The organism is Sphingobium sp. B2, from assembly GCF_007693735.1.
Taxonomy (GTDB): domain Bacteria; phylum Pseudomonadota; class Alphaproteobacteria; order Sphingomonadales; family Sphingomonadaceae; genus Sphingobium; species Sphingobium xenophagum.
Genome location: NZ_VDBZ01000005.1, coordinates 55,508 through 112,168, shown reverse-complemented (window position 1 = coordinate 112,168; position 56,661 = coordinate 55,508). Strand labels below are relative to the sequence as shown.

General features: G+C 62.9%; 52 protein-coding genes and 4 pseudogenes (1 of these 56 running past the window's edge). 39 read left to right on the top strand and 17 right to left on the bottom strand.

Going from position 1 to position 56,661, the window contains the following annotated elements; all coding sequences use genetic code 11:
* Positions 1-54: 54 nt before the first annotated feature.
* The 4 genes and pseudogenes from FE851_RS27035 to FE851_RS22500 all read right to left on the bottom strand — a co-directional run.
* A pseudogene (locus FE851_RS27035) lies at positions 55-251 on the bottom strand (hypothetical protein); the annotation flags it as partial.
* Between the two features lie 169 nt (positions 252-420).
* Complete coding sequence (locus FE851_RS22510) at positions 421-1,305, bottom strand: ribose-phosphate pyrophosphokinase (protein ID WP_062787958.1); 885 nt, start codon at positions 1,303-1,305, stop codon at positions 421-423.
* Positions 1,302-2,840 (bottom strand): thymidine phosphorylase family protein, encoded by a 1,539-nt coding sequence (locus tag FE851_RS22505; RefSeq protein ID WP_145206773.1) that lies wholly within the window; start codon positions 2,838-2,840, stop codon positions 1,302-1,304. Before FE851_RS22505 ends, FE851_RS22510 begins: the two co-directional genes overlap by 4 nt.
* Positions 2,837-4,373 (bottom strand): annotated as a pseudogene (locus FE851_RS22500) (MBL fold metallo-hydrolase RNA specificity domain-containing protein). Before FE851_RS22500 ends, FE851_RS22505 begins: the two are co-directional and overlap by 4 nt.
* A gap of 252 nt (positions 4,374-4,625) precedes the next feature.
* On the opposite strand from FE851_RS22500, the gene FE851_RS22495 reads away from it, so the two are divergent.
* The 3 genes from FE851_RS22495 (at position 4,626) to FE851_RS27380 (ending at position 6,374) form a co-directional block, all read left to right on the top strand.
* Positions 4,626-4,895, top strand: a complete 270-nt coding sequence (locus FE851_RS22495) for a DUF2933 domain-containing protein (RefSeq protein ID WP_066701148.1) — start codon at positions 4,626-4,628, stop codon at positions 4,893-4,895.
* Positions 4,892-5,620 (top strand): methyltransferase family protein, encoded by a 729-nt coding sequence (locus FE851_RS22490; RefSeq protein ID WP_083216029.1) that lies wholly within the window; start codon positions 4,892-4,894, stop codon positions 5,618-5,620. Before FE851_RS22495 ends, FE851_RS22490 begins: the two co-directional genes overlap by 4 nt.
* A 412-nt stretch (positions 5,621-6,032) precedes the next feature.
* A complete protein-coding gene (locus FE851_RS27380) occupies positions 6,033-6,374 on the top strand; it encodes a winged helix-turn-helix transcriptional regulator (protein WP_076605463.1) in 342 nt (113 codons plus the stop codon).
* Positions 6,375-6,398: 24 nt separating this feature from the next.
* Here the strand turns inward: FE851_RS27380 and FE851_RS22480 are convergent, their stop codons facing one another.
* Positions 6,399-6,863 carry a hypothetical protein gene (locus tag FE851_RS22480; protein WP_186378966.1) on the bottom strand — a complete coding sequence of 155 codons (465 nt, stop codon included), beginning with the start codon at positions 6,861-6,863 and terminating at the stop codon, positions 6,399-6,401.
* Between the two features lie 208 nt (positions 6,864-7,071).
* Here FE851_RS22480 and tnpA point away from each other — a divergent pair, with 208 nt between their 5' ends.
* From tnpA to FE851_RS22460, 4 genes and pseudogenes are all read left to right on the top strand, one after another.
* Positions 7,072-7,419 carry an IS66-like element accessory protein TnpA gene (gene tnpA / locus FE851_RS22475; protein ID WP_019052499.1) on the top strand — a complete coding sequence of 116 codons (348 nt, stop codon included), beginning with the start codon at positions 7,072-7,074 and terminating at the stop codon, positions 7,417-7,419.
* Positions 7,416-7,757, top strand: coding sequence for an IS66 family insertion sequence element accessory protein TnpB (gene tnpB, locus FE851_RS22470; RefSeq protein WP_019052498.1), 342 nt, complete (start codon positions 7,416-7,418; stop codon positions 7,755-7,757). The genes tnpA and tnpB overlap by 4 nt, the downstream gene beginning before the upstream one ends.
* Positions 7,758-7,828: 71 nt before the next feature.
* Positions 7,829-9,301, top strand: a pseudogene (gene tnpC / locus FE851_RS22465) (IS66 family transposase).
* A gap of 173 nt (positions 9,302-9,474) precedes the next feature.
* Positions 9,475-9,720, top strand: coding sequence for a hypothetical protein (locus tag FE851_RS22460; RefSeq protein WP_019052496.1), 246 nt, complete (start codon positions 9,475-9,477; stop codon positions 9,718-9,720).
* A gap of 24 nt (positions 9,721-9,744) precedes the next feature.
* Here the strand turns inward: FE851_RS22460 and FE851_RS22455 are convergent, their stop codons facing one another.
* Positions 9,745-10,053, bottom strand: a complete 309-nt coding sequence (locus FE851_RS22455; RefSeq protein WP_066701147.1) for a hypothetical protein — start codon at positions 10,051-10,053, stop codon at positions 9,745-9,747.
* A 154-nt stretch (positions 10,054-10,207) separates the two neighbouring features.
* Between FE851_RS22455 and FE851_RS22450 the strand changes: the two genes are divergently transcribed.
* Entirely contained in the window at positions 10,208-10,477 is a 270-nt protein-coding gene (locus FE851_RS22450; protein WP_066701146.1) for a hypothetical protein, read from the top strand.
* A gap of 15 nt (positions 10,478-10,492) precedes the next feature.
* On the opposite strand, the gene FE851_RS22445 is transcribed toward FE851_RS22450, so the two are convergent.
* Positions 10,493-11,791, bottom strand: a complete 1,299-nt coding sequence (locus FE851_RS22445) for a hypothetical protein (protein WP_066701145.1) — start codon at positions 11,789-11,791, stop codon at positions 10,493-10,495.
* Positions 11,792-12,433: 642 nt separating this feature from the next.
* On the opposite strand from FE851_RS22445, the gene FE851_RS27025 reads away from it, so the two are divergent.
* Positions 12,434-12,883, top strand: a complete 450-nt coding sequence (locus tag FE851_RS27025) for a lytic transglycosylase domain-containing protein (RefSeq protein ID WP_232037496.1) — start codon at positions 12,434-12,436, stop codon at positions 12,881-12,883.
* On the opposite strand, the gene FE851_RS22435 is transcribed toward FE851_RS27025, so the two are convergent.
* Positions 12,880-13,458: a hypothetical protein gene (locus FE851_RS22435; RefSeq protein WP_066967399.1), complete on the bottom strand. Its 579-nt coding sequence runs from the start codon at positions 13,456-13,458 to the stop codon at positions 12,880-12,882. The two genes, FE851_RS27025 and FE851_RS22435, sit on opposite strands and share 4 nt — an antisense overlap.
* A 101-nt stretch (positions 13,459-13,559) precedes the next feature.
* Positions 13,560-14,024 carry a hypothetical protein gene (locus FE851_RS22430; RefSeq protein ID WP_066701144.1) on the bottom strand — a complete coding sequence of 155 codons (465 nt, stop codon included), beginning with the start codon at positions 14,022-14,024 and terminating at the stop codon, positions 13,560-13,562.
* 377 nt (positions 14,025-14,401) lie between these two features.
* Between FE851_RS22430 and FE851_RS22425 the strand changes: the two genes are divergently transcribed.
* The 19 genes and pseudogenes from FE851_RS22425 (at position 14,402) to FE851_RS22330 (ending at position 33,830) form a co-directional block, all read left to right on the top strand.
* A complete protein-coding gene (locus tag FE851_RS22425) occupies positions 14,402-14,722 on the top strand; it encodes a TrbC/VirB2 family protein (RefSeq protein ID WP_066701143.1) in 321 nt (106 codons plus the stop codon).
* Between the two features lie 58 nt (positions 14,723-14,780).
* Positions 14,781-15,071: a type IV conjugative transfer system protein TraL gene (gene traL, locus FE851_RS22420; RefSeq protein WP_066701142.1), complete on the top strand. Its 291-nt coding sequence runs from the start codon at positions 14,781-14,783 to the stop codon at positions 15,069-15,071.
* Position 15,072: 1 nt separating this feature from the next.
* Entirely contained in the window at positions 15,073-15,639 is a 567-nt protein-coding gene (locus FE851_RS22415) for a type IV conjugative transfer system protein TraE (RefSeq protein WP_066701141.1), read from the top strand.
* A complete protein-coding gene (locus FE851_RS22410; RefSeq protein ID WP_066701140.1) occupies positions 15,639-16,448 on the top strand; it encodes a type-F conjugative transfer system secretin TraK in 810 nt (269 codons plus the stop codon). Before FE851_RS22415 ends, FE851_RS22410 begins: the two co-directional genes overlap by 1 nt.
* 1 nt (position 16,449) lies before the next feature.
* Positions 16,450-17,902 (top strand): annotated as a pseudogene (locus FE851_RS22405) (TrbI/VirB10 family protein).
* On the top strand, positions 17,889-18,767 hold the full coding sequence (locus FE851_RS22395) for a DsbC family protein (protein WP_066701138.1): 879 nt from the start codon (positions 17,889-17,891) through the stop codon (positions 18,765-18,767). The pseudogene FE851_RS22405 and the gene FE851_RS22395 overlap by 14 nt, the downstream one beginning before the upstream one ends.
* Positions 18,764-19,759 (top strand): TraV family lipoprotein, encoded by a 996-nt coding sequence (locus FE851_RS22390; RefSeq protein WP_066701137.1) that lies wholly within the window; start codon positions 18,764-18,766, stop codon positions 19,757-19,759. The genes FE851_RS22395 and FE851_RS22390 overlap by 4 nt, the downstream gene beginning before the upstream one ends.
* 1 nt (position 19,760) lies before the next feature.
* Positions 19,761-22,352 (top strand): type IV secretion system protein TraC, encoded by a 2,592-nt coding sequence (gene traC / locus FE851_RS22385; RefSeq protein ID WP_066701136.1) that lies wholly within the window; start codon positions 19,761-19,763, stop codon positions 22,350-22,352.
* A gap of 5 nt (positions 22,353-22,357) precedes the next feature.
* Positions 22,358-22,717 (top strand): hypothetical protein, encoded by a 360-nt coding sequence (locus tag FE851_RS22380; protein WP_066701135.1) that lies wholly within the window; start codon positions 22,358-22,360, stop codon positions 22,715-22,717.
* Positions 22,710-23,384 carry a TrbI F-type domain-containing protein gene (locus FE851_RS22375; protein ID WP_066701134.1) on the top strand — a complete coding sequence of 225 codons (675 nt, stop codon included), beginning with the start codon at positions 22,710-22,712 and terminating at the stop codon, positions 23,382-23,384. The genes FE851_RS22380 and FE851_RS22375 overlap by 8 nt, the downstream gene beginning before the upstream one ends.
* Positions 23,365-23,901, top strand: coding sequence for a S26 family signal peptidase (locus tag FE851_RS22370; RefSeq protein WP_066701133.1), 537 nt, complete (start codon positions 23,365-23,367; stop codon positions 23,899-23,901). The genes FE851_RS22375 and FE851_RS22370 overlap by 20 nt, the downstream gene beginning before the upstream one ends.
* Positions 23,898-24,554, top strand: coding sequence for a type-F conjugative transfer system protein TraW (gene traW / locus FE851_RS22365; protein ID WP_066701132.1), 657 nt, complete (start codon positions 23,898-23,900; stop codon positions 24,552-24,554). Before FE851_RS22370 ends, traW begins: the two co-directional genes overlap by 4 nt.
* The gene (locus tag FE851_RS22360; RefSeq protein ID WP_066701131.1) at positions 24,554-24,823 is read left to right on the top strand and encodes a hypothetical protein; all 270 of its coding nucleotides are present in this window, start codon (positions 24,554-24,556) and stop codon (positions 24,821-24,823) included. The genes traW and FE851_RS22360 overlap by 1 nt, the downstream gene beginning before the upstream one ends.
* A complete protein-coding gene (gene traU / locus FE851_RS22355) occupies positions 24,823-25,842 on the top strand; it encodes a conjugal transfer pilus assembly protein TraU (protein WP_096367889.1) in 1,020 nt (339 codons plus the stop codon). The genes FE851_RS22360 and traU overlap by 1 nt, the downstream gene beginning before the upstream one ends.
* Before the next feature lie 12 nt (positions 25,843-25,854).
* The gene (trbC, locus tag FE851_RS22350) at positions 25,855-26,601 is read left to right on the top strand and encodes a type-F conjugative transfer system pilin assembly protein TrbC (RefSeq protein WP_066701129.1); all 747 of its coding nucleotides are present in this window, start codon (positions 25,855-25,857) and stop codon (positions 26,599-26,601) included.
* Between the two features lie 38 nt (positions 26,602-26,639).
* A complete protein-coding gene (locus tag FE851_RS22345; protein ID WP_066701158.1) occupies positions 26,640-28,433 on the top strand; it encodes a conjugal transfer protein TraN in 1,794 nt (597 codons plus the stop codon).
* 283 nt (positions 28,434-28,716) lie between these two features.
* Positions 28,717-29,544: a conjugal transfer protein TraF gene (locus FE851_RS22340; protein WP_083216030.1), complete on the top strand. Its 828-nt coding sequence runs from the start codon at positions 28,717-28,719 to the stop codon at positions 29,542-29,544.
* Positions 29,544-30,998 (top strand): conjugal transfer protein TraH, encoded by a 1,455-nt coding sequence (locus FE851_RS22335; protein ID WP_066701128.1) that lies wholly within the window; start codon positions 29,544-29,546, stop codon positions 30,996-30,998. The genes FE851_RS22340 and FE851_RS22335 overlap by 1 nt, the downstream gene beginning before the upstream one ends.
* Positions 30,999-31,016: 18 nt before the next feature.
* Positions 31,017-33,830, top strand: a complete 2,814-nt coding sequence (locus FE851_RS22330) for a conjugal transfer protein TraG N-terminal domain-containing protein (protein ID WP_066701127.1) — start codon at positions 31,017-31,019, stop codon at positions 33,828-33,830.
* An 8-nt stretch (positions 33,831-33,838) separates the two neighbouring features.
* On the opposite strand, the gene FE851_RS22325 is transcribed toward FE851_RS22330, so the two are convergent.
* The 5 genes from FE851_RS22325 to FE851_RS22305 form a co-directional block, all read right to left on the bottom strand.
* The gene (locus FE851_RS22325) at positions 33,839-34,042 is read right to left on the bottom strand and encodes a hypothetical protein (protein ID WP_066701126.1); all 204 of its coding nucleotides are present in this window, start codon (positions 34,040-34,042) and stop codon (positions 33,839-33,841) included.
* Between the two features lie 331 nt (positions 34,043-34,373).
* Positions 34,374-35,099, bottom strand: coding sequence for a superoxide dismutase (locus FE851_RS22320; protein WP_083216031.1), 726 nt, complete (start codon positions 35,097-35,099; stop codon positions 34,374-34,376).
* 31 nt (positions 35,100-35,130) lie between these two features.
* Positions 35,131-36,546: a chromate efflux transporter gene (gene chrA / locus FE851_RS22315; RefSeq protein ID WP_066701125.1), complete on the bottom strand. Its 1,416-nt coding sequence runs from the start codon at positions 36,544-36,546 to the stop codon at positions 35,131-35,133.
* Entirely contained in the window at positions 36,543-37,394 is an 852-nt protein-coding gene (locus FE851_RS22310) for a chromate resistance protein ChrB domain-containing protein (RefSeq protein ID WP_066701124.1), read from the bottom strand. Before FE851_RS22310 ends, chrA begins: the two co-directional genes overlap by 4 nt.
* Positions 37,395-37,530: 136 nt before the next feature.
* Entirely contained in the window at positions 37,531-37,800 is a 270-nt protein-coding gene (locus FE851_RS22305; RefSeq protein WP_066701123.1) for a metal-sensing transcriptional repressor, read from the bottom strand.
* A gap of 91 nt (positions 37,801-37,891) precedes the next feature.
* Here FE851_RS22305 and FE851_RS22300 point away from each other — a divergent pair, with 91 nt between their 5' ends.
* The 6 genes from FE851_RS22300 (at position 37,892) to FE851_RS22275 (ending at position 45,837) form a co-directional block, all read left to right on the top strand.
* On the top strand, positions 37,892-39,229 hold the full coding sequence (locus FE851_RS22300; protein ID WP_066701122.1) for an MFS transporter: 1,338 nt from the start codon (positions 37,892-37,894) through the stop codon (positions 39,227-39,229).
* Positions 39,230-39,287: 58 nt separating this feature from the next.
* The gene (locus FE851_RS22295) at positions 39,288-39,656 is read left to right on the top strand and encodes a hypothetical protein (protein ID WP_066701121.1); all 369 of its coding nucleotides are present in this window, start codon (positions 39,288-39,290) and stop codon (positions 39,654-39,656) included.
* 54 nt (positions 39,657-39,710) lie between these two features.
* On the top strand, positions 39,711-40,979 hold the full coding sequence (locus tag FE851_RS22290) for a TolC family protein (RefSeq protein WP_145206771.1): 1,269 nt from the start codon (positions 39,711-39,713) through the stop codon (positions 40,977-40,979).
* Entirely contained in the window at positions 40,976-42,124 is a 1,149-nt protein-coding gene (locus FE851_RS22285) for an efflux RND transporter periplasmic adaptor subunit (RefSeq protein WP_066701119.1), read from the top strand. The genes FE851_RS22290 and FE851_RS22285 overlap by 4 nt, the downstream gene beginning before the upstream one ends.
* A complete protein-coding gene (locus tag FE851_RS22280; RefSeq protein WP_145206770.1) occupies positions 42,121-45,357 on the top strand; it encodes an efflux RND transporter permease subunit in 3,237 nt (1,078 codons plus the stop codon). The genes FE851_RS22285 and FE851_RS22280 overlap by 4 nt, the downstream gene beginning before the upstream one ends.
* A 261-nt stretch (positions 45,358-45,618) precedes the next feature.
* A complete protein-coding gene (locus FE851_RS22275) occupies positions 45,619-45,837 on the top strand; it encodes a hypothetical protein (protein ID WP_066701117.1) in 219 nt (72 codons plus the stop codon).
* Here the strand turns inward: FE851_RS22275 and FE851_RS22270 are convergent.
* Positions 45,823-46,242, bottom strand: a complete 420-nt coding sequence (locus FE851_RS22270; protein WP_315850630.1) for a hypothetical protein — start codon at positions 46,240-46,242, stop codon at positions 45,823-45,825. The two genes, FE851_RS22275 and FE851_RS22270, sit on opposite strands and share 15 nt — an antisense overlap.
* A gap of 288 nt (positions 46,243-46,530) precedes the next feature.
* Here FE851_RS22270 and FE851_RS22265 point away from each other — a divergent pair, with 288 nt between their 5' ends.
* The 5 genes from FE851_RS22265 to FE851_RS22245 all read left to right on the top strand — a co-directional run bounded on the left by FE851_RS22265 (position 46,531) and on the right by FE851_RS22245 (position 55,544).
* A complete protein-coding gene (locus tag FE851_RS22265) occupies positions 46,531-47,262 on the top strand; it encodes an ImuA family protein (RefSeq protein ID WP_145206769.1) in 732 nt (243 codons plus the stop codon).
* On the top strand, positions 47,183-48,739 hold the full coding sequence (locus FE851_RS22260; protein WP_066701114.1) for a DUF6504 family protein: 1,557 nt from the start codon (positions 47,183-47,185) through the stop codon (positions 48,737-48,739). Before FE851_RS22265 ends, FE851_RS22260 begins: the two co-directional genes overlap by 80 nt.
* On the top strand, positions 48,736-52,005 hold the full coding sequence (locus tag FE851_RS22255) for an error-prone DNA polymerase (protein WP_066701113.1): 3,270 nt from the start codon (positions 48,736-48,738) through the stop codon (positions 52,003-52,005). Before FE851_RS22260 ends, FE851_RS22255 begins: the two co-directional genes overlap by 4 nt.
* Positions 52,006-52,275: 270 nt before the next feature.
* Complete coding sequence (locus FE851_RS22250) at positions 52,276-54,429, top strand: hypothetical protein (RefSeq protein ID WP_139114822.1); 2,154 nt, start codon at positions 52,276-52,278, stop codon at positions 54,427-54,429.
* Between the two features lie 17 nt (positions 54,430-54,446).
* The gene (locus FE851_RS22245) at positions 54,447-55,544 is read left to right on the top strand and encodes a DUF4238 domain-containing protein (protein WP_066703447.1); all 1,098 of its coding nucleotides are present in this window, start codon (positions 54,447-54,449) and stop codon (positions 55,542-55,544) included.
* Positions 55,545-55,622: 78 nt separating this feature from the next.
* Here FE851_RS22245 and FE851_RS22240 read toward each other — a convergent pair whose 3' ends face one another.
* A complete protein-coding gene (locus tag FE851_RS22240) occupies positions 55,623-56,120 on the bottom strand; it encodes a GNAT family N-acetyltransferase (RefSeq protein WP_096367890.1) in 498 nt (165 codons plus the stop codon).
* A 79-nt stretch (positions 56,121-56,199) separates the two neighbouring features.
* Positions 56,200-56,661 carry the 3' end of a HEPN domain-containing protein gene (locus tag FE851_RS22235; RefSeq protein WP_066703444.1) on the bottom strand. The gene runs 942 nt beyond the window's last position, so 462 of the gene's 1,404 nt are visible here — the last part of the coding sequence; the start codon falls outside the window, past its right edge; its stop codon occupies positions 56,200-56,202.

Genomic DNA, 56,661 nt, shown 5'->3' with positions numbered 1-56,661 from the left:
GATACCGGGTTGTTCCTGACGAACCAAGGATGCCAGGCCCGCGCCGCGCTCAGCGCGATCGAGCCAGCGCAGCGCTGCCATCACATCGTCGACCGGCACCGGGATGCTGGCGGGCGACGGAGGGCCGGTTGGCCCTCGACGGCGGAGCGATCGGACGCCCAGGATGCAAGGATGGCGGGCTTCACTTCGGGCTCAAGCTGCGGGTGCCGAGCAACGATGAAGGGATCAAGGAACGAGCGTGTGTGCGACATGACATATCCTCCTTTCCTGCCGCGACTTTCTCCGAAAGCGGAGTTCCCGGAAGATTGGTTCGGACTCGCTTAGGTTCAATGAATGGGAATGCGCCCGGCGTTTGCCGGGCGTTCGTTTTCATCGTGCATTGAGCATTGAGTACTGAAGAACTGACGCGCAGCGCACCGTTCAGATCCCGCGGCGAACGGACTCCGCAATCGCCGGCATCACGTCGATATCATTCGAAGTATGTGCAACAGCGTTCGTGCTGACGATCCTCTCGACGAGCCCACCCAGGACTTGCGCTGCATCGCCGGCGAAAAGCGGATGCACGACCACGCAATCCGGTCGCGTGAACCCCATGTCGACCAGCTGGCGCGCCGCCTCGGCGAGGGTTCGGCCGGATGAGGCGATATCGTCGACCAGCACCGGCTGGCGATCGAGAAACGCTGGGGCATTCGGAATCGAGATGGTGACGTCACGGTCGCCGGACCGGATTTTCTCGCACACGAGAAACGGAGCATCGGCATCGGCCGCCACCTGCGAGACCCACTGTTCGCTTTCCAGGTCCGGACCGATGATCAGCGGACGAGCGACATTGCGCTTGATCCACGAGGCCAGAAGCGGCGCGGCATGAACGACCTGGGTCGGGATGCGGTAGATTTCCGACAACGCATGATAGCGATGGAGATGCGGATCAACCGTCACCAGCCAGTCGAGATGGCGAGACAGGATCGCGGCAAAGGTTCGCGACGTCACCGCCTCGCCGGGATGGAAGCGAATGTCCTGGCGCATGTAAGCGAGGTAGGGGGCGACGAGCCCGATCCTGCGAGCGCCCAGATCGCGCGCGGTGTCGGCTGCGAACAGCAGCGGCAACAGCTTGGCGTCCGGATGATCGAGACTGCACAGCAGGATGACCTCGCGGTCGCTGATGTCGCTTACGACCCTGAGATAGGTTTCCCCGTCAGGAAACTGACGATGCTCGATCGTGCCGACCTCTGCATCGAGCGCGGCGGATAGCGGCTGTGCCAGGGCCTCGCTGCCAGACAGCGCGAACAGCACGGGACGGTTCATAGCGCTTCAATCCCGAAGATCGGCCCGTCGCTCACCGCATAGGCCGCCGCATAGTCGAGCTCGCCCGGGCTCTCGGCATGAATGGTGCACAAGGGAGCCCCGGCATCCACCATCTGGTTCAGCCGACACTGCAGCGCGACGCCGGCGGCCTTGGCCATCGGCGCGCCGGCAAGCTTCGCGACCGTCGCGAGCTTGCGATTGTCGATACTCACCAGGCGGCCGCTATAGGGAGCGATCATATCCTGTTGGAACCGGGCGACCGGTGGAGCCCGCATGCCGCCCTGCGCTTCGCAGATACGTTGGAACTTGGCCCAGGCCCGGCCGCTTTCGAGGCACGCCCGCGCACGCGCATAACCTTCGCGGGCCGGGGCTGCGTCCGCGAGCTCAAGCAGTCCTCCCGCCAGCTCGCAGGCCCGGTGGGCGAGATCCTCGGCGCCCGGCTGCCCCTGGAGCACGGCAAGGATATCCTGCGCCTCGAGCGCCGGACCGATGCCCCGTCCGATCGGCTCGGCGCCGGGGCCGCGCATCACGCGCGTGCGAAGCCCGAAGGCTTGGGCGACCGAGCTCAGCGCGCGCTCGAGCGTGTCGGCGGCATCGGCGCCGCGTACCTTCGCCGTCGGCCCAACCGGGATGTCGATGACCAGATGGGTCGCACCGGCCGCGATTTTCTTGGACAGCACCGAGGCGACCATCTGCCCGACGGCATCGATATCGAGCACCCGTTCCACGCCGATGATCACATCGTCGGCCGGACTGAGATTAACGGCGCCGCCCCAGGCGATGCAGCCGCCTTCGCGCTCGACCACTTTGCGGATTGCGGAAACGTCGAGGTCGACAGGGGCCAGCACCTCCATCGTGTCCGCCGTGCCGGCCGGCGAGGTGATCGCCCGCGACGATGTCTTCGGCATGATGAGGCCCTCGGCGGCCATGATCGAGACGATGATCGGCGTGGTGCGATTGCCCGGCAATCCACCGACGCTATGCTTGTCGACGATGACCTCTTCGGGCCACTGCAATCGCTCGCCGACATCGACCATCGCCCTGGTCAGGCTGATCGTTTCGTCCGTATCGAGCGGGACCGCTGAGCAGGCCGTGACGAACGCCGAGAGATGGACATCGCTATAGCGTCGCTCGGCGATGTCGGTGATGATCGCTGAAAAAGCCCCATCGGAAAGCCGATTGCCATAGACGCGCCGACGCACGTCGCTGAGCGAGGCGAGAGGCTGGGCGTGCGCGATCTCGACCGGATCGCCGTCACTGACGCCGAGCCGCTGCCAAGCGGATTCGGACAGGCCGAGCTCGCCTGGCGCTGGAGCCTCCGCGGAACTATGCAGCAGCGAGACGACGATTTCCCGCCCGCCGGCGCGCAGCGCAACTTGCGCGCGCGACGCGAGACCTTCCGGGCGGCAGACCGGACAGTCGTGGCGCATGACCGCGATCTGATCGCTTCCGGCAGCCGACAGGCCGATGCGGTGTGCCCGCAGCGTCGTCGCGACAGGCTCTGCTTCGGCGTCCTCGATAATCCCGGGCTTCATGCGAGCATGCCCCAGCTACCCAGCGCCGGTACGCTGCATGCCCAGCCCAGCTCCTCCGAGACGCGCTTTGCCAGAACCTGGGCGCCGGTCGGCTCGCCATGGGTGACATAGACATGGCGTGGGGCCTCGTGCAGAGACCCGAGCCAGCGCATCAGCTCGTCACTGTCGGCATGGGCCGAGAGCATCGTCAGGTTGGCGACCTCGGCTTCGACCGGGATATACTCACCGTGGATCTTGATCGTCCGGGCGCCTCCGATCATGGCGGCGCCGCGGGTGCCCGCCGCCTGGAAGCCCGAGAAGAGGATGAGGTTCTTCCCATCCGGCGCGAAGCGCTTGAGATGGTGGAGCACGCGGCCGCCCGTCGCCATTCCACTGGCCGAGATGATGACCTTAGGGGCGGGGTTGGCGGTGAGTTCTTTGGATTCTTCCACTTCGCGCACATAGTGCGCGACCCCGCACGCCGCTTCACACTCGGCGCGTGTCAGGCGATGCTCGTAGATGTGTATAAGAGACAGCATAGTGCGCGACCCCGCACGCCGCTTCACACCCGGCGCGTGTCAGGCGATGCTCGTCCATGAACTCGCACATCAGCCCGCTCGCGTTGCTCGCCAGCGGGCTGTCGAGGAAGATCGGGATGTCGCGCAGACGGCCTTCGGCGCGCAGCCGGGAAAAATGGTAGAGCAGGGACTGGACGCGGCCCACGGCGAAGGCGGGGATCACCACGGTCCCGCCACGCTTGACGCACCGTTCGACATGGTCCCCCAGGGTCTTGGTCGGATCGACCTGTTCGTGGCGGCGATCGCCATAGGTGGATTCCACGAGGACATAATCGGCACGGGCAGGTGGCTCGGGATCCTTCATGACTGCGTCGCCATAGCGCCCGACATCACCTGAGAAGAGGATCGTGCGGCCCTTCCAATCGATCTCGATCGAGGCGGCGCCGAGGATGTGGCCGGCGCGATGATAGCGCGCCCTGATGCCGTCCGCGATCGGGTGCCACGCCCCGAACTCGACCGTGCGGAACAGCTGCAGCGCAAGGCGGGCGTCAGCCTGCGTGTAGAGCGGCAGCGCGGGCTGGTGCCTGGAAAAGCCGTGGCGATTGGCGAACTCCGCATCCTTTTCCTGGAGGTGCCCGCTGTCGGGGAGCAGAAGCTCGCACAAAGCTTCGGTCGCCCGGGTGCTGAGGACGGTCCCGTCCCAGTCAAGGCGCGCCATGCGTGGCAGCGCGCCGGAATGATCAAGATGCGCGTGCGTCAGCAGCAACAGGCCGACATCGGCAACCTCGGGCGCGATCGGCGCCCAATTGAGGCGGCGCAAATCCCTCGGACCCTGGAACAGGCCTGAATCGACCACGACCTGCGTATCGCCGTCGTCCACCAGATAGCGCGACCCTGTCACCGTTTCCGATGCGCCGAGGAACGCGACGCCAAGGCCGTCGGCAGGTCGCGTGGCGAGGTCGATCCTTGCTTCCCGTTCGAGCAGGTTCACCCCGACATGGCCGCGGGAATGATGCTTTTTCCTTTTCTTGTGCATGAACTCTGGCCTGCCTCTCACGCTTATTGTCCTTAGCGCAGCATTGGTGGACGACCAGCGCACGCCTATACGCAAAAGCCGCAGAATGACGGCCGCGTCATGACCACTGCGTAACGCCGATAGGGATGGTGAGGTTTGTGAACCAGCCGGCATCGCCTTCTTGGGCGAATGACGGACTTCGGTCTCTACTTATACCTTGCTCCCGGGACTCGGATCTATGCTCGCAAGACATTGGCGAGAGAAGAGCGGCATATGGACGGGCATGACCATCGCATGCGCAAGCGTGGAAAGATCGTTTTGATCGGCTTCCTGCTAGTCGCGGGCTTTTTCCTCATCACCGAGCACACCGCACATTTCCTGGGTGTGTTGCCCTATCTGATCCTGCTCGCCTGTCCGCTCATGCACCTGTTCATGCATCACGGTCATGGCGGCCATCAGCATGGCCATGACCAGATGCCGGGTGCTGTCCCGACCGGACTGCCTGCGAATTCGAACGAGCGCGTGGAAGGGGGGCCGCGATGACGCATACCGATTATGGCTATGGTCTTTGGGGGCTGGCGCTGGTCAACGCCTCCGTGTTCATCCTATTCGCGTACAGCTTCTTCAAACCCGCCACCGGGCGCGACTGGCGCAGCTTCGGCGCATTCAGCGCATTCATCGTTGCACTCTTCGCCGAAATGTATGGCTTCCCGCTCACCATCTTCTTGCTCTCGGGTTGGCTCCAGTCGCATTTCCCCGGCCTCGACTGGTGGAGCCACGATGCCGGCCATCTGCTCGAGATGATGTTCGGCTGGAGGGTCAACCCACATTTTGGCCCGTTCCATCTTGCCAGCTTCGTGCTGATCGGCGCGGGCTTCTGGCTGATCTCGGCCGGATGGGCGCCGCTTCACGCAGCCCAGCGCGTTCACAAGCCCGCAACGACGGGAATCTATGCCAAGGTTCGCCATCCGCAATATATCGGGTTCATCCTCGTGATGCTCGGATTTCTGCTGCAATGGCCGACGTTACTGACGCTCGCCATGTTTCCGGTGTTGGTGGTGATGTATATTCGCCTTGCCCGGCATGAGGAGAAGGCGGCGCTCGCGGAATTTGGCCAGGCATATCGTGCGTATATGGACCGCGTACCCGCCTTTGTTCCGCGGCTACGTGGTCGGTCGGCTCGTTTCTCCGACTCCAACCCCGCTCGGGGGGAGGCGGCAGGTAAGGCGATGAGGCCCGAAGAGCAAGCTCCGCCGCGCCGAGGCTGAGGGGTTGGACGCTTCGCCGCGTATTATATTCGAACGGTGACGCACGCATCAGGCGCGTTGCACTGCGGTACTTTGATTTGTCGGGAGTAGCTTCACTTGATTTGGCGGATCGCGTGACATGAAATCCGTCGTGGTGCCCCAGAGTCGTCCCTCATCGGACCTTCGCGCATCGGCAAATCGTGATGTCAAAAAGCGCCTTCCCTCATCTGCTCTTCACTGGGACGAAGACGTACCAAGGCAGTGGTGGTCACAAGTTCGGCCGCTCGCCGCCGCCGTTCGCGCACGCCCTCCGCAATTGTCCATGAGCGGGTCGGCGACCCTCCAAGCACCGCCAAGCCGGGCCCGACGGAACCGCGAACGGCGTAGCTGACTCAGTCCGGCCGTGCGCCTTTTAGGGTGAGAAAGTAACTGGATGTGCATCGAGTCAGAAAGACAGCTTTTTCAAGCGATAGACCCTGCGGCGGCCGACGCGATATTCCATACATTGAGTGCCCGATGGGTGTTGCACATCCTGGTAGCCCTGAGCAAAGACGAGCTGCGATTTACATCCATTCGTCGAGCCATACCGAAAATCAGCGCTAATGTGCTCACGGTCCGCCTACGGGAATTGGAAGGCGTATCTCTGGTCTCGCGAATGATGTCGCCACCGCCTGAATCCTATCAACTCTATGGCTTGGGGCCATTGGCGCATGGTTTGAGACCTGCGCTCCAACATCTGGAGCAATGGAGGACTAAGCTCAGCTTACTCGAATGAAATGCAGCGTTTTAGGTCGATGCTTTATCGTCGACTGCGTTGAGACCACTCAACAGTGGATTTCCTGCTCCCCCGTGGTTGGCCCCTCGGCAGGAGAACAGCCGCGATCTCATCGTAGCTGATCGGGTGGACACGGTCGCTCGTGCGGAAACGCGCGATGTCCAACGTGTCGTCGCCGAACGTCACAGCAATCGAGTTTATGAGATAGGCTCGCTCCCGGGAGTAGGGCAGCATCCAGATCACTCGTTTTGTCGCGATATTTTGGCGTAGTCTGGTCAGTTTGAGCGTTAGCTGTCGGCTCGGCTGATCGTTGGAGCCGACGGCGAGGACGGTGGCGCCATATAGCCTGGCGGGTTTACGCCACGCCAGTATCTGGTCGATGGTAGCGCCTGCCTCGACCACCGAATCGCACCCACTGGCGTATCGGTTATTGATCGCTCCCGACAGTCCGACGCCAATGCTGTCACCGATAACAAGGCACGCGAACATGCACATCCTCGTGTAGAGAGGCGACTGAGATTGCCGGACGGTACAGAACTTGGAACCAACTCGGCCTTGCTTAGTCTTCCATTGCCATAACGTGTGCAGCAAGCGCCGACACGTCGGCATGGCCGTATGCATCCGGCGAGACGCGCCTTGTCGTGAGGTAGGGGCCTGCTCTTAAGAACGCTCTCGAGAGCACGCTTAGGAGCAGTGGATGCGGCAGATCACGGTGATGACTGGGCCGGAACGGCGGCGGCGCTGGAGCGACGAGGAACGGCTCCAGATTTTGGCAGAAGCCTTTGCGCCTGGGGCCAGCGTTTTGGCTGTGGCGCGTCGGCACGATATTTCCACGGCGCGCATTTACACGTGGCGCAACAAGCTGCGGCAGCCGCCCGCCCTGACGGAGTTCGCCCAGGCGGTGGTTGACGATGGCGAACAGCAGAATGCGCACCAGGCCGCAATGCCGGTAATCATCGTGGATCTGGGTGGCAAAGGGCGCGTGAGCATATCTGCGTCGGCACCAGCTGCCTTGGTGTCGGCAGCGCTCAAGGCCCTGCGATGATCCCAGCTGGCGCGCGGGTGTGGATTGCGATGGGCCACACAGATATGCGGCGCGGCATGCAGAGCTTGGCAGCAATGGTGCAGCAGAGCTTCTCGCGAGACCCATTTGCCGGCGATCTTTGGGTCTTTCGCGGGCGCAGCGGGGCGCTTGTGAAGATAATCTGGCACGACGGCCTGGGGATGTCGTTATATTCGAAGCGATTGGAACGAGGGAAGTTCATTTGGCCCGCCGCGAAGGACGGCGTGGTGTCGCTGACGAGCTCACAGCTGGCCTGTCTGCTCGACGGAGTGGACTGGCGGAACCCGCAATATAGCTGGCGCCCACAGAGCGCAGGATAGGCGCAGATTTTCTCGGCGGAGGCTGCATTTTCCGCTTCATCCGGGAGGTTTTCTATGATTCCATCCAAGTTGTGGACGCCGCCGTTTCGCCCCTGCCTGACGATATCGAAGCGCTCAAGGCGTTGGTACGGCTCAGTGCGCAGCGCGCCGATGAAGCCGAACAGCGGGCCACGAGCGCTGAAGCAGAACTGGCCAATGCCCGTGCCCGGGAGAGCGCCACCGAGGCATTGATCTCGCACTACAAGTTGCAGATCGCCAAGCTCAGGCGCGAGCAGTACGGCCCCAGCGCCGAACGCACCCGCCGGCTTCTTGCGCAGATGGAGTTTGAGCTCGAAGATTTGGAGGCCGACGCCGCCGAAGATAATCTGGCCGCCGAGACCGCCGCGACAAAGGCGACGAACGTCACCGCCTTTGAGCGCAAGAGGCCAGTTAAAAAACCGTTCCCCGACCATTTGCCCCGCGACCGCGTCGTCGTTCCGGCGCCCTGTTCCTGTCCGGCCTGTGGCGGCATGCGCCTGTCGAAGCTGGGCGAGGATGTAACCGAGACGCTGGAGGTAATCCCGCGTGCCTGGAAGGTCATCCAGACCGTACGCGAGAAGTTCTCCTGCCGTGACTGCGAGAAGATCACGCAGCCGCCCGCGCCATTCCATGTCGTGCCGCGTGGCTGGGCAGGGCCAAGCTTCCTCGCCATGCTGCTGTTCGAGAAGTATGGGCAGCACCAGCCGCTCAACCGCCAGGCGGAGCGCTTCGCTCGCGAAGGCGTGCCGCTGAGCGTCTCCACGCTTGCCGATCAGGTTGGTGCGGCGTCCTTCGCCTTGATGCCCATCTTTCGGCTGATCGAGGCCCATGTCTTTGCCGCCGAGCGCGTGCATGGCGACGATACCACCGTGCCGGGCATGGCCAAGGGCAAGACCGATACCGGTAGATTATGGGATTATGTCCGGGATGACCGCCCGTTCGGCGGCGCCGATCCGCCGGCGGTGGTTTTCTATTATTCGCGCGACCGGCGCGGGGAACATCCCCAGGCGCACCTCGCGTCCTGGTCCGGGATTCTGCAGGCTGATGCCTATGCGGGCTATTTTGAGCTGTACGCTCCCAACCGCCAGCCCTGTCTCTTATACACATCTAGATGTGTATAAGAGACAGGTTGATGGTCAGCCGTACGCCTGTCTCTTATACACATCTAGATGTGTATAAGAGACAGCGCCAAGCTGTCGCGTAACCATGATCTCGCCAAGGCTATCAACTATATGCTCCGGCGCTGAGACTCCTTCACCCGCTTCCTCGTCGATGGCAGGGTATGCCTCACGAACAACGCAGCGGAACGGGCGCTACGCTGTGTGCCACGCGGGCGGAAAGCATGGCTATGTTGCGGCTCCGATCGCGGCGGTCAGCGCGCCGCCATCATGTTTTCACTCATTCAAAGCTGTCGCCTCAACGACCTCGATCCCCAGGCTTGGCTCGCCGACGTCCTTGCCCGCATCGCCGGTCATCCGGCTAATCGGCTTGGCGACTGTCTCTTATACACATCTAGATGTGTATAAGAGACAGTCGCCAAGCCGATTAGCCGGATGACCGGCGACTGTCTCTTATACACATCTAGATGTGTATAAGAGACAGTCGCCGGTCATCCGGCTAATCGGCTTGGCGATCTGCTCCCATGGAATTGGAAACCAACAGCGTTGAAGCTGGAGCCGTGACCTCATAGCATCACGGCATGGAATTTGACCCGCAACCCGAACTGATTGAATCCTCTCTCTGCCGGTCCATCGAACAGGCGGGCGTACGGCTGACCATCAACATCGTGCGGCTCGCCACCGAACGTGGTTGGTCCCTCGAGGTCGTCAACGAGCACGGCACCTCGACGGTCTGGGACAATCTATTCCCCACCGACCGCGATGCCGATGCTGCATTCCGCGATGTGCTCGCTCAAGAAGGCGTCGAGGCCTTCCTCGGCAAGTAAGATGCCAAAACCCCCAGCAAACCGTCAGTAGCCGCGGTCCTCACCGGATGCGTACGCATGGCCTAGGATATAGGATGCACCCGTCTCGGAAAAGAATAGTTTGACGCGCTGCTCTTCTGAGGCGGGGGTAGAGGTCAGCACCGCCACGTCAGAATTCTTCCAGAAGGCGTCGACAAAATTTACAAGTTCAGACCAGGCCTTATCACTGTCGTCGTGAACCGTGATGCGCTCTCGCCCACGATAGAGTATCACAAGAACCGATACCTGCATGACACCTTGAAGCTCGCCCTGTGTACCTACCAATTTATGAACTGTCTCCAGGCTGCTGACCATGCTAAGCCCGACGCCGTTCGAGATCGCTGAAAATCGTCTCCAAATTGGAGCAACTTTGCGTGTGTAGTCGATTGATTGCGACTGGTGTAAGTCTCATGGAAACGACGGCCGTGGTCGACTGATACGACCAGAGCGGATGGAAGGGTTGTGAACCGTGGAACATCTTTCGGCCGCGGAGCTTCAGAATTGGATCGCGCTCTATGCCGCTGCGGGGCTTTGCTGCGCCCTTGCTCTTATCATGTCCTTGGGTTTCATCACCGTCGAGCTGTGCCGCGAACGGACATGGGAAACGGTCACCACGCCGAGGAACCTGCTCCGGCTCATCCCTAAAACCTGGTGGAGATGGCAGAAGCTGTACCTGCTTTCGACCCCTGTTACGCTTGCCATCGTGAGTGCATTCGCCATGACATTGTCTTGGCCTTAGGGCTACGCCCTTCCATCAGGATCGGTAGAACGCTTCGACGATCAGGCGCCAGATTTGTTCATCCTCAACGTCCTTCGGCGTGATTGAAAGAACGGGAGCGATCTGTTCAAGGCTCCGGCGAGCAGCCAGCTTCGGGATACGTAGCTCGACGCTCGTCTCCTCTAGAGCTTGCACTATGAATCGTCGAATCTCACCAGTAAGACGCGAGCGCGCTTCGAGGAGGAATTCCGGTCGACAGCTTCCAAGCGGGGTCAGCCGGTCAAAAACTGGCTTCTCAATTGCTAGTTCGATGCCATCTTGCATGAGGCGGTGCCTCGATCGGAGGAGGGCTCTCAACAAGGTCCTATGGAAATTGCTATCGACCGGTATGAACCTCAGACCCGAATAAATCGGTTGGGCGTAGGCTCGCAGTGGCGCATAGCCTTGCGCTTCGGGATATTGGCCGATAACGACAATCACCAGATACGGCCCTGTGATCGAGTTATCCCGCACCGATGGCGACTGGACGCGATTGGCGACTGCGATCGGCTCGGATCCTGCCGGAAAGATCGTCGAGCCTTTGAACGACTTGGCAAAGATCGTGAGAAAGCCTTGGGGTGCATGGCCGCGCGGCCATCGGCGAGATAGCGCTCGGATGCCTGCGAAGGCCCGCCTGCTGTGAAGCGCGTCGCCGTGAGTCCAGAGAACACGATCGAGTTCGATTCCAGGGGCAACTTCGATCCTCGCGGCGGCCGCTGCGAGCAGCTTGAACTCCGCGCCGATGGCACGCTCTGACGGCTCCTGATCGCTGGGGACGGCAATGTTGAGACCGGCATTGGCGATCAGCCTCCAGAGCAGGCGGGCGAGGCGCGGAACGGAAGCACTTCGCGTGCGGTCGTCGCTGGCGTCGTCATCTGGTCGTTGAGCGAGCTTTTCCGGCGCCGGGCGCAGAACCTCGAAATAGCCGACGGGGGGGTCTGCCGGCGTCTGGGCTCTCCGCGTTTCCGTGATGCGGTTCGTGGCTTGGTCCCGAAAGAAGGGACAGGACGAAACGTGTTCGGGCCGGTTTGTGCTTGTGAGCCGCCGCAGGTAATAGGTCTCCGCTTCCGACAGGAACGCGGGTGTCAAAATGGGTGGTGCCTGTTTGGTGCCACGGCAGTTGCAGGCAATCCACTTCGAGCCGATACGCGCCTGCTGCACCAACGTGATGCCGGCCTCTTCGTCATGTCGGGATCCTTCACCGATGTACCAGCGCACGAGAGCCGCCCGAAGGGGGAGCGGAAGGGGGATGCGAGCGGCGTCAAGTCCGTCGCTATGGCGATCAATCAACCACATGGACTAACCTGTCGAAGCGGGTTTCGATCCGATCGTCCCTGAAGCGTTCAGGATTGACAACAATATTCGCCCTGACCTCCACTCCCCATGAGCACGGCTAGGAGGTGCGAAATGAGATCAATCTTGCTCGTGGCGGTCGCCCTATCCGTTGCCTTTCATGGCTCGGAAGCCGGTGCCAGCCAAAAAGGCAGGGAGCGCAGGTCGGTGGAGGTGATCGTGATGGGGACGGAGCCAGCGCCGAGGGGATCTGCTGTCGATGCCACAGCTCCGCGCGCAGAGGATAACGGAGGCAATCGTCAAGTGACGGCTTCCAATTCGCTTCCTACGGCATTTCGGACCCATGACCTGAGCAGGCGTTGGGTCGCCTTTGAGATGGCGAACAGCTTCGCTGCGGCGACAGCGCAAACCGATCCCAATGACCAGGATCCCTTTGCGCATGTAGGAGTCGCGTCAACTGCGCCTCTTCAGTCGCAGGACGCCGTGTCATTCACTTCCCCAATAGCAATCCCAGGTTGGATGCGCGAGGGTGTGGTCTTCTCGAGTGTTCCAACGAGTAGTGCGCCGGGCTGCGCCCCAAGCGGCTATCGACCGGCGAGTTTCCTTGATTCCCGCACCGAATATAGACGATCCGGATACTATGAGATGATGAGCAGCATCGCTTGTGAGTACGGCATTCCGGTCGGCCTCTTCGATGCGATGATCATCCGGGAGAGCGGTTACAAGGCAGGGATCTATTCGCCAAAGAACGCTTTCGGATTGACGCAGCTCATGCCCGGCACGGCCGCCGACCTTGGAGTCAATCGCTACGACGTCGAGCAGAATCTGCGAGGCGGGGCGCGATACCTCCGGCAGCAGCTCGATCGCTTCGGACAGGTCCACCTGGCTCTTGCAGCCTATAATGCCGGACCGAGCCGCGTGAGGGACGGGATGCTGCCGCGGATCGCCGAGACCCAGGCCTATGTCGATAACGTGCTTCTAAATTGGCGACGTTTGGCGGCGCTGCCGCCGCGGGCGACGGTCCAGGTCATGTCGGAGCTCGCTGCCGTGCGGCAGCAGCACAGAGCCCGAAGGGTAACAGTTTTTTCGTACTAGGCGAGAAGCGGATCGAGCAAGTCCGTGGCCATCGTCGACATCCACAAGAGCAGGCTGAGGGTGGAAATCTGAGCGAGTTGTACCCGCCGAGCCATCACGGCACTGACCTCCTTGACTAGCTTCTCAACTACCGCTTGTCGTAGCGGCCCGGCCCACTCCTTGCGTACCTCTGTGCCATCCATCCCTTCGATTTCGTCGAGCGCCGCCACGAGCATCGCCGGGAGGCCTTTGAATAACTCGGCGAGCATCACAAGCGAGGTTTGGAAGCGCTCGTCGAGGAAGAGGGCTGGATCACTGTAGGTCTCGATCGCGATCATGGCTTGCACGATGTTGATGTCCAGGGCGGCCAAAACCTGCTGGAGTTCATACACGAACATCGGCGCGCGCTTAGCGGGATCACTGTGAAGTAGGAGACCGAGACGCGTTTTGCTGATGCCGGTCTTCAGCGCCAGCTTGCGTTGGCCTACATTCTGTTCAGACATTGCTTCGAGGATCAGCGGGATGAAGTCCCACTGCTCGACCCTGGCCGGAACGCAGCCATCGTCGGAAGCTTCGATATGGGCAAGCGATGACAAGTCATGGCCCCCTTTTGCACGCAAGGCCTGAAACGAAACACACAGGCAGTGACTTAGCAAGCCTCTGCATTTTGTGCGCCTGCAGCAAAAGCCAGCAGCAACTATCTTAGCGGGACTATCTTCTCGTTACCCAGTTCTTCGCTGATCGCAGATTTTCGTGGCGGATTATCTGTACCCTCCAATCCCAGTCGCTCAAGAACGCGCGCAGCTTTCTGGCCGACCACGTAGTGGAAGAGCATGATCGAAAGTGTGTCCCCCAAGCTTATTTCGGACCCAAGCCCCTCAGAGATGAGCTTCTTTACTGCATCCAGGCTGTCGGCACTTGATCTGGTGATGGTCAGATCGATTCGAATGTCGCCTGTTGTAGGGATCGCCGACAGATGCTCCCGGATTGTTTCAGGTGCATGGTCCTCCAGCGCACACGGCAACCCGATCCGATCGGAAACCAGATTTCCGAGGGTCTGATAGCACCTGGTTTCGTTCGAACGCAGGCGCAGGCTCTCCGTCGTCAAATTGAAGAAATGCTCCGATATGTCGAGCGCGAGGGTGCACTGATCTCCTGTCATGGCACCTGCACCTGGCTATCCTCCATCCTTAGCTGTGGTTCGATAACGTAGACACGATTAAGCCGGGCTGACGGGATCCCCCCGAATCCGGTTAGCGATTCTAACTTCGCCCGTCATTGATCGCAATTAGAGGCGCGGACGCCGAATCAAAAATTCGTCTGCCCCGAGAAATGGGGCGGCGTGCCCCAGATAGTGGGGCGAGCTGCCCCGCATGCCGGGGCGCGCCGCCCCGGCCATCGGGGCAGGGTCCGATCAGACTCACATAAAATTCGTTTGCGAGACCGTGCCGTCGGGAACTGCGTTGCCGCCGATCGCTCGCCGGGACCACCCTTCAATTGGGCGCGGGTCAGTCGCGTTCCGTTTGAAGGGAAACTCTCATGCAGTCTGTCATAAAGTACAGCGGTCGTGCGGAGCTGGCGATCTTCGCTTTGGTCGCACTCGCGTTCGCGCTCCTGCTCTTTGCCGGCCCGGCCCTCGCCGGTGCCGACACGACGTTCGATACGGCGCTCACGAAGTTCACCGACTTCCTCGAAGGGTCGGGCGGCAAGATCATCACCGTCCTGTCGCTCGCGGGCGGCATCGTCGCGTTGGCCTCAGGCCGCTTCTCGATGGGCCAGATCGCCATTCCTGTCGGCGTCGGTGTGGGTGCCGGGACCGGCATTCCGATCGTCACCTCCACCGTCACGGCAACAATCTGAACAGTCCAAGGGTCGGCCGGAATAGCAGATCCGGTCGGCCTGCGGGGAGGGTGGTGATATGGCCGCGGACAAGTACGTCGTTCCGTCTCATCTGGATGATCCCGAGCTAATCGGGCTGTGGACGCTGGATGAGTTCCTAGCGATGGTTTTGCCATTCGTCTGGGGTATCCTGTCTCAGCATATTCTCATTGGCATGTTGCTTGCGGGCGCAGGCTGGTGGGGACTGAAGAAGGCTAAGGCAGGACGGGCGATCTCCTGGCTGCTTCACATGGCCTACTGGCATCTTCCGGCCGGCTTCACCGGCATGAAGGCCACACCGCCCTCCTATCTCCGGCTGATGGCGGGCTGAGATGGAAATCTCCTACACCCACGCTCAAAGCCAGCGGGTCCTGAAGCAGCGCAACCTGCTTGTGATCGTCGCCGGCGTCCTTGGCAGCCTGTGCGCCATCCTCGGTCTTGTGACAGTCACGCGCGACAGGGAGATTGTCCTTCAACCGATCCTGGCATCGCCGTTGGTCGTGAACTCTTCAGGTGTCTCGCGGCAGTATCTCGAGCTGGTCACCCGCGACACCGCGGTGCTGACGCTCGATCGCAGCCCGGCGAATCTCGAATACTGGATGAAGTCGGTACTCGATATCACCGCGCCCAGCGCGCAAGGAAAGATCCGCGCCGACCTGATGAAGATCGTCAACGAGCAGCGCGGCTCGTCGATCGCCCAGTTCTTCACCATCCAGACTATGGAGCTGGATACGAAGAATCTGCGGTCGACCGTCACCGGCGACCTGCACACGATCGTCGGCAACAAGGTCGTCTCCAGCGAGCGCCGCTCCTTCCGCTTCGATTGGCAATATTCCGGACTGTCCCTGAAGCTCGTGGGCTTCGGAATGGTGACGACCGGCAAGGAAAAGGATCAGTGATGTCGGTCTACATCATCGGCAGCGCCGCGACCGGCGCGGTCTTCCTGTCGCGCTATTATTGCATCGTGAGCCGGATGATCGGCGTTGCCCTAGTCGCCGTGAGCTTCTTCCTCATCACCTCCCCGGCTTGGGCGGACCAGACGGTGATGGCAGCCGACGGCAGCCAGGTTGATTGCGCAGCGTCGGCAAAGGATCTCACCAGGATCAGCTTGGTCGAGGACGAGTTTGCGTCGGTCTCGAAGATCTCGACCGGCAATCCGCAGGATGACTTTTCCGTCGTCAACGAACCGGTGCGGGGAGACATCTACCTCTCGGTGCCGGAGGGCTTCGCGCGCCCGGCGCTTTCGTTCTTTGCGACCAGCAAGCGCGGCTACGTCTACAAGATCGTGTGCCGGATCGCCGGCGAGCAGGCCGTGCAGCTCTTCATCTCCAATCCGGCGATCGCGAAGGCCAACGTGGAGGAGAATGGGGCGCCCCAGGCGGTGGTTGCAACCAGCCCGCAGGAAGCGGCGGTCGTCCTCATCCAGGCGATGTATTCAAACAGCGTCGCCGATGGCTACGAGATGCGCCAGCGCACTCTGCGGCCGGTCTATGTCGGCAATCTCAAGGTCCAGATGATCGCTGAATATCGGGGGTCGGAACTGACCGGTCGCGTGCTGCGCATAGAGAATCGCGGCGGGGAAGCCGTCACGCTGACGGAGAGCACGGTCGCGCCGAGCAGTGCGCTCGCCGTGTCGATCGCCGAGCCGAAGCTGGAACCTGGGAAGGTCACCACGGCCTACCTCGTCTCACAAACCGGGAGGCAGTGACATGGCCTGGAATGACTTCCTAAAACGCAATCGTGAGCCGTTGGATGGCAGCGATACTGAGGGCGTCTCGCCCATCTCGGCCGACCTGTCCGCGAACGAAAGCATCCGAAAAAAGCAGCGCATGCTGCTCGCCGGGGTCGCCGGCGTCGGCCTGGTGGCATCGTCCTTCTGGATCTTCGGCGGCGACGAGAAGGCGACCGGTACGAACGACGACGGGACCGCGAAGGTCGAGGTGTCGACCAAGGACATGGTCAACAAGAATCTCAACCAGCAGGAGTGGATGGCGCTCTCCGAAAACCAGATGCAATCGGTCGAGAATCAACTGAAATCGGTCAACGGCCAGCAGCAACGCCTGGACCAGCTTTCGCAGCAGGTCGAACTGCTCAAGGGGGAAAATCAGGCGATGCGGGCGGACGGCTCGCGCGTCCTCTCGGCTTATCAGCAAGAGAATGAGGCGCTGCGCCGACAGGTGGCTTCCGCCCGAACTACGCCGGCGCCAGCGCCCGCGACCGGGCCGGGCGCGATGTACGGGCCCAACGGGACCCAGGCCTATCAGCGTCCGGATGGGCCGAACGCGTCTGCCAATGGTCGCCCGATGCCGATGGGAGGCGCCGCCGAGGTCAAGCTGGTCAGTTTCCAGACCGCAGATGCCGGCAATGCCACGCGCGTCGCTAAGGGAACGACCACCTTCAGCGACAGCATCAACTATCTGCCGCCCAACAGCTTCGCCAGTGCCAAGGTCATAGTCGGCGTTGACGCGAGCGCCGGCGTCAACAGCCAGACCGACCCCTTGCCGGTCGTGCTTCGCGTCACTGGCCCGGCCCGTTCCGTCTATCAGAACGGGCGCCTCCTAACGACCAAGATCGAAGGCTGCCTCGTGAACGGTGCCGCCCGCGGCGAGCTCTCGAGCGAGAAGGTCTACGTCAAACTGCAAAAGATGACGTGCCCGCAGCCTGGCGGGCGCTACGCCGTCTCCGAGGTCAAGGGGTTCATCGCCTTTGGCGGCAAGACAGGGGTGCGCGGCCGAGTGGTCAGCCGGGAAGGCTCGCTTGCCATGCAGGCGTTTCTGGCCGGTCTGGTCAGTGGTGGCGGCAACGCTCTCAACACCGCTTTCAATCAGCCGCTCGCCAGCATCAGCACCGACGGGGAGGGGGGCGTCAACCGCACGCCCTGTCTCTTATACACATCTAGATGTGTATAAGAGACAGGCTCTCAACACCGCTTTCAATCCGCCGCTCGCCAGCATCCGCACCGACGGGGAGGGGGGCGTCGACCGCACGCCCAACTTCGGCAGCGGCGGCCTGCGCGCGCTCGGCGGCGGTGCCGCGGAATCGGGCAAGGACGTCTCGAAATATCTGATCGAGCGGGCCGAGCAATATCAGCCCGTGATCGAGATGCCGACCGGCATCGATGTCGAAATCGTTTTCCTGGAGGGTGTCTATGTCCGCAATTGATCGTCTGCGAAAGCTGCGCGCGTTCGCTCGCCCGGCGCCGATTGTAGCGGCCGCTGCCGCGCTCGGCGTTGCCGGAATCGCTCTTGCAGCCGATGTCGCCGGCAAGGATGACGCCAAGGTCAGCCTGCTCCTGAAGACCAGGCTTCCGAAGACGCCGATCAACAAGCTCGATTGCGATAAGATCGACGGGCTGTGCGAAGTCACCTCGGGCGCGAACCTCTTCTACGTCAATCATGGCGCGCGCTATCTGATCATCGGTCGTGTCTACGATATGGAGACGCGCCAAGACCTGACCGCGGCGCGGCTGCTCGAGATCAATCCGGACATGCTGGTGGGCGGGGCCGCCAAGGCGAACGCCGCGGTATCCGATGACGGCGAGGCTGGCGAAATCGCAGCGACGGCGCGCGGTGTCGGCAAGACATCCGCGCCGGTCCGCCCCGTCTCGCTCAACCTGTCTGGGCTTCCGGCCGACGGGGCCATTGTCTGGGGCAACCGGTCGGCCAAACAGAGCATCACCATCTTCACGGACTTCCGTTGCGGTTATTGCAGGGCGCTCGCCAGCGTCTTGCGCGGCATGGATGTGAAGGTGGTCGAGCGTCCGATCTCGGTCCTCGGTAGCCGCGACATCGCCGACCGCGTCTATTGCTCCAAAAACCAGGAACAGGCGCTGCATGCCGCCTATGCCGGTGAGCCATTCAAAGCGCCGGCGAGCTGCGACACCAAGGGGCTCGATGCAAACGAGCGCTTCGCGCGCGAGCATGGGCTTAATGCGACGCCAATCATCGTTCGGGGTGATGGCGCCGTCCTGGAAGGATATCGGCCCAAGGAGTTTCTCGAGGCCTGGCTGCAGGGGACGCGGTCGTGACGGCGCGGCACGCCCTGTCGCTGCGCGGCTGCGCGATCGCCGCTCTGTCCCTGCTTGGCGGGTGCGCCACGTTCGGCAGCAATGTGAAGGGAAGTTTTTCCTGTAAAGCGCCCGATGGCATCTGCGCGCCATCGTCCTCGATCGACGATCGAGCACTCGCGATGATCACCGGAGAGGGCACTGTCGAGCGTTCATCGCCGGCCAGCAGCGGGCCGGCCAGGCAGTCTGCACCCAGATCCTCGCACATCGCCTTTTTAGGACAAGCGCCGGCACCTCAGATCGATGCGCGCCGTACCCAGGAGCGCGTGCTGCGCATTGTCTTTCAGCCATATATCGATGAGCGTGGCCGCCTTCATGAGGTGACGGCAGTCCATGCCGTGGTGCAAAGCGGGGAATGGCAACAACAATTCCTCGTCAATGCAACAGCGATACCGGACCGAGATGCGATTGTCGCTGCTGAGCAGCCGGAATCGCTCGCCGAAGCGGTCGATCGAGCGGAACTGGCAAGCCGAGCGACGGGCGGCGTCGACCCCAATCTACCCGATCCTGCGGCCGTCGCGGCAGCCCGCGCCCGTGCAGCCGACCCGGTCAAAGCGATCAAGGACGATGTTGCGACCCGTCTAGCCCCCAAGGCGGGCCGCACACCGACGCCCCCGGCCACTAACGTCTCCTCCAGGCGCGCGGAATCGCGCAGCGTCGAGGGAGCAGTGCCGGGGGCGCCGACTATCGAAGCGAAGGTGCCGCCGCTCGCAACGGCAGACAAAGCCTCGGCCGGGACCGCCCCGGCGCCGGAGGGCGCAGACAGTGCGACCGCGATCGGCGAAGCAATCACGCGGGTGAGAGGCTCTACCGAATACCAGGCGCGCTCGGCTCAGGCAGCGAGCGACGCGAAGGCAGCAGCTCTGACCGGATCGACGCCGACACCCGAGCCCAAGACGAAGCCCACCGTGCGCGCGGCGAACTTCCCGGCCGCTGCTCCAGAGGAAAATTGAGATGGCGAGCGGCTTCCTCGATGAGTTGCTGTCCGGTATCTTCGGCGACAGCAAGCGACCGGACACCCAGCGGCCGGACCTGGTGGTCCCGATGCTTGCGCATTGGCTCCCTTATCGAAGCTTCGACCCGAAGACCGGTATCTTCTACAATAGCGCCTCGCGCGGCTTCGTGATCGAGGCCGCGCCGCTGGTCGGCGCGGACGAGCGGACGGGTGAGATCCTGGCGCAGTTCCTGTCCGAAGGCATTCCCGCGCCCGGCTGCCTTCAGATTCACCAATGGATGTCGCCGCGCATCGGCGAGCAGCTCTCGAAATGGTATCTGCCCCGCTACTCGGCGCGCGGCGTTTACGAACGGATGGCCAAGCACCGGGTCGACTTCCTGACGGACGGCGTCTGGAATTCGCTTTCAGCCGACGCGCCGTTTTGCCTTCGCCATCATCGGGTCGCGATATCCTACTCGACGCCGGAGTCCTCAAACATCACGATCGAGCAGATCGTATCGCTCATGGACGGGCTGATCTCGGCTCTTCAATCGGTGAACGTATCCGCCCGCAAGATGGACCCGGTCGCGCTCATCGGCTGGATCGACGATATCACGTCGCCGACCACCGCCGCTGGCGACGATGCGGTGAGCTACAACCCTCTCGACCCGATCGCCGATCAGGCGATCCGAAGGGATATCGAGCTGCATATCGAGCCGGACCGCATGTTGCTGCGGACCGAGCGCTTCCGGCCGACCGGAAAAACGCTGAAGGGCGCGCCGGAGATCGGGGAGATCTACCCCGACGTGTTCGATGTGCGCTCCTTCTCGGTGCGCAACCTGCCCACGCGCTGGGCGCCATGGGACGTAACCCGGCTGATCGGCGACATCTTTACCGACAAGCTGCGCATGCCATGCCCCGTATCGACCAACCTGTGCATCGAGTTCCCGGACCCGCAGGCGTCGACCAACAAGGCCAGCTACAAGTTCATGCGAACGACCAGCCTGGCCGATTCCAAATCCTCCCGCTTCCTGCCGCAGCTCCGCGAGCAGTCGCAGGAGTGGCGACACGTCAATGAAGAGATCCGGCAGGGCAGGAAGCTCGTGCGCGTGTTCTTCAGCGTCACGTCGTTCTCGCCGAAAGGGCAGGGCGACAGCAACGAGCGAGTGCTGAAGTCGGTCTACCGTGCGGCGGGCTGGGATCTTCTCGATGACCGCTACCTGCAGGTGATGGGTCTGTTGTGCGCGATGCCCATGACGATGGCCAATGGCCTGTCAAAGGATCTCGAGCGCATGAAGCGGATGCGCACTCTGCTCACGACGACGGCCGCAAATCTCGCGCCGCTGCAGGGGGAATATCTCGGCGGAAGCATTCCCCACCTGCTGCTGATCGGCCGGCGCGGACAGCCCTTCTTCTGGAGCCCCTTCGAGAATGCCGCCGGCAATCACAACGTCGCCGTGTTCGGCAAATCGGGCTCCGGCAAGTCGGTCGCGCTGCAGGAATTATGCGGCTCGCTCTGCGGTGCCGGCGCGCGAGTGGTCGTGATCGACGACGGGCGTTCGTTCGAGCATTCGGCCAAACTTCAGGGCGGCGCCTTTGTCGAGTTCACCATGAGCTCGGGCTTCTGTCTCAATCCCTTCTCGATGATCGACGAGGCCCAGGCCGCCGAAGACGAGGACTATCTCCTCGACTGCATGGCAATGCTGAAGGCCATCATCAATCAGATGTCCCGGCATATCAACCTGCTCGACGACACCGAGCGCGGGCTGATCGACGGTGCCGTGAACCAGGTCTGGGAGGCGCACGGCAGCCGCGGCTCGATCGATCTTGTCATCGAGGCGCTCGAGGCAACCGGAAACGGGCTGGCCGCGAACCTTGCGATCGCGATGCGGCCCTTCTCGTCGGGCGGCACCTACGGCCGCTTCTTTCAGGGCGAGGTCTCGTTCGAACTTTCGGCCCAGCTCACGGTCTTCGAGCTCTCCGATCTGTCTGCCCGTGAGGAGCTGCGCAGCGTCGTCCTGACGGCGATCATGTTCATGTCGCAGCAGATGATGCGCAAGCTGGATCGTTCGATCCCGAAAGCGCTACTCCTCGACGAAGCATGGCAGATGCTCCGCGGCGGGGCGATGGCCGATTTCATCGAGACCTACGCGCGTACCTGCCGGAAATATGGCGCATCGCTGGTCACGGCGACGCAATCGCTGAACGACTATTACAAATCGGCCGGATCGGTCGCGGCGCTCGAAAATTCCGACTGGTTCGTGATCCTCCAGCAAAAGCCGGAGACGATCGCAGACTTCAAGAAGCATGACCGCTTCGAGATGGACGATCACACCGATGCGCTGTTGCGATCCTTGAAGCGCAACGGCTTCGAATATTCGGACATCATGATCAAAGGGCCCGACACCCTCGCTGTCGGCCGCCTGGTCCTCGACCCCTATTCCGCAGCGCTGTTCTCCTCGAGTCCGAAGACTTTTGCGGCGATCGACGCTCTGATCGCCGAGGGCCTCAGCATGGACGAGGCGATCGAGCGGATCGCGTTTCCGAACAATCCCGAAAAGTGGGTCAGCAATCTCGTCCCGGAGGACGAGATCGCGATCGCGGCGGAGTAGCAGGGATGGCGACGCATCCGGTCCCGACCACCGCCCGGCGATACATCGGGTTCACGCGCCATGAATGGCAGACCATGCTTCATTTCCTGCTGCATGGGCTCGGCTTTGTCGCGTCGACGATGCTCATCACCTGGGGCCTCTTCTGCCTCTTCTTCCTCGCGATCGGCGGCTTCTCGTTCGATGGTTTCGTCCATCAGCTCAATAATTTCACGACGCGCTACGTTGCCGCGGACCCGGCGCGCACCGCCGCCTTCCTCAACATGTTCGCGATCGCGCACATGATCCTTTCCACCGCCGTCGTCGCTCTTCGCGCCAATCGCATCCTTCCGCAGCGTGCGGATGAGGGAGTTCCGCCTCATGGCTGACCAACCCCAACTCGACCTTCCTCCCCCTTCCGCGCCTGAGACCCGAGCAGCGAAGCGCAGGGTCGGTTTTGGCGGCTTCACGCGCGTCCAGATGCTGATCCTGTTGCTGCTCGTCGCTGCGATCATCTGGGGAATGTGGGTGACGCGGGCACTGACCCAGTCGAAACAAGACCATATCGTTTCGGCACGGTTGTCGGCGCTGGTCGGCGACTATGTCGAGGCACAGCGCTTCTCAGGCTCGCCGCCCGACCGCGTGCGCGCCGAGATGCAGGCGTTCATGTCCTCGCTCGACAAGGAACTGCAGCGCAGGAGCCAAGACGGCCAGATCGTGCTTGTCGGTGAAGCCGTGCTCACCAAGAACGTGCCGGACATCACCGACAGCCTGAAAATGGCGGTCTTTGCCTCGGGCGTTCCCGAACCCAAGCGTATGTCCGTCGAGGAATTGCAGCGGATGCAGGAGCTCTCGGCTGCCCAATCGGCGCTGGCCGCCTCGCGTGCAGCACCGCTGGCGGCGCCGGGGGCAACCATCGATCCGATGGCTGGCGTCCCCGGCGCCAGCCCTCAGGTGCCCGCGGGCCAGGCTTTTCCGGCCCAGCCAATCCCGCCGCAGATTCCCGGTGCGTCCGTCTCGACGTTCGGAGGACCTGATGGCAACGGCGGCCAATAGGGTGGAAGCCCTGCGTTGGCGTCCCCGCACGCGCATGTGGGGGATGCTGGCGGTGGCCGTCGCCGGGACGCTTGGCTTCGGCGCGATCGGCGAATGGCGTGATGGCCACGCCCTTTTGATCAACACGACGGACTCGCTCCCGAATTGGGCGTTTCTCATCCAGCGCCACAAGCTGCCGGCACGCGGCGACTATGTGTTCTTCGATCCGCCGCCCGGCGAGCTCCTCCGCCGCCATTTCGGCGCGAAGCCACAGATGTTCGGGAAGATCGCCTACGGCGTGCCCGGCGACATCATCAGCCATATCGGCCGGACGGTCGCCGTGAATGGTCACCCGGTCGCGCAGATGAAGCCCTTCACACGCTTCGGCGAGCCGCTGACTCCTGGCGCCACCGGACGGGTGCCGGCCGGATGCTATTTCGCGGCGACGCCTCACAAGGACGGCTTCGACAGCCGTTACGGCGAAATTGGCTTCGTCTGCGGGCGCCAGATCATTGGGACAGGGGAGCCAATCCTATGAGGATGCTTGTCACGAGCTGCGTGTGCGCGGTTGCGGCGCTAGGCGCGGCGCTCGTCTTTCCCCCGATGCGGTCGGAAGCGAAGGATTATGGCCAGGCGGCACAGGCATTTCCGGTGATCGAGCCGGATCTGCTTTCGACGATCGAAGCCCGACTGCGCAGGGCCGAGGCGAGTGGCGAACTCGCGCGCACCAATGAGATGTTTGCCAAGCGCGTCGAGGCGAAGGTTCGGCGTCCTGATCCCGTGGCGGGGATAACCGCGGCGCGAGCGGCCCGAAGCTGGGACTTCGATCCTTCGGTCATGATGGAGCGCGACATTCGCGATCAGAAAGGAAACCTGATCGCCGCGGCCGGCCAGCGTATCAATCCGCTCGACTTCGTCTCGGTCCGACAGGACCTCGTCTTCATCGATGGTGACGACCCCGCGCAGACGGCGTGGGCCATCGAGCATTACTCCGACATCAAGGCCAAGATCATCCTGGTCAATGGCTCGCCGGTCGAGCTGATGACCGCGAAAAAGCGGCGTTTCTATTTCGACCAGGCAGGCAAGCTCACGACCCGGTTCGGCATCGAGCACACACCGGCAATCGTCACCCAGGCCGGCAGGGTGATGCGCGTGTCCGAAGTCGCGCTCAAGCCCGGAAAAACAGGCTGATGCCACCTTGGCTAGACATGCTTCGCACGCCGATGGCGGCCCCCGAGACCGGCGCGCTGCGACGTCTGCGCCTGATTTGGCAGATGCTTTGTCTGATGCTCGGCGCCGCGATTATTGGCCTGCAGCCGCTATCGCTCGCCTTCGGGCGGGCGGCGCCATGCGCGATCGCAGTACTTCTGCTTGCCAATATCTGCACGACCGCCGTCTACCTCGCGCGGAAGCATCGCGCCGACACCTCATTTCTGGAAGCAAGCGGGGAGGAGCAATGATGCATAGCGCGCGATGGGCTCTGCGGCTCCTCCTGACGATGATCGCCGCCTTCATTCTCGCGCCGAGCGCTCAGGCCGCGGGACCGACCTGTCACGGGAAGTTCGTCAACCCGATCACCGATGTCTGTTGGTCGTGCCTCTTCCCGCTGTCGGTGGGCGGCCTCAAGATCTGGCCGAGCGGCCGGCCGGATACAGCCAATCCGGCTTCGCCTATTTGCGCCTGCGGCAGCCCCATTCCTCGGATCGGTATCTCCGTCGGTTTCTGGGAACCAGCGCGCCTCGCGGACGTGACCATGAAGCCTTGGTGCTTTCCGAACCTTGGTGGTATCCGCATCGCACCCGGCTTCGACATCGGACAGGGCTATTTGGCCGGCCCGTCGATGGTGGGCGGCCGCTCCCAGAGCACGGCCAAATGGCACGTCCATTGGTATGTGTACCCGCTCCTCTACTGGATGGAAATCCTGACCGACTTCGTCTGCTTCGAGCAGGCAAGTTTCGATATCGCGTACATGACCGAGATCGACCCGCTCTGGCAGGACGACTCGCTGACAGCACTTATCAACCCGGAAGCCATCGTTTTTGCCAATCCGATCGCCCAGGTTGCCTGCGCCGGAGACTGCATCGCCGGCACCGCCCATTTGCCGCTCGATCCGCTATTCTGGTGCGCTGGCTGCCAGGGCAGCATGTATCCGCTCAATGGAAACGTGCCGTCGTCGATCGGCCACGTTCAGTCCTCGCGGCTCGCGCTGTCGCGCTTTGCGTACAAGATGCACCGCGAGGCGCTGGCGTGGGGAACGATGGGGTCGGCGGGCCTCTGCAAGAAGTACCTCATGCCGATCATGCGGAAGCAGCAATACCGCTTTCAGATGGTCAATCCGATCCCGACCGTGAGCGGTCGCTTCGCTTGCTCCGCGATCGGGGCATCCACCATGCCGCCCGACGCAGGCCGCGCCTATCCCGCCGGTGGCGAGGACATGGGCTACCTGGTCTGGCGCAAACGCAACTGCTGCGTTCTCTAGGGGGGCCTTTCGATGCGCGGATATCTTTGGGCTTCTACTGCTGTTCTCGGCATCGCCAGCATATCGGCGGTGCTTGCGCAGAGCGTCGATGGGATCGACGTTCAGGCGATCAAGAAGCGCTCAGCCGAGCTTCAGGCTGATGCCGAGGCGTTCGTCAATCAGGTGAAGGACAGGGGTGATGCGTTCCGCGAGGAGGCGGCCAATGTGAATGACGGTGGCATGGCCAACATGCAGCGCGTTGCGAAGACCGATCTGCCCAAGGGGCCCGCTGGTCCGGTCGACTTCGACGAAATCGTAGCGGGCGCCGCGTCGAACGCGACGGTGGGGAAGGGCGAAGCACCCCAGTTCATAGTGTTTGCCAGCCTGTCGATGCCGCCACAGGCGCTCAAGCAATTGATCGGCGATACCGCGCGCGCGGGCGGTGTGGTCGTCTTCCGGGGCTTTCCGAACAATTCGATGAAGGAGTTTTCGTCCGCCCTCGGGAAGATCGTGACCCGGCAGGACGATTTCGCCAATGTCGGTATTGATCCGCGCCTCTTCCGCGCTTTCGACGTCCAAGCTGTTCCGACCTATATCGCCGTCTCGTCCGATTTCGACCTTTGCGCCGGTTTCTCGTGCCAGACCAAGGTTCCGCCCCACGACCGTCTCATTGGCAACGTCTCGGTTGAATATGCGCTCGAGCAGTTTGCCGAGGGGAATGGCCCGGGTGCCCGCGTCGCCGCCGTTGGGCTCTCCAACATGCGCAAGGTCAATCGGTGAGGTCGATCCCCGCCTCGGCTGCGCTCGTTGTCGCGCTGATGGTCGTAACGCCGGCGCTGGCGCAAACGACCGTCGAGGAGGCGCGGGAGCAGGGCAAGGAGCTCGGCACCCAGAAGCGCAACGATCCGACGCTCGTACCGTCGAGTGACGCCCAGGCGGCAGCGGTCCCCGGCTATTCCGGCCCGAGCCTGCCCGAAGGTTCCTATTTCGACGATCCCGAGCGACTTGAGGCGGCCGGTCAATCGGCGAAGTCCTCGAACGAGCAATATCGCATCACGACGGACGCCGATCGGACGCGCGCGACGTTCAGCAATTCGGAGATCTTGGCGGCCACGCAGAGGGCGACGTCGGTTGAGAACGATCCATCCACCTATCTGGCCGGTGAAGATTATAGCGGCGGTGGCGGGTCTTGTGTGCCGTTGCCACCGGCGGTTGGGAACGCAGGCTACTACGAAGCGACCTGCAATCAGGGCACGAAGATCGAGGACCAGCCGCGCTCCTGCTCGATCACGATGGTGCCGGAGACGACGACGGTCGACGCCTTCAAATTCTTTGTGGTTCCCAACAGCGCCTACGGCACCCCGTTCGCACGGTACGATTCGATGGCGCCGCATATAACGGCCGGGACATGCCGTCCGACTGGCGTGGTGATGCAGGCGTGCGCCGCCCATCGCATCTACGGCGTTTCGACGAACAAATTTTGCGACGATTACAACGCCACCGAATATGTTTGCTCCCAGGACCTGACGGGAATTGCCTTCCTCCCTAGCCCGATTACCGGACGGGATTGGCATGCCAAAACGACCGACACGCAGGTCACCGTCAAGAGGGCCGACGGCTGTGGACCTCTTACAGCGGATGCCATGTGCATGGCCGATCCTGCGGGGGAGATTTGCACCGAGGGCCCGGAGACCCGCGTCATCAATGGGGTGCCGATAACCCAGGCATGCTGGGCGTGGAAAAGAGACTTCACCTGCCACACGCTGACTCCCGCCAGCGACTGCGGCGACCTCGAGAGCAATCGGGCCTGCACCTATTTGCGGACCGAATGCCTTGATGACGAACCGAACGGCGGCGCATGTCAGGTCGAAAACCGGGTTTATAAATGCCCGACGCCCTTGAGTGGGACCAGCGACGCACCGCAATATATTTGCGGCGACGATGTCTACTGCATCAACGGTGATTGCGAGCCGATCGTTCGCGAGGCGTCGACCGAATTCAAGGATGCGCTCGTCGCCTTGCATTCGATCGACCAGGCCGGTGAGGAGTTCGACGAGACCAATTTCACGGTCTTCAAGGGCAATCGCGAGACCTGTCACAAGCCGGTGTTCGGGCTCATCAACTGCTGCGCCGGCAAAACGTCAGGCCTGCTGACGGTCGGTGCAGGCGCAGCCGCACTGGCCGGCGGGCCTGCGGCGATCGCCGCGTTGGCGACGCCCTTCCTGACCCTGTTCGCTTGTTCGCAGGACGAGATGAAGCTCGACATCAAGGATCGGATGGGTCTGTGCCACAATCTCGGAACCTATTGCTCATCGAAGATCCTCGGCATCTGCACAACGAAGCGGACCGCCTATTGCTGCTTTGAAAGCAAGCTCAGCCGCGTGCTTCAGGAACAGGGCCGGCCACAGCTCGGCAAGCCTTGGGGGAGCGCCAAAAAGGAAACGTGTCAGGGCTTCACCGTCGACGAATTTGCCCGCCTCGACCTCTCCGTCATGAATTTCACCGAGGTGTATGCGGACTTCATGGATGCGGCGAAGCTGCCTGACGAAGTCCAGACGATGACGGACATCCAGGCGAAAATTCAGTCCTACTACGACCTCCACGGAAAATGAGGCGGGTCAGATGTGCACCACGCCGGGGGGAGGCCGTCCGAAGCCAGAAAGTCAGGGAGAATGATCATGTCGATGCCGCTTCTTGAGCTGCCCGTCATCGCGGCAGCGCTGCTGCTTCAGCCAGCGCACGAGAGCCCGTCGCCGCGCCCGCCGTGCGCCTCCCGGCACGCCGCAACGGTGGCCGATTGCTGTGTTCATTTACCGGATTGGGAAGCGCGCAAAGAAAGCCCGCCCCGCGAACGCCCTGCACAGTCGCCCGGTAAGGCCGAGGGAGGGACGGAACATGGCAATTCTTGACCGGACGGTGATCCTTGCGGCAGCTCTCTCGGCGGCGATTTGGGCGCCCGCGCTTGCCCAGGACGCGCCCGCGGCCCGAAATGATACCATCGAGCAGGATCGGCCGGACGAATTCTACTGCGGCGAGCGCAGGCTGGGGCAGTGGTTCTATTGCGCGAAGCCAAAGCCGATGGACAACGCCAAGCCGGCGACGCCTGTCGAAGCGGATCGCGCCACGGATCGGATCGCCGCGATCGCCAAGCAACTCGACGAGCTGAAGGCCAAGGCCATCCTCGAGCCGACGGAAGCGAACGTCATCAACTATATCCGCTTCCAGCGCGAACAGCTCGATCGCGCGTCGACATTCTCGGACACCTGGCAACGCGCGCTCTGGCAGAACCCGGACCTCGACTATACGCTGCAACGCCCGGTTTCGACGGTCGGCAAGCGTCTGTGGCTCGATAATCGGAAGGCCGACCGCGATGCTGTCCTCACCAGCCTCGGCCAGCGCTACGGGCTGTTCTATTTCTATGCCCAAAGTTGCGGCGCGTGCGAGGTGTTCGCGCCGATCCTGCGATCGGTCACCGATAGTCATCGGATGACGGTGATGGCCGTATCCATGGACGGCGGGCCGAGCAGGGATTTTCCGAATTACGTCGTCGATTCCGGGCAGCGGGCACGAATGGGTGTGCCGGGCAATGAAACGCCTGCGCTGGTCCTGTTCGATACCCAGACCAAGCGGACGATTCCGGTCGGCTACGGCGTGCTCAGCGCCGACGAAATCATGGACCGCATCTTCATGCTGACCAACACCAAGGTCGGGAGCGACTATTGATGACACAGGCAAAAAAGGGCGTCCTGCGCCGGAAGTTCGGCTCTGGTCTGGCGTTAATCGCAGCTTCCCATTTCGCGATCGTCGGCGTCGCGCACGCTGATGTCGCGTCTGAGATGAACGGCTTCTTCAACGATGCCGGTGGCGCCGCAAATGTCACCGGGCCGACGGCATTCCAGGGTCAGTCCGCGGGCTATTACTCGCTTGGCAACGTGTGGACCCGCTTTCCGCAGAAGAGCGTCTCGCCGTTCAATCTGCAGCTTCCGAGCGCGCGGGCGGGCTGCGGCGGCATCGACCTGTTCGCAGGCAGCTTCTCCTTCATCAACGCCTCGGAAATCGTGGCGATGTTGAAGGCGACCGCCAACAATGCCCTTGGTTTCGCCTTCAAGCTCGCGATCGATTCCGTTTCGCCAGAGATCGGGAAGGTAATGGATGAGTTCAGCCAGAAGGCGCAGCTTCTCAACCAGATGAATATATCGAGCTGCGAGACGGCGCAGGCGCTGGTCGGTGGAATCTGGCCGCAGATGGAAACCACCCGCTCGACGATCTGCGAGGCGGTCGGCAACAGCCAGGGCATATTCTCCGATTGGGCCGCTTCACGGCAAGGCTGCAACAACGGCAACCGCCGGGACAGCACAATCGCTGGCAATACCGATGCGAGCATGAAGGACCAGCTCGTCGGCGAGCCACACAACTACACTTGGGAGGCGCTGAAGAAGTCCGCCAAATTCGGGGCGTTCGACCAGTCATTCTCCGAATATATCATGACGCTCGTCGGCACGGTGATCACCACGCCATCAACCGATCCGAGCGTAGGCGGGAAGGTCATCATGTTCGGGCCCGCCGAGGAGGCGGTGGTTACGGCGCTGCTCGACGGCACGGCGAACGCACCGGCGGTGAAGATGCTCAAGTGCAACGACACGGATTGCTACGATGTCGGTGAGCAGACCCTGACGGTGCCGGCCTCGTCGGCGTTGCGGCCGCGGATCGCAGGGATGATCCGCTCGATGAGCAGCAAGATCAGGACGGACACCGCGCTCGACGGTTCGGAGAAGCAGCTCCTCAACCTCGCGACCGTACCGCTCTACAAGATCCTGTCAGTCCAGGCCTATGCGCATTACGCGCTGACCGACGGCGAAATCGAAACGCTCTCAGAGATCGTCGCAGTCGATCTGCTGGCCGCGATGCTCGATAACATGCTCGATCGCGTCGAGCAGGCGCAGACTCACTATCAGACGTTCGACCAGGCCACCGCGACGCAGTGGAAACAGCAAATCGCTGCGACGCGGCAGAAATTCGCGCAGCGTGACGTGAAGCTCTCCAACAAGCTGCAGGTGACGATGCAGATCATCGATCGCAGCATCATGCTCGAATCCACGCTCCAGAATTCGATGACGCCGGGCATGGCGTCCGCGCTCAATTTCTCGCGCGGGTTGAACGCACAAGGGCTGAATTAGGGCAGGGGAGCCGGCGCGATGCTCGAGGTCTTTACGGTCGGGGGCGGGGAATATCTCGTCAACACCTTCAACGCCGTCGCTGCCTGGTCCGGGGGAGGTGGATACCGCTCGCTCCTCCGCGTCGTGATGGTGATGGGGCTCATCTACTCTCTGCTCGTCGTCGCCTTCACGATGAACTTTCGCGTGTGGATGAACTGGTTTCTGCAATCGACGGCGATCTATCTCTGCCTCATGGTGCCGACCATCGACGTGAAGGTCACCGACCGGATCAATCCGTCACTGGCACCGGCAACGGTCGCGAACGTGCCGCTCGGGCTTGGTGTTCTGGCAAGTTTCACCACGCAGATTGGCGACTGGCTGACGCGGACGGCCGAGACCGTTTTCGTGATGCCGAGCGAGCTCAACTATTCGACCAACGGCATGGTCTATGGCGCGCGCCTGTTCGACGCCACTCGCAACTTCGTGATCCGCGATGCCGAGTTCTCGACCAATCTTGAGGAGCATTTCAAGAAATGCGTCTTCGGGGACGTGATGCTCTACCGGAAGTCGCTGACCGTCCTGGCGCAATCGAAGGATCTCTGGGCGGAAATCGGTCCCGGCTCGGAAGCCCGATCGCAGGAATGGCTCGAACGGCAGGGCGATGGGACCGTCACCAGCGCGATCGTCACCTGCCGGCAGGCTTACGACATGCTAAATGCGCGGTGGGCGCCGATGATCGAGGCGAACACGCCGTTCTGGGGGAAGGAGCTTTACCCGAAGCTGAGCAACGCGCTGGCGGCCGACAAGCTGAGGCACGATCTGCCGATCGCCAATGCCGCGTTCACCGGCTCGGGCAGCAACTACAGCGATTCCATGCGGCAGAACACGGCGATCAACGCCTTCATGCAAGCCCGCAACAGCATGGCGGGCGGATCGGGCGCGGCGACGATCGACACCTTCGCGCAGACCCGCGCCGACATTCAGGCACGCAACACTTATAATTCGATCGCACAGCAGGCGATGGCCTGGGTGCCCATCCTCAACATCGTGCTGACCGTGGTCTTCTTCGCGATGTTCCCGGTGATATTCCCATTGTTCCTGATGCCGCAAACGGGTCTCGCGACCCTGAAGGGCTATGCGATGGGCTTCTTCTATCTCGCAGCCTGGGGGCCTCTCTATGTCATCCTGCACATGATCTGCATGACAAGAGCCGAGGCCGCCGCCGCGGGGGTCGCGCCCGGCGGCGTCACGCTGGGCACCTATGCCGGCATCGGCGCCGTGAATGGAGAGACTGCGACGATCGCCGGCTTCATGCTGATGAGCATCCCATTTCTCGCCGCGGGTCTTGCACGGGGCGCGATGTCGATCGCGGGCCAGGCGACCTCGATGCTTGCGCCGGCACAGAACGCCGCCGAGGCTGCCGCGCTGGAACAGACCACGGGAAACTATTCTTACGGCAATGTGAGCTGGGCGAATGCGACGTCGAACATGCGCCAGAGCGACCAATGGTCGATTGCGCCGAGTTTCACGGGCGGTGCGACCAGCGTGGGTTGGCGCCAGGACAACGGCGCCGTGGTGTCGGGCTTCGGCAATGGACAAGATGTCATCGACATGTCGGGCGCGATCTCGCGGCTGGGGTTCACGCCAACCATGAACAGCGGCACCGTCGCGGAATGGCGGGAAATGTCGAGCGCGGCGCATCGCCAAGCGCAAGCGTGGGAGAATGCCGCGCAGGATATTCTGACCAGCACACACACGAACCGAAGTGCGTTTGGGGTCTCGTCCGAGCGATCCAGAGGCTTTGAATCTGGAAGCGGGTCCACCGCAAATACAAATGTCGAGAAGTTCGATCGTGTTACCGGGTCGAGCTCGCAGGGCCTAGAGGAGCGCTCCTCGACCGGGTTGACCGATCGGATCTCGATGGGCCGTGATCGGTCAGCCGGCACGCTCGATCAGGTGACCGGCGGGATCAATGGCGGCATCGGCGGCGGCGGAGGTCGTAAGGGTGGCGGTGGGCGGGCAGGCGGCGGGGGACTTCTTCCCAATGTCGGCGGTTCCCTTGGGGTCAGCAAGACCGGGCAACAGGTCGACAATCTTCGCTATGGCACGGATCAAACGCGTTCCTCCGACAGCTCCAGCTCGTCTTCAAGCGGTGTGCGCGACGAGCACTCCAACGGCAGCGGAGCTAGCACATCCGACGGCACTTATGTTCGTTCAGGCTCGTTCAGCCGGTCATCGGTGACGTCATCGTCCTCGGTGAGCACCGAGGACGCCCTTTCGCGGGCACGATCCTATTCCGAGGCCGCGCGGCGTATGGAAGAGCTATCGCAATCCCTCGCGCGCGATGCGAGCTTCGCCGAATCGCACGGGATGCAGCTCAGCGAGAATATGAGCCAGGATCTTGCGCAATGGTACAGGCTGCAACAGGCCCTTCATCCCAACCTTGATGCGCCCGAGCTTTGGGCGACCGACTTAACGCCGCAGAAGCGCGCGGTCCGTGACCAATTGATTCAACAGTGGGCACAGGAAAAACGAGACGCGCTTTGGTCCGAGATCAGCGGCGATATCAAGGACCCGTCGCTGGTCGACGTGTCGCGGATCGATCTCGACGCCGGCGATGTGCGCGGCTCCTATAATCCGCGCGGGGTTAGCGGGATCGGTAGCGGTGGGGGAGGCGGCGACCCTGGCGCCGCTGCCCGCATGATCGCTGATGGACAGGCGAAGCTGGACGGTGATCGGGCGGCAGCGGAAGCCGCCCGTAACAATCGCGGTGGCGCGAATGTTGATCTACAATCCGAGGTCGGCCGCGAACTCAATCGCGGTTTCTTCACCGATCCGAACTTGCGGAAGTAAAGGACCGGTCAGAGCGTCAGGTAAAGATAGGCACCCGTCGCCACGAGCAGGACAAGCGAAATCACGCCACCGATCAGGCGGCCACGCGAAAGCTCGCTAGTATCGTCATCGCTCTCGTCGGAATTGATCTCATGCGGCATCGGATCGGCCGGCCTATAGATTGGGCCGCCGGGTAGATCTTTGGTGAATGCGTATGTGATCGTATCAAACATGGGCGACTTTCTACCGCCGACATCATATCATTGAGTAACTTCGCATTCAAACCGGAATAGGCCGATGCGGACACGTGCCACAATCGCAAATTCTGTTAAACCAATTTTGAAAAGAGACATTCTCGCGCAAGTTAGAAACGAGACTCTCGCTGGCGATAGGGCTGCCCAACCGTCGTTATGAGCCGGGGCAGTGTGGAGCCCTCCACACAGCTCAACGCTGCCCCGGCTCATAACGACGCTCGCTGTCGACAAACCAAAGGAACCATCGCTCTGCGATGAGCTCCCTCAATATTGAACAGACAGAGCGAAAGCTTCGTTGGCGGGCGTCTTTTTAACCGCCACCGAAATGGCTGGCCAACGTGTCGGCATGGCTCCACGCGATCGATCGCATGAACGCATCGACGTAGTCTCCTGCCTTGGCGCCGTAATCCATCGCGTAGGCATGCTCGTACATGTCGAGCGCGAGGAGCGGCGTGCTCCCGGCGAGGGTCGCGGTGTGGTCGGAGGCCCATTGGTTGGTCAGCCGGTTGTCGCGGTGGCTCCACTGGAGCAGCACCCAGCCCGATCCTCCGCCGAGTGCCTTGCCCATCCCGGTGAACTCCGCTGCCCAGCGATCGAAGCTGCCGAAGTCACGCTCGATCAGCTGGCCAAGCATGCGACCCGGGCGCGACGTTCCGCCAAGGCCAGCGAAGTAGAGCTCGTGCAGAATCATCGAATTCCAGGCGATCAGTTCCTCGCGCTTGAGGCCGTTGACCGTGAACCCCGGCGCCTTGATCGGATCGATCCCCGCGAACTGCGTGCTGATCGCCCCGAGCCGCTTCACCGCGCCGACGTAGTTGTTGTCGTGATGACTGACGAGCAGCCGCTCGGACAAGCCGGTGATCGACTTCGGATCGAACGGCAGCGGAACGGGCTGCGGCGCGAACGCTTTGCCGGCGGGACCGGCCGCGGCCGGAGCCTGTGCCACGGCTTCGGCCGAACCGAGGGCGGCGGCACCAAGAGTCACCATCGCGCCGGCGGCGAGAAGGTTGCGGCGATCAATCGTGGGGTCAGTCATGGGCGTCTCCTTTGGAAATGGCTGTGGCCGGTCATCCGACCAGCCCGGCGAGGTGAAGGGCGACGCCTGCGGCCGAAGCGCCGCCGAGCGTCAGGCAGATACCGACCTTCAGGCGGAACATGGCGATGATCGCCGCAAGCGAGATGGCGAGCGCCCACGGATCGACGCTGGTCAGCATCGGCATGTCGAACTCGATCGGGCCGGCCCGCAGCGGCCGCACCTGCCGGAAGATCGTGTGGATCGCGAACCAGACGGCAAGGTTGAGCACTACGCCGACGACAGCCGCGGTGATCGCCGCGAGCGCGCCGGAGAGCGCCTTGTTGCCGCGCATCCGCTCGATGAACGGCGCGCCGAGGAAGATCCACAGGAAGCAGGGAATGAACGTTACCCAGGTTGCGAGCAGTCCGCCGAGCGTCCCCGCGAGCAACGGAGAGAGCATCCCCGGATTGCGATAGGCGCCCATGAACCCGACGAACTGGAGCACCATGATCAGTGGTCCGGGCGTCGTCTCGGCCATACCGAGACCGTCGAGCATCTCGGTCGGGCTGAGCCAGTGATAGCCCTCGACCGCCTGCTGCGCGACATAGGCGAGCACCGCGTAAGCACCACCGAACGTCACCACCGCCATGGTCGAGAAGAAGGTGGCGATCTGGCTGAACACATTGGTCCGCCCGAGGAGCAATAAGAGCACCGCAACCGGTGCCAGCCACAGCACCATCCAGACGACCGCCTGGCGCAGCGACTGACGAATCGTGGGATTGGCGTGCGCGGGCAGCGCCTCGCCGAGCAGCGTGTCGGCATCCTCGACGATCTCGCCCTTGGCCGCGCCGTGCCCGCCGCCGACCTGGAACGCGGCGATCCCCGCGCGCCCACCGAAATAGCCGATCAGGCCAGCGCCGAGCACGATGACCGGGAACGGCACGCCGAGGAAGAAGATGAGCAGGAATGCCAGCACTGCCAACCCGCGCATGATGGTGTTCTTGAGTGCGCGGCTGCCGATCCGCACGACCGCCTGCAACACCACCGCGAGCACCGCGCACTTGAGGCCGAAGAACAAGGCAGAGACGATGCCGACCCGGCCGTAGAGCGCGTAGATCCAGCTCAAGGCCATGATCGAGACCGCGCCGGGCAGCACGAACAGCGCGCCGGCGACAATGCCGCCACGCGTCTTGTGCATCAGCCAGCCGATATAGGTAGCGAGCTGCTGCGCCTCGGGACCGGGAAGCAGCATGCAATAGTTGAGCGCGTGCAGGAACCGATGCTCGCCGATCCAGCGTTTCTCGTCGACGAGGATGCGGTGCATCACCGCGATCTGCCCGGCGGGACCGCCGAACGAGAGCGCGGCGATGCGCAGCCAGACCCAGAAGGCTTCGCCAAGTGTGACCGGCGCGACCGGTCCCGGCTGCCGCGACGACGCGACGCCCACTTCCACGGATGCGGTGCTCATGCCGTCACCGGCTTCGCGCGCGCGCCTTTCGGTTGATGCGAGACCCAGTCATGGGTCTCCCCGGTCGCATCGCGGCACCAGCGATAGAGCGCGTCATAGACGAGCATTCCGGCGTCGAGTTGTTCGAGATCGTCGGCATACATGCGCGACAGACCGAGCGACAGCGCGACCAGCCCCGCTGCCTCGGGAATGATATCGGGACGCCCGGTATCGGCGCCGCGCACGATCATGGCGAGATGGGCAAGCGGCTTGACCCCGGCCAGGCCGAGCCCGTCGAGCATCACGTCAAAGGTGCAGCGATCGCCGTCGTGGCTCCAGCGGATGCCGTCGCCCTCGATGTCGAACGGCGCCGCACCGAACCGGTCTGCGACCCCGACCACCTCGCCGGGCGCAACGAACAGGAAGACCGCGTTCGGATCGACGAAGCGGCGGATCAACCAAGGGCAAGCGATGCGATCGACCTTCGGCCGCGCGCGTGTGACCCACACGGTACGACCCTGCGGATCGCGCGTTGGCAGGATCGCTTCGGGCACCAGCGGATAACCGGCATCGACCCACGCCTTGACGCCGCCGTCGAGTGCTTCAGCTTCCGCGCCATCCTGCCGCAACCATGCGGCAGCGCCCTGGCTGAGCTTGTGGCCTTGCCAGCACGCGACCACGACCGGCCTGCCGCGGAAGCCGCCCGCCCAGTTGGCGACCTCGGCCCAGGGTCGGCGCATCGCACCGGGAATGAGGCGCGGATCGGCGGCGAAGTCTTCGTCGGTGCGAACATCGATGATGACCGGCGCCTTGGGCGTGCCGATCAGGCGAAATAGTTTGTCGACTTGGATGGAATTGAGCGCAGGCATGATGCGTCCTTGAGTTATCAAGAAGGACGCGATGCTTCAGCCTGTCGCCTCATGGGGTGATCGCGATCCCCATGCCGCGAATAAGCCTCCGGAGCCCGCGACTGTCAAGAAAGCTCTGCGCAAGAAAGCGCATTGGTCAGAGATATTTGGAGATCGCGCGGAACTGCGCGATCGCCTCCGCCGGTCCTTCACCCTCCTCGGCATGGACGAGGCAATGGTCGATATGATCGTTGATCAGTGCCTTCTTCGCGCTGGCGATCGCGCTTTCGACCGCCTGGAGCTGCTGCGCGATATCGACGCACGGCCGCTCCTCCTCGATCATCCCGACGATGCTTTTCAGGTGACCAGCGGCACGGTTCAGCCGCTTGATGATCGCCGGATGATTGGAGTGTGCATAGTGGGCCATGAGATAGCATCGCATGCAGGCGACCGACTGTCGAGAAAATATCCCCCTGGGGGGATAGACATGTATCCCCCCAGGGGGATATGGGGCGGGCGTGCTTACCGTGCTCGCCAACCGGACCTATCGTCATCTTTTCCTCGCCCAGCTCATCGCGCTGGTCGGGACCGGCCTGGCGACGGTCGCCCTCGGCCTGCTCGCTTATGACATCGCCGGTGGTGATGCGGGCGCGGTGCTTGGCACGGCGCTGGCGATCAAGATGGTCGCCTATATCGGCGTTGGTCCGATCGCCGGCGCGTTCGCCGACCGCGTGCCGCGCAAGGCGCTGCTGGTCGCGCTCGATCTGGTCCGCGCGGCGGTCGCGATCTGCCTGCCGTTCGTCAGCGAGGTCTGGCAGGTTTATGTCTTGATCTTCGTGCTGCAGGCCGCGTCCGCAGGGTTCACGCCGACGTTCCAGGCAACCATCCCCGACGTGCTCCCCGACGAGGGCGACTATACCCGCGCTCTGTCGCTGTCCCGGCTGGCCTATGACATGGAGAGCCTGACCAGCCCGATGCTCGCGGCGGCATTGCTGACGATCATCAATTTCCACTGGCTGTTCTCGGGGACCGCGATCGGGTTCCTCGCCTCGGCGGCTTTGGTGGTCTCATCAGGCCTCGCCAGGAGCGCCGCTTCACCGAAGGCCGATACTGGCATCTACGACAAGACGACCCGCGGAATCCGTATCTATCTCAAGACACCGCGCCTGCGCGGCCTGCTCGCGGTGACGCTTGCTGCGGCCGCGGCGAGCGCGATGGTCATCGTCAACACCGTCGTCATCGTCCGCGGACTCGGCTTCGGCCAGTCGCAGGTCGCCCTGGCGCTTGCCGCCTATGGCGGCGGCTCGATGCTCGCGGCGCTGCTGTTGCCGCGCGTTCTCGATCGTATTGCCGATCGCGCGGTGATGGTGAGTGCCGCCGCCTTGCTGACCGTCATGCTCGCCGGCCTCGCCACATGGGGCGCGACCGCGGGCGGCGGGCGGATTGGCTGGACGGTGCTGTTGCTCACATGGCCGCTGCTCGGCATCGCCTATTCGATGAGCGTCACGCCATCGGGGCGCCTGCTGCGTCGCTCGGCCAGCGCCGGAGACCGGCCCGCGCTGTTCGCCGCCCAGTTCGCGCTCAGCCATGTTTGTTGGCTGATCGCCTATCCGCTGGTCGGCCAGCTTGGCGCGACGATTGGAATGCCCGCGGCGCTGACCGCGATGGCAGGTCTCTCCGGGATCGGGTTCTTTGCAGCCGTCGCGCTATGGCCGAAGAGCGATCCGCAAGAGATCGCGCATGATCACGAGACGCTTGGCCCGGACCATCCGCATCTTCGCCAAGATCATAGCGGCGGCAACCAGAGCCATGTCTTCGTGATCGACGATCTGCACCAGCATTGGCCGCGCCAATGATCGCGCGTTCGTCTTGTGAGTTCACAGCTCTCGCGATAGGTCTTGTCGTATGACAGCAATGTCGATCTCCACGCGGCGCTTCGGCTCCGGTGGCGCGCTCGGGCGCGTCGCCGCGCTTATGGCGTTGTTCGCAATGATCGGCGTGCTGGCGCTATCGACGTGGCACGATGGCATGCCGCACAGCCATGCCGCAGTTCATGCAACCAGTGTCGATCGCGATCATCACGAGCATGCGCCAAGCAAGACGCCCGACATGGCGGATGTCCTGCACATGGCGGCGCACGCCGTGATCCAGACGATCGATGTACCGCGCCAGCCCGTGCTGGCTGCGATGCTCAAGCCGGTGCCGCTCCAGTGGAGCATTGCCGGCCCGCAGGCGCCCGGCGCGATCCACCCCGACGGACTCCTGAGACCCCCGCGAGGCTGAAGTCGCGCGCCCGTCTGGCGCGCCCGATCTTCAAGCCTTCAAGGGGAAATACCGATGCAAGCCTTTCGAGGCCGGCTGCCGCGGCGTGCGGTTGCCGGCATGCTGGCCGCGACCTGCCTCATGGCGGTCGCCCAGAGCGCCTATGCGCAGGTAGCGCCGCCATTCGCCACGCTGCTGCGTGAAAGCGAGGACGCTCCGCGGCTCGCGGTAAGCGAAGCCGGCGTCCGCCAGGCCGAAGGGCTGCGCGATCAGGCGCGCGCACGGCCCAATCCGAGTATCAATGTGATGACCGAGAATGTGGCGGGATCGTCACCCTATTCCGGGTTCGGGCGCGCCGAGACGACGCTGCAATATAGCCAGCCGATCGAACTGGGCGGAAAGCGCTCGGCACGGATCGCTGCCGGAGAAGCCGGCGTGGTCGCGTCGCGTGCTCGCGACCGCGATGCCCGGGTCGTTTTCGCCTATGATCTCGCACGCGCCTACGCCGCCGCCGAAATCGGTGACCGGCGCGTTGGCCTTGCCGAAGACGAAGTCGAGGAAGCGCAGAGCGACCTGAAGGCAGCCGAAGCGCTGGTCGGTGCGGGCAAGGAAACGCGGCTCCGCGCGCTCCAGGCACGCTCGGCGCTCAACGAGGTCAGCGCCCAGCTCGATCTCGCCAAAGCGAACCGCATCTCCGCTTATGTCCGGCTGTCGGCACTGGTCGGAGCGGATGCGCCATTTGCCAGCCTCGCTGAATCGCTGCTCGATACCGGTCCCAGCCCGGACATGGTTGGCCCAGTCGATCCGACGGCCAGTCCCGCGCTGCTCGTCGCCGAAGCCGAACGCGCGGCCGCAGCGCGCCGGCTCGATGTCGAAAGCCGCCGTGCGACACCCGACATCACCGCGAGCGTGGGCGTGCGCCGCTTGGAATATGAGGGTGCGACCGCGGTGCTCGGCGGCGTGACCATTCCGCTTCACCTGTTCGACCGCAACCGCGGCAACATCGCCGCCTCGCGCGCCGAGGTCGATGCCGCCGAAGCCCGGCTTGCGGTGCTACGCGCCGAGGCCCGTGCCGAAGCGCAATCGGCGGCCGCCGAGCGCTCCGCCGCTGAAAGCCGGGTGACCGCCGCGCGCGGCGCGCTTGCCACCGCCGACGAGACCTATCGTCTCGCCCGCATCGCCTATGAGGCAGGCAAGTCGCCGCTCGTCGAACTGCTCGCCGCCCGCCACGGTCTCGGCACCGCCCGCAGCACCGTTCTCGACGCCGAAACCGCCCGGTTCGAAGCGCGCGCACGCCTAGCTCGCCTCGCTGGCCGCACCATCACGGGGGAACCCATCCAATGAACGCCAATGAGAAACTCACTGCCGGCGCTGCGCTGGCGCTCGTGCTGGCTGCCGGCGCCGGGTTCGGCATTGCTCGCCTGACCGCTCCCACACCACAGGTCGAAGCAGCCGCCGAACAATCGGCCGCGCCATCGGACAGCGTCGCGATGACCGCCGAGGCGATCAAGACCTCGCAGATCTCGGTCGCGCCCGCTGCCTCGGGCGAACTCGACGCGGCGATCGCGGCATCCGCAACGCTCGAGGCGACGCCCGACGCGGAGGCGGTGCTGACCTCGCGCGCCGCCGGCACGGTGAGCCGCATCTTCAAGCGGATCGGCGATCCCATTCGCGCCGGCGAGACGCTGGCGCTGGTCGAGAGTCGCGATGCCTCGGCGATCGCCGCAGACCAGTCTGCTGCCTCCGCGCGGGTGACGCTCGCGGCCCGGCAACTGGCGCGCGAGCGCAGCCTGCTCGCGCAGGGCGTCTCGCCGCGCGCGGACTATGAAACGGCTGAAGCCAACCTCGCGGTCGCCCGCGCCGACGCAATGCGCGCCAGCGCTGCCGCCGGCGCAACGCGGGTCGCGCGTGACGGGCGATCGGTGGTGGTAGCCAGCCCGGTCTCAGGTCGTGTCACCGCAGCTCCCGCCAACCTTGGCCAGTTCGTTTCGGCCGAGACCGAGCTGTTCCGAGTGGCCGATCCCAGCCGTCTCCAGATCACGGCGAGCCTGCCGTCGGCCGATGCGCCGCGTGTCCGTGCGGGAGATCGCGTCGAACTCAGCCTGGCTGACGGCCAGATCATCGAAGGCCGGGTGCGGTCTTCGACGGGCGTGGTCGATCCCGACACGCGCGGTGCGACGGTGGTCATCGAACCAAGTGCCGGCGTGTCGATGCTGGCACCCGGCCAGCTCATACAGGCCCGCATCTTCGGCAGCGGTGGCGCCGCCAAGGATGGCGTGATGGTGCCGCAGGACGCGGTCCAGACCGTCGGCGACCGAACGGTCGTGTTCGTCCGCACGGCGAACGGCTTCAAGGCGACCAATGTGGAGGTCGGCAGCCGCAGCGGCGGACTGGTTGCAATCGTATCTGGGCTAAAGGCCGGCACGCCGATTGCGACTATCAACGCCTTCCTGCTCAAGGCCGAACTCGAGAAGGAGTCGGCGGAATGATCGGCCGCATCCTCCAACTCTCGGTGCGCGGCCGCTGGCTGGTTGCGTGTCTCACCCTGCTGGTCGTCGCGTTCGGCGCCTGGCAGATCACCAAGCTGCCAATCGACGCGGTGCCCGATGTCACCAACCGGCAGGTGCAGATCAGCACCTTTGCGCCGACGCTTGGACCGGTAGATATCGAGAAGCAGGTGACCTTCCCGGTCGAGACAGCGCTCGCCGGAATTCCGGGCCTGCAGATGACCAGGTCCTTCTCGCGCAATGGCTTCAGCCAGGTGACGGCGGTGTTCGAGGACACGACCGACATCTATTTCGCGCGACAGCAGGTAACCGAGCGTCTCGCCCAGGCCAAGGACAGCCTGCCTGCCGGCATCCAGCCCAACCTCGCACCGCTCAGCACCGGGCTTGGCGAGATCTTCTTCTATTCGGTCGCGTTCCGGCATCCCGACGGCAAGGGCGGCGCCGAACATACCGACGGCAAGCCCGGCTGGCAGTCCAACGGGAGTTACCTGACGCCCGAGGGCGAGCGGCTCACCACCGAACTCGCCAAGGCGGCCTATCTGCGCACGGTGCAGGACTGGATCATCCGTCCGCAGATGCGCAACGTGAAAGGCGTCGCCGGCGTCGATTCAAACGGCGGCTATGTGAAGCAATATCTGGTCGAGCCGAACCTCAATGCGCTTTCGACCTACGGCCTATCGATCACCGACCTCGCCGATGCGCTGGAGAAGGCGAACCTTTCGGCCGGCTCCAACTATGTCCGGCGCGCGGGCGAGAGCTTCCTCGTCCGCGCCGATGCGCGGCTCAGATCGATCGACGAGATCGAGCAGGCCGTCGTCGCGACCCGCGCGGGCGTCCCCGTGCGCGTCAAGGATGTCGGTCAGGTCGTCATCGGCGGCGCGGTGCGGACCGGTTCGGGCAGCCGCATGGGATCGGAAGCGGTCATCTCGACTGTGCTGATGCTGGTCGGCGAGAACAGCCGCATCGTCGCCAACAGCGCGGCCGAGCGGCTCACCGAAATCAACAAGGCCCTTCCACCTGACGTTTTCGCCGAGCCGGTCTATAACCGCTCGAAACTGGTCAACGCGACTATTGCCCCGGTCGAGAAGAACCTGGTCGAAGGCGCGCTGCTCGTCATCGTCATCCTGTTCCTGCTGCTCGGCAATGTCCGCGCCGCGCTGATCACGGCGGCGGTCATCCCGATCACCATGCTGATGACGGCGGCGGGCATGAATGGGCTCGGCGTATCAGGTAATTTGATGAGCCTCGGCGCGCTCGATTTCGGCCTGATCGTCGACGGTGCGGTCATCATCGTCGAGAATGCGCTCAGGCGCCTTGCGGAGCGGCAGGAGCATGAAGGCCGTCTGCTCACGCTCGAGGAGCGGATGGGCGAGACGATCGAGGCGGCGCAGGAGATGGTCCGGCCGACCGTCTATGGTCAGCTGATCATCTTCCTCGTGTTCGTGCCGCTGCTCACCTTCCAGGGGGTCGAGGGCAAGACCTTCTCGCCGATGGCGATCACGCTCATGGTCGCGCTGGCCAGCGCATTCGTGCTGTCGATCACCTTCGTGCCCGCCATGATCGCGATCGTCATCAAGGGCCGGGTCAGCGAGACCGAGGTCAAGCCGATCCGCTGGTTCAAGGAGAAATACGCCCCGCTGCTCGACAAGGCGGTCGCGCGCCCGATGCCGTTCATTCTCGGTGGGGTCGGCGTGTTTGCCGCGGCTGTGTTCGCGTTCGGGTTCCTCGGTGAGGAGTTCATGCCGCAGCTCGACGAGAAGGACATCACCGTCACCAACTTCCGCGTGCCCTCCGCATCGATCGACCAGTCGACCCAGATGCAGCTGCAGATCGAAAACGCCCTGAAGACGCTGCCCGAGGTGGCGCTGGTCTTCTCGAAGAACGGCAACGCCGATCTCGGCACCGACCCGATGCCACCCAATGCCTCGGACACCTATGTGATCCCCAAGCCCGAGAGCGAATGGCCCGCCGAGGTCAAATCCAAGGAGGATATCCTGCGGCGGATCGAGGAGCGGATGAAGCCGCTGATCGGCAACCGCACCGAGATCCAGCAGCCGATCCAGATGCGGTTCAACGAGCTGATCGCGGGCGTGCGCGCCGATGTCGCGGTCAAGCTTTACGGCGACGATCTTGATGCGATGAGCGCGCAGGCCAAGCGCATCGCCGGCGTATTGCGCACGATACCCGGCGCGGGCGACGTCAGCGCCGAACAGACTGACGGTGCGCCGACCTTCGATGTGAAGATCGATCGGCTCGCGGCGGCGCGCTACGGACTGACGGTTGAGGAGGTCGCCAGTACCGTCGCCGCAGCACTGGGAGGCCGTGAGGCGGGGCTGTTGTTTGAAGGTGACCGGCGATTCTCGGTGGTCGTTCGCTTGCCCGACGCCCAGCGCGACGATCTTGAAACGCTCGGCGCCATCCCGGTGATGCTGCCCGCGGCCGATGGCCAGATTGCCCGCTCGATCCCGCTGCGCGAAGTGGCGCGGTTCAGCTACACCCAGGGGCTGAACCAGATCAGCCGCGAGAACGGCAAGCGCATGGTGGTCGTGCAGGTCAACGTCCGCGGCCGAGATCTGGGCGGATTTGTGCAGGAAGCGCAGGCGAAGATCGGCAACCTCGATCTTCCGCCCGGCATGTATACAGCCTGGGGCGGCACATTCGAAAGCCTGCAATCGGCCCGGCTGCGCTTGCTGATCGTCGTGCCAATCTGCTTCGTTGCCATCTACGCACTGCTCTACATGGCACTCGGCGGGCTCGTGCCGGCAGCGATCGTCTTTAGCGCGGTGCCGATGGCGCTCGCCGGCGGCGTGTTCGCGCTGCTCCTGCGCGGCATCCCGTTTTCGATCACCGCGGCGGTCGGGTTTATCGCGCTGTCGGGCGTGGCGGTGCTCAACGGCCTTGTCATGATGAGCGCGATCCGCAAGCGACGCGAAGAAGGGGCGGGCGAGGAAGACGCCATCGTCAGTGGCGCGATGCAGCGCGTGCGCCCCGTGTTGATGACGGCGTTAGTCGCCAGTCTCGGATTTGTGCCGATGGCATTGGCAACCGGTACGGGTGCCGAAGTCCAGCGGCCGCTCGCGACCGTGGTCATCGGCGGACTGATCACCTCGACCGTGCTCACATTGCTCGTTTTGCCGGCGATCACGGCTCTTGCTGCTCGGTGGCAAGTCCGCCGTGATCAACGATCCAAGATCGACGCCGCTGTCCAGAGTTAACGGCGGGCCACGAAGGCTACACTACCGAGGAGTGGACGGTCAGCTAAGTTGACCGTCCGCTGGTTGGCGGGATAAGTCGGGCTTCGAAGAGCAGCATTGGATCGCGGCAGGGGCGTCCTCAAGAGACGAGTCTCATTTGGAAATTGCGGAGGTGTCTCTTTTCGAAGTTGCGCTTACAAATTCTTAGAGCGATAATAAGAATTATGTTAAATATCAATATCTTATAAGAATATCAGTCCCGATACAACGCGGAGACCTTTCATGGAAGTCCGATTGAGCGCGACACCTAAAGGCAACGGATTTCAGGCAACGGTCGCATTGCCCGATGGGGTATCGATCAGCTCGGCCGAATCCTATCCCACCGAAGCCGAAGCGATCACCGCGGCGGCCGTGAAGTTGTTGGAGATGCCCGATCGCCTGATGCGCGCGACCGCAGTAGAAGCCGATCTTGCGATCAGCGGCAGCTCATCGCCGGCGTAGCGCCGCCAAGGTGTCCGGCATGATCGTGTAGACTGCCTCGCGCTGGGCGCCGCGATTTTGATGATCCACCCGATAGCCCTGATAGTGGCGTCGCAGGAGGCCGCCCCGACATAGATCCGACACTGCGCGGCTGACATTGCAGCGGCCCGATTGGCGAACCCGCTCACGGACCCTTTCTTCAATGACACGGTCAGCCTGTGTCGGATCGGCCGGTAGTTCGTCAGCCTGCTCAAGTGCCGACCGCACGGTTTCGATCGTCGAACGGCGCCAGGGTGTACGCTGCGCGATCGGAGCCAGCGCATCGCACAGCCAGTCGCGGACAGGCACGGCGTCGCCGTTCACCATCACGCTCGGTCCAGCCCTGCCCTTTTCGTCAGCGACTTCCTCCAGGAGCTGGAGGAGCATGTAGGAGAATTTTGGCCGCGGCGAAGCTGCGGCGATCGCCGCCAAAAGCCCCGGCGTGTCCATCCCTCGCGCGGGTTCGACGGATGCTTCGAATAGGTCTGCCTGATGGAACATAGCATGAATCTACTATGCACTTTGGTGGATGTGAATCCCACAAAGGACCGAAGGCGCTTTTTTTCTGGCGGATTCCACAGGCTTCGGAAGCGGTGCATTTGAGCTGCTTGACTCATCGCCGGGAACAGGAACAAATAAGGAACGAATCAACGAGTCCCGAGTCTCCTGAATGCCATGCGTCAATCAACCGTCCTTGAAGATTTGCGAGCGCGCATCGCGCGTATCGAGGGCGTAGGCGTTCAGCGCGAAGCGATCCCGTTCGGCATCGACGAACTGGATCAGCGATTGCCGGGCGGAGGCATTGCTGCAGGTGCTCTCCATGAAATGATGGGCAGTCCCGATCTCGCGGACGAGGCGAGTGCGACGGTCTTTCTGGCGGGAATCCTGGCGCGAATGGAAGGTCCCGTCTTCTGGTGCCTGCGCTGGCGCGACCTGTTTGCCCCTGCCCTTCATCTCGCCGGTCTTCATCCAGATCGGGTCATCTATGTCGAGGCCGGCAGCGACACCAATGTCCTGCTCGCGATGGAGGAGTGCCTGCATCACCCTGGCATCGCCGGTGTGGTTGGCGAAGTCGGGAAATATTCGACTACTGCATCGAAGCGCCTGCAATTGGCGGCGGAAAGCTCGGGTGTAGCGGCCTTCGTGTTTCGTCGCGCGGCGAAGGCCGAACAGGTCGCCGAAGGGACGGCAGCGATGACACGCTGGCGGATCACCGCTTCACCAAGCGAAGATCTCGGTCTGCCGAGCCTGGGTCGCCCTCGCTGGCATGTGGATGTGGAACGTGTGCGCGGTGGTAATCCGCACGCCTGGATCGTGGAGGCGTGCGATGCGACGGGTCGTATCGCTCTTCCTGCCGCACTGGTCGACCGACCGGCTGCGGCGGAAGATCGCAAAATTGTCGCCTGAGTGCCGTGACGGCCTGGTCCTTGATCTTCCGCTGGTGACCGCGGTGCCCGATCACGGCAGGAAAGTCATTGCTGCCGTCGATGCCGAGGCTAAGGCGCTCGGTGTCCGCGTCGGCATGACCGTGACGAAGGCCCGAGCGTTTGCCCCTGAATTGCAGGTCGTCGATGCCGACCCGGAGGGCGACCTGCAGGGACTTCGCGATCTCGCGCTATGGGCGGGCCGCCGATACTCACCCTTCGTATCACCGGATGCGCCCGACGGAATCTGGCTCGACATCACCGGCTGCGCGGGTCTCTTTGGCACCGAGAAGGCGCTGCTCAAGGATCTCCATCGCCGTGTTGCCGCGTCGGGGCTGGCTCTGCAGATCGCTGTGGCCGACACTGCAGGCTGCGCCCATGCCGTTGCGCGGCATGTACCCGCCGGCCGGCCGGTCACGATCGAGCCGGGCGGACACCGCACTGCCATTTCCATCCTGCCGATATCGGCGTTGCGATTGCCAGGACGCGAGGTCGAAGGTTTGCGCAAGCTCGGATTTGAGCGGATCGAACAGCTCATCGGTGCGCCGCGCGGCCCTCTCGCCAAACGGTTCGGCCGCGAATTGCATCGGCGGCTGGATCAGGCGCTCGGCTTCGTGCCCGAGCCGATCGAGCCGATCTACCCTGAACATCTGCCGCGGGCCCGTCGAGGTTTCATGGAGCCGATCGCGACACCTGAAGCCTTCGCCCAGGTGATCGGCGATCTCGTTGCCGATGTGGTGGGGCAGCTCACCTGTATCGGCAAGGGTGCTCGCCGATTGGATTGCTATTTCCACCGTGTGGACGGCCACAATCAGGCGATCCGCATCGGGACCGCAACCGCATCCCGCGACGCAGGCCATCTCGCGAAATTGCTGTGCGCTAAGATCGAGACGGTCGAGCCAGGGCTTGGCATTGAGGCAATGACCCTCGTGACGCCGCTGGCTGACGCGCTCGCGGCCCAACAGGATGAAGGGTTGGAAAGCCCGCGACGCGGGCCGAACCTCGCCTCTCTGGTCGATGCGCTCGCCAACCGTTTTGGTCCACGGAGCCTGCATCGGGCGGCACCGCACGCGAGCAGTATGCCTGAGCGCTCGATCACCACGATGCCCGCCCTTGCGAAAGATAGCGGCGCCCAGTGGGACGATGACCTCCCTCGCCCCGCCCGCATGTTGGATCGACCCGAGCCAATCGACGTGGTCGCCCTGCTGCCAGACGATGCCCCTCGCCTCTTCGTGTGGCGTCGAAAGCGCTATCGGGTGACCCGAGGCGATGGTCCGGAACGCTTGCACGGCGAATGGTGGCGCGAGAGCGGCAATGAGGCCGACAAGGCGCTGATCGTCCGGGATTATTATCAGGTCGAGACCGAGACAGGCGGTCGGTACTGGCTGTTCCGGCTCGGTGACGGCGTAAATCCGGCTACGGGCACCATGCGCTGGTTCATCCACGGTGCGTTCGCATGAGCGAGGTCGACGCCAACTATGTCGAGCTGCAGGTTACGACGCACTTCAGCTTCCTGAGGGGCGCATCATCCCCCGAGGAGCTGTTCGCCGCGGCCGCATTGCTCGGATTGCCTGCTCTCGGCGTCGTTGATCGAGGATCGGTCGCCGGCATCGTCCGGGCCTGGGATGCCGAACGGACCACCGGCGTTCGTGCCATCATCGGATGCAGGATCGATCTGAGCGACGGCACGGCGCTACTGCTCTATCCGACGGATCGCGCAGCCTATGGCCGAATGTGCCGACTGCTCAGCATCGGCAAAGAACGCGGCGGCAAGGGAGCCTGTCATCTCGACTGGTCGGATGTCGAACAATGGAATGACGGGCTCATCGCGATCCTGAGTCCTGACCGGGCAGACGTCGGCACCGAGGCCGCCCTTGCGCGGACGAAACGGATTTTCGCCGACCGTGCCTATCTGGCTCTGACGATCCGGCGGCGACCGAAAGATGCGATCCGGCTGCGTGATCTCGCGAACCTGGCGGCTGCGGCTCGCGTTCCTACGGTCGCGACCAATGACGTGCTCTACCACGCGGCGGAGCGCCACATGCTGCAGGATGTTGTCACTTGCATCCGGGAGAAATGCACGATCGACGAATTGGGCGCTCGGCGCGAGCGGTTCGCCGATCGGCATCTCAAGACCGGCCAGGAAATGGAGCGGCTGTTCCGTCGCTATCTCAAGGATGCGTCGCCCGTCTCTCGCACGCTCGAGATCGCAGCGCGGTGCAGTTTCAGCCTTGAGGAGCTCCGTTACCAATATCCGGATGAGATCAATGTGCCCGGCCGGACGCCGCAGGAGGAGCTGGAGCGGCTGACCTGGGAGAAAGCCCCCGACCGCTATCCCGAGGGGGTCGATGACAAGGTGCGCTCGCAACTGGTGCACGAACTGAAGCTCATCGCGGACCTTGAGTATGCGCCCTATTTCCTGACCGTCCATTCCATCGTGACCGAAGCGCGGCGGCGCGAGATTATCTGCCAGGGACGTGGGTCGGCCGCGAACAGTGCCGTTTGCTACGTGCTGGGCATCACCTCGATCGATCCGGTGCGCTCGGAATTGCTGTTCGAGCGTTTCGTGTCGGCCGAGCGGCGCGAGCCGCCCGATATCGACGTCGATTTCGAGCATGAGCGCCGGGAGGAAGTGATCCAGTGGATTTATGAGACTTATGGGCGGACGCACTCGGCGCTGACGGCCGTCGTGACCCGCTATCGCGCGCGGGGCGCGGTCCGCGAAGTCGGCAAGGCGCTCGGCCTGAGCGAGGACATGACGGCGGGTCTGGCCGGGTCCGTCTGGGGATGGAGCCAGGATGGCGTCGAGGAAAAACACGCGGAAGAGCTCAATCTGGACCTCGCCGACCGGCGCCTGGTGCTGACCCTGGAATTGGCCCGTCAGCTCATCAATACGCCGCGCCATTTGTCGCAGCATCCTGGCGGATTCGTGCTGACGCGCGATCGGCTTGACGAACTGGTGCCCATCGAGCCGGCTGCGATGGAAGATCGACAGGTGATCGAATGGGACAAAGACGATATCGATCTCCTGGGCTTCATGAAGGTCGATGTCCTGGCGCTGGGCATGTTGTCGTGCATGCGGCGGGCGTTCGAGTTCATGGAGAATGACAAGGGCCTGAAGCTCGATCTCGCGACCATCCCCGCCGAGGATCCGGCGACCTACGCGATGATCCGCAAGGCCGATACCTTGGGTGTCTTCCAGATCGAGAGCCGCGCACAGATGGCGTCCATTCCGTTGATGGCGCCGCGCACCTTCTATGATCTGGTCATTCAGGTGGCGATCGTGCGCCCCGGGCCGATCCAGGGCGATATGGTCCACCCTTATCGTCGCCGGCGCAACGGCGAGGAGGCCGTCACCTATCCGACCGAGGAACTGCGGCGCGTGCTCGAGAAGACCTTGGGGGTGCCGCTGTTTCAGGAGCAGGCGATGCGCGTGGCCATCGAATGCGCTGGCTTCACACCGAGCGAAGCGGATCTGCTTCGGCGCGCGATGGCGACGTTCAAGCTGACAGGCGGCGTCTCACATTTTCGGGACAAGCTGATCGATGGCATGGTCGCGCGCGGATACGATCAGGAATTCGCGGAGCGCACCTTCAAACAGATCGAGGGCTTCGGCTCCTATGGTTTCCCGGAAAGCCACGCCGCGAGCTTTGCGCTGATCGCCTACGCCAGCAGTTGGGTGAAATGCCATCATCCAGATGTGTTTTGCGCCGCGCTGCTAAATGCCCAGCCCATGGGCTTTTATGCCCCGGCCCAAATCGTCCGCGACGCGCGTCAGCATGGCGTCGAGATCCGCCCGATCGACGTCAATCACAGCCGCTGGGATTGCACCCTTGAGCCAACGGGCGGCCGCTATCTCGCCGTTCGGCTGGGCCTTCGCATGGTGAATGAGCTCGCCAACCGCGATGCCGCGGCGATCGTCACGGCGCGCGCCGATCAACACTATGAGAGCGTCGAGGAAATCCAGCGGCGTGCCGGCGTGGGGCGCGGCGCTCTGGATCGGATCGGCGAAGCCGATGGGTTCGGCTCATTGGGGAACAATCGGCGTGAGGGACTGTGGAGCGTTAAGGGGCTCGGCAATGCAGCATTGCCCTTGTTCGCTGCGGCGGACGAACGTGAAGGCAAGCTACGCCAGGAAGCGATCGAGCCGACGGTCATCCTTGCGCCTATGGGCGCCGGCGCGGAAGTGGTCGAGGATTATCGGGCCTCTGGCCTGTCGCTGCGGGCTCATCCGCTGGCGTTCCTGCGCGACGAATTGCGCAATCGCAAGATGATCACCTGCGATGAGCTGCAGTCCATGAAAGACGGCCGCTGGATCAATCTCGCGGGGATCGTGCTGGTCAGACAGAAGCCGGGCTCCGCCAAGGGCGTCATGTTCATCACGCTGGAGGACGAAACGAACGTCGCCAACCTGGTGGTATGGACCAACGTGTTCGAGAAGCATCGGCGCGCCGTCCTGGGTGCGTCGATGATGGGCGTGCGAGGCCAGGTGCAGCGCGAGGGCGAGGTGATCCATGTGGTCGCCCAGCGGCTCGATGATTTGTCGCCGCTCCTTGCCAGCGTTGGCACACGCACGGATGTCGCCGATATCTACCGGGTTAGTCGCGCTGACGTGGCCAAACATCCGCTGCGGTGCGATCCCCGTGATCTGGTATCGTGGGATCGCAGATCGCTGACGCCACCGCCTGATCCCGGCATAAGGGTCCGTTCGCGTGATTTCCGCTGATCCTGTCCAAACTCGCCGGCTCGCAGCTCCGGGGGCAAACGAGAGAAGTTCGGCGCAGTGGGAGCTTGTCATTAGACTAGCCGGTCGGTGCATAGGTATTCGGGCGAGAGACATCATTCCAGCTCATGGCAGGGAGCCTGGACCATTCCTATATCGCCTTCGGGGGCCAGCTTACGGCCAACGCGTCACAGTGTTTCTGTTCACGCCATTGACGTGTGAGCGGGTGAACGAGGCGCGCCAGCAACAGCCGGAGCAGGAAAGCAGCGTTTCATGGTATCTTCGTCCGCCGCGACAGTTGAAGCCCTCATCGCGACACTGCTTGCGACACGGAATCAGACCGACATGATTGCCAAGCTGGGCCAATCGCCGCGGCCTGCGATGTCCAAGGCGATCGGCGCCGAGATCCGGTCCGCAATCGAGACGCTCGGCGGTCATATCGAAGCAAAACGCCGCCGCGAGGCGACCGTGACGCTCCTCGCGCTGTTGTACATCGATGCCGCCTATGTGGTGCCCCGCCTGCGCCGGGCAGGTGTGCTGCGTGCTTCGCGTTACGGCTACGCCGGCAATCTGATCGGCACCCTCGCCAAGACCGCACTCCAGATACGGCCGTTGTTGAACGCTCCAGAACGCGCTCGCTATTTCGAGTCCGTGATTGCGCTCAGCAAATTGGCCTCCAACGCGCGCGCGCTCTACGACGAAATCGTCAAAATCCTCGGGAGCCGGCGAGATTGCGTTCTCAAGACCCTGCTCGTGATTCTCAATAACCAGTTCTACCAGGGCTGGGTCGCCGACCCTTCGCAGCCGTCCTGGTCGCCTCGCCGCTACACCACGGAAGAATATGTAGACGGCGCCTCGCTGATCTTCTCGATCTATGCCTCGCTGTTCCCGATCACCGACGAATGCTGCAATCACGTCGATATTGCTGCCATCACGACGGACGCGGTGGTCTATGAACGACTGCTCCTCGCGGCCGTGCGCCTCACAAAATTCAAGGACGCGGAAACCCAGATTGATGGGTTGCCCTATCAAGCGACGCTCGAAGGCGAGACCGTCACAATCTCATCGATCGACCCGGACATAGAGCGCTCCGTCCGCTTGGGCTACATTCAGAGCGACAATCAAGCGATCATCCGGATCCACCGTTTCCGGAACTCAAACCCGCCGATGTCCATGAGTGACTTTCTCGACATGGGCTTTGAACGTGACGCCTTTCCCGGCTTGCTCGAACTCGCGGAAAAGCCGGTCAGACGCTATCGAATGATGCTGCCGACGGCGCCGGAAATCTTCTCGATCTTCGCTGGGGACCAGATGTTTCGCGAGGAGGTGGAGAGCCTCCTCCTCCTCGATGTCAACAACTTTGGGAACGTCAGCGATCTGATCGCCGATGTGAATGAGCATGTCACCACCACCGACATCTTCAAATTTCAGAGGTACTTCACCTTCCTGAGCGGTGTGTACCAAAGGGCCTTGGCGCGGATTGAGGACGAGGCCGAGCGCACATTCCTCACCTTCACGTCGACCGTCTTTGTGATGTCTCACGACAATCTCTTCATGCAGATGATGTTGATTTTTAGGAGCGAAGCAAAGGTGCGCTCCCTGATCGATCTGATGAAAATGACCATCAGCACCGGTCACATCGATCTGCAATATCGACCGTTGATCGACCTCGGCGGCTACTACGTCATTGCCCCTCAGGTGCTGGCCGCCTCGAATCTCGTCCGTAACACCATCGTGGCCAACGGCCTGCGACCGATCGCACTCGGCCCCGAAGACCAGATGGTGAACGCAGTGATCGACGCGCTCAAATCCGCGGGGTTCAAGGTTGAATCCGGCGTGGAACTGCGTGCTGGCGGGCTCGATTTTGAACTCGACATCGTCGCCTGGCGCGATGGCCATCTGTTTTTCTTCGAATGCAAGAACGCCTACCACCCGTGCTCACCACACGAGATGCGCAACAGCTATGATCACATTAAGGTCGGGCGCGACCAGCTGGACAAGCGGCGGCGGGTCTTTTCGGAGACGACCCACAAGAGCCAATTGTTGAAGAAGCATGGCTGGGCGGTCGATCCGTCTGCCGAAGTCCACACCGGAATCGTCACCGCAAATCGTATCTTTCATGGTGCGGCCCTGAACGGCCATCCGGTTCGCCAGGCGCATGAACTCATCAATGTCCTGACCATGGGCAAGCTGAGCGGTGAGGAGCGCAGTCTGTCGATCTGGGCCGGAAGCGAATTCCATGCGCTCGATCTTGTGACCTATCTCGAGGGCGATTCCATCGCCGCCAAACAACTTGCGGCGCTCGACCCCACAGACTGGGAAGTCGCGATGGGATACAGGCGACTTACGCTCGCGACCTATGTCCTTGATCCTCTGAAACTTCAGGGGATCATGGAGGCAAGCTACCCGGCCGTTGAACACGCATGATGCGGACACGCCGATAGATGGCCGACAACAAGAACCAGCACTTCGTCCCTCGGGTCCACCTTCGGCCGTTCACGGTCAACGGAGAGGGGCTGGCGATCAACCTGTTCAATCTCGATCGCATGAAGGCCATTCCCAACGCACCCGTCAGGAATCAATGCTCGGGCGACTATTTCTACGGGCAAAACAAGCTTCTCGAGAACGCGATCAACTTCATCGAGGACCCTTATGGGCCGATCGTCCGCCACTTGTCCGATGGCGGCGCGGTCGGTTCAGCGGTCAAGGTCGTCCTCAAGCGGTTCATCTATCTCCAATACCTCCGGACGGAAGCCGCCTCGCTGAAAGCCAGTGAAATGGCGCTGGCGCTGCAAGATGTTCCTGGATCCGACCTTCCCGTGCCAACGGTGAAGGAGGCATCGAAGGAGGCCGTCCAGGCCGCGATGCTGAACTACAAGGACACGATGCGGATCGTCGACGATCTCACGCTTTGCATCGCGCGAAACCGGTCAGACCTCCCATTCTTCACCTCCGACGATCCGGCCATCCTGACCAACCGCCTGCATATTCAACGGCCGCGCAAGGGCCGACCGAGTTTCGGGGTAAAGACCGCTGGGGCCATCTTTTTCCTGCCGCTCTCACCTTCTCTCTGCGCAATCCTTTACGACGGGGCTGTCTACACCTCTGGCCACCGGGCGCACTGGATCGACATCGATCGGCACCAGGATATCGAGGCGCTCAACGCCCATCAGGTTCTTGGCTGCTGGGCCAACGTGTATTTCCGGGAATGGGGCGATCGCGATACAATTGCGTCGCAGGTAGAGGCCGGTAAACCCGGACGGCCTGCCACTCGGCAAACGGTGACCCAGGCCGTCCTCGAAAAGAGCGACGATTGGGGCGAATATTACGCCGTCAGGAAGCCCACCGATATCAGAAACGGGGAGAAGGTCCTTGTCCATGTAGCGACGAACCACCCAGCCCCTTCGACCTGGCCCTCATTTCTGCGCTTCCGCTCGAACGCGCACGCCTACTCGAATGACACCGGCGCCGGCTTGACCCGCCGATGGTGCCTTGAACAGGGATTCGTGCAGGGAAGCGGCTATCGAAAGATCTCGGTCTAGCGTGTGGGCGCCGATAGCGCGATTTCCGCTGACGCACCCGGCCCGGAACGCAGCGCAAGAAACAGCGAATAGGGCTCTCTACTCGCCGCCAAATGCGGGATGATATGTGACGATGCCGCTGTGGTGCTGCTGATCGAACGAGAGCCGCTGAAAAAACTCTGGCGGGGCTCCTGCTAACCGCAGGTCGGGATCGACGGCAAAGCCGAACCGGCGGTAGTAAGCGGGATCGCCGAGAACCACGCATCCTTTCGAGCCTTGCCGCTTCAGGTCGGTGAGACCTGCCTCGATCAGCGCACTGCCGACGCCCTCTCGTTGGCAATTTGGGTCAACCGACACGGGGCCAAGCCCAAACCACCCGTCGAGAATGCCGTCGATCATGACTGGGGAGAATGCGACATGGCCTACGATATTCCCACCGTTGGCAGCGACAAGCGAGATCGTCAGCGCACCCGCATTGCGCAGCCCATCAACGATTGAGGCCTCGTTGCCGTCACTGTGCTCCGCTGCGAGGAAAGCGGAAGTAGTTACGGCGCGGATAAATTCCTCGTCCGCAGGTTTCTCGGGTCGTATCTGCATCGGTATCATCATAGCAAAGTGTCGAAGGCCCTCAACGGTAGGGCGGCGGCCTATCGATAGGTTCAGCCTGACGAAGGTCTCATGCAATATCGCCCAACAGGTCGCCCATGGCGTTGTTCGAGGTCGGTGTCCAAGCCGTGAGCCGTTCGGCGATTGCACAGAAGCAGCGCGCGAAGGCGACCTGGCCGCGATGAATGTCAATCGCGTGGTCAGGCTCGCCCGTATGAACGATGGCGCTGCGGGCATAGTAGATCGCCAGAACGCTGGCCTGATAGTTCGCCACGCCTGGCACCCCTTTGATGCAAATCCCAATCCGGCGCCGCAGGCGCTCTGCAATCGCGGGGGCATATTGGTCCGTGAGCAGCGTCTCGAACGCCACCGCCAGCGCGACGATCGCCTCCGCCTCGTTCGCCCGGGCACTGAACGACTGCCGGAACCAGTCCAAGGCAGTGAGCAGACGGCGGTAAAGGCGGTTCTCCGGTTTCGAATGCGTGGCGATACTGACGTGACGAAAATAGCCTCGCTCCACCGTGTTCAACGC

What these genes read in the sequence shown, in the direction of transcription:
- FE851_RS22260 (WP_066701114.1), top strand. Translation starts at nt 47,183, where the DNA reads ATGCGACGGGTCGTATCGCTCTTCCTGCCGCACTGGTCGACCGACCGG.
- FE851_RS22320 (WP_083216031.1), bottom strand. Translation starts at nt 35,099, where the DNA reads ATGACTGACCCCACGATTGATCGCCGCAACCTTCTCGCCGCCGGCGCG.
- FE851_RS22380 (WP_066701135.1), top strand. Translation starts at nt 22,358, where the DNA reads ATGGCGACGCATCCGGTCCCGACCACCGCCCGGCGATACATCGGGTTC.
- FE851_RS27025 (WP_232037496.1), top strand. Translation starts at nt 12,434, where the DNA reads ATGATGAGCAGCATCGCTTGTGAGTACGGCATTCCGGTCGGCCTCTTC.
- traU (WP_096367889.1), top strand. Translation starts at nt 24,823, where the DNA reads ATGCATAGCGCGCGATGGGCTCTGCGGCTCCTCCTGACGATGATCGCC.
- FE851_RS22360 (WP_066701131.1), top strand. Translation starts at nt 24,554, where the DNA reads ATGCCACCTTGGCTAGACATGCTTCGCACGCCGATGGCGGCCCCCGAG.
- FE851_RS22245 (WP_066703447.1), top strand. Translation starts at nt 54,447, where the DNA reads ATGGCCGACAACAAGAACCAGCACTTCGTCCCTCGGGTCCACCTTCGG.
- FE851_RS22375 (WP_066701134.1), top strand. Translation starts at nt 22,710, where the DNA reads ATGGCTGACCAACCCCAACTCGACCTTCCTCCCCCTTCCGCGCCTGAG.
- FE851_RS22265 (WP_145206769.1), top strand. Translation starts at nt 46,531, where the DNA reads ATGCGTCAATCAACCGTCCTTGAAGATTTGCGAGCGCGCATCGCGCGT.
- FE851_RS22280 (WP_145206770.1), top strand. Translation starts at nt 42,121, where the DNA reads ATGATCGGCCGCATCCTCCAACTCTCGGTGCGCGGCCGCTGGCTGGTT.
- FE851_RS22445 (WP_066701145.1), bottom strand. Translation starts at nt 11,791, where the DNA reads ATGTGGTTGATTGATCGCCATAGCGACGGACTTGACGCCGCTCGCATC.
- FE851_RS22310 (WP_066701124.1), bottom strand. Translation starts at nt 37,394, where the DNA reads ATGCCTGCGCTCAATTCCATCCAAGTCGACAAACTATTTCGCCTGATC.
- FE851_RS27380 (WP_076605463.1), top strand. Translation starts at nt 6,033, where the DNA reads ATGTGCATCGAGTCAGAAAGACAGCTTTTTCAAGCGATAGACCCTGCG.
- FE851_RS22340 (WP_083216030.1), top strand. Translation starts at nt 28,717, where the DNA reads ATGGCAATTCTTGACCGGACGGTGATCCTTGCGGCAGCTCTCTCGGCG.
- FE851_RS22410 (WP_066701140.1), top strand. Translation starts at nt 15,639, where the DNA reads ATGTCGGTCTACATCATCGGCAGCGCCGCGACCGGCGCGGTCTTCCTG.
- FE851_RS22290 (WP_145206771.1), top strand. Translation starts at nt 39,711, where the DNA reads ATGCAAGCCTTTCGAGGCCGGCTGCCGCGGCGTGCGGTTGCCGGCATG.
- FE851_RS22345 (WP_066701158.1), top strand. Translation starts at nt 26,640, where the DNA reads ATGGTCGTAACGCCGGCGCTGGCGCAAACGACCGTCGAGGAGGCGCGG.
- FE851_RS22330 (WP_066701127.1), top strand. Translation starts at nt 31,017, where the DNA reads ATGCTCGAGGTCTTTACGGTCGGGGGCGGGGAATATCTCGTCAACACC.
- FE851_RS22270 (WP_315850630.1), bottom strand. Translation starts at nt 46,242, where the DNA reads ATGCTCCTCCAGCTCCTGGAGGAAGTCGCTGACGAAAAGGGCAGGGCT.
- FE851_RS22395 (WP_066701138.1), top strand. Translation starts at nt 17,889, where the DNA reads ATGTCCGCAATTGATCGTCTGCGAAAGCTGCGCGCGTTCGCTCGCCCG.
- FE851_RS22335 (WP_066701128.1), top strand. Translation starts at nt 29,544, where the DNA reads ATGACACAGGCAAAAAAGGGCGTCCTGCGCCGGAAGTTCGGCTCTGGT.
- FE851_RS22240 (WP_096367890.1), bottom strand. Translation starts at nt 56,120, where the DNA reads ATGCAGATACGACCCGAGAAACCTGCGGACGAGGAATTTATCCGCGCC.
- FE851_RS22285 (WP_066701119.1), top strand. Translation starts at nt 40,976, where the DNA reads ATGAACGCCAATGAGAAACTCACTGCCGGCGCTGCGCTGGCGCTCGTG.
- FE851_RS22455 (WP_066701147.1), bottom strand. Translation starts at nt 10,053, where the DNA reads ATGGTCAGCAGCCTGGAGACAGTTCATAAATTGGTAGGTACACAGGGC.
- traL (WP_066701142.1), top strand. Translation starts at nt 14,781, where the DNA reads ATGGCCGCGGACAAGTACGTCGTTCCGTCTCATCTGGATGATCCCGAG.
- traW (WP_066701132.1), top strand. Translation starts at nt 23,898, where the DNA reads ATGAGGATGCTTGTCACGAGCTGCGTGTGCGCGGTTGCGGCGCTAGGC.
- FE851_RS22425 (WP_066701143.1), top strand. Translation starts at nt 14,402, where the DNA reads ATGCAGTCTGTCATAAAGTACAGCGGTCGTGCGGAGCTGGCGATCTTC.
- FE851_RS22505 (WP_145206773.1), bottom strand. Translation starts at nt 2,840, where the DNA reads ATGAAGCCCGGGATTATCGAGGACGCCGAAGCAGAGCCTGTCGCGACG.
- FE851_RS22305 (WP_066701123.1), bottom strand. Translation starts at nt 37,800, where the DNA reads ATGGCCCACTATGCACACTCCAATCATCCGGCGATCATCAAGCGGCTG.
- FE851_RS22370 (WP_066701133.1), top strand. Translation starts at nt 23,365, where the DNA reads ATGGCAACGGCGGCCAATAGGGTGGAAGCCCTGCGTTGGCGTCCCCGC.
- FE851_RS22430 (WP_066701144.1), bottom strand. Translation starts at nt 14,024, where the DNA reads ATGACAGGAGATCAGTGCACCCTCGCGCTCGACATATCGGAGCATTTC.
- FE851_RS22490 (WP_083216029.1), top strand. Translation starts at nt 4,892, where the DNA reads ATGACGCATACCGATTATGGCTATGGTCTTTGGGGGCTGGCGCTGGTC.
- FE851_RS22460 (WP_019052496.1), top strand. Translation starts at nt 9,475, where the DNA reads ATGGAATTTGACCCGCAACCCGAACTGATTGAATCCTCTCTCTGCCGG.
- FE851_RS22495 (WP_066701148.1), top strand. Translation starts at nt 4,626, where the DNA reads ATGGACGGGCATGACCATCGCATGCGCAAGCGTGGAAAGATCGTTTTG.
- tnpB (WP_019052498.1), top strand. Translation starts at nt 7,416, where the DNA reads ATGATCCCAGCTGGCGCGCGGGTGTGGATTGCGATGGGCCACACAGAT.
- FE851_RS22275 (WP_066701117.1), top strand. Translation starts at nt 45,619, where the DNA reads ATGGAAGTCCGATTGAGCGCGACACCTAAAGGCAACGGATTTCAGGCA.
- tnpA (WP_019052499.1), top strand. Translation starts at nt 7,072, where the DNA reads ATGCGGCAGATCACGGTGATGACTGGGCCGGAACGGCGGCGGCGCTGG.
- trbC (WP_066701129.1), top strand. Translation starts at nt 25,855, where the DNA reads ATGCGCGGATATCTTTGGGCTTCTACTGCTGTTCTCGGCATCGCCAGC.
- chrA (WP_066701125.1), bottom strand. Translation starts at nt 36,546, where the DNA reads ATGAGCACCGCATCCGTGGAAGTGGGCGTCGCGTCGTCGCGGCAGCCG.
- traC (WP_066701136.1), top strand. Translation starts at nt 19,761, where the DNA reads ATGGCGAGCGGCTTCCTCGATGAGTTGCTGTCCGGTATCTTCGGCGAC.
- FE851_RS22415 (WP_066701141.1), top strand. Translation starts at nt 15,073, where the DNA reads ATGGAAATCTCCTACACCCACGCTCAAAGCCAGCGGGTCCTGAAGCAG.
- FE851_RS22255 (WP_066701113.1), top strand. Translation starts at nt 48,736, where the DNA reads ATGAGCGAGGTCGACGCCAACTATGTCGAGCTGCAGGTTACGACGCAC.
- FE851_RS22480 (WP_186378966.1), bottom strand. Translation starts at nt 6,863, where the DNA reads ATGTTCGCGTGCCTTGTTATCGGTGACAGCATTGGCGTCGGACTGTCG.
- FE851_RS22510 (WP_062787958.1), bottom strand. Translation starts at nt 1,305, where the DNA reads ATGAACCGTCCCGTGCTGTTCGCGCTGTCTGGCAGCGAGGCCCTGGCA.
- FE851_RS22250 (WP_139114822.1), top strand. Translation starts at nt 52,276, where the DNA reads ATGGTATCTTCGTCCGCCGCGACAGTTGAAGCCCTCATCGCGACACTG.
- FE851_RS22325 (WP_066701126.1), bottom strand. Translation starts at nt 34,042, where the DNA reads ATGTTTGATACGATCACATACGCATTCACCAAAGATCTACCCGGCGGC.
- FE851_RS22295 (WP_066701121.1), top strand. Translation starts at nt 39,288, where the DNA reads ATGTCGATCTCCACGCGGCGCTTCGGCTCCGGTGGCGCGCTCGGGCGC.